44 protein-coding genes and 2 pseudogenes (1 of these 46 running past the window's edge) are annotated in these 57,671 nt (G+C 47.8%); 33 read left to right on the top strand and 13 right to left on the bottom strand.

Going from position 1 to position 57,671, the window contains the following annotated elements; all coding sequences use genetic code 11:
* Nucleotides 1-70 carry the 3' portion of a helix-turn-helix domain-containing protein gene (locus tag BRO54_RS04985; RefSeq protein ID WP_053414320.1) on the top strand. It extends 224 nt beyond the left edge of the window, so only the last 70 of its 294 coding nucleotides appear in the window; the start codon falls outside the window, past its left edge; the stop codon is at nt 68-70.
* A gap of 400 nt (nt 71-470) precedes the next feature.
* On the opposite strand, the gene BRO54_RS04980 is transcribed toward BRO54_RS04985, so the two are convergent.
* The 4 genes from BRO54_RS04980 to BRO54_RS04965 form a co-directional block, all read right to left on the bottom strand.
* On the bottom strand, nt 471-1,100 hold the full coding sequence (locus tag BRO54_RS04980; RefSeq protein WP_074043294.1) for an ABC transporter permease: 630 nt from the start codon (nt 1,098-1,100) through the stop codon (nt 471-473).
* Nucleotides 1,101-1,354: 254 nt separating this feature from the next.
* Nucleotides 1,355-2,482 (bottom strand): betaine/proline/choline family ABC transporter ATP-binding protein, encoded by a 1,128-nt coding sequence (locus BRO54_RS04975; RefSeq protein WP_074043293.1) that lies wholly within the window; start codon nt 2,480-2,482, stop codon nt 1,355-1,357.
* Nucleotides 2,483-2,498: 16 nt separating this feature from the next.
* Nucleotides 2,499-3,401: a glycine betaine ABC transporter substrate-binding protein gene (locus tag BRO54_RS04970; RefSeq protein ID WP_079935778.1), complete on the bottom strand. Its 903-nt coding sequence runs from the start codon at nt 3,399-3,401 to the stop codon at nt 2,499-2,501.
* Between the two features lie 470 nt (nt 3,402-3,871).
* Entirely contained in the window at nt 3,872-4,561 is a 690-nt protein-coding gene (locus tag BRO54_RS04965) for a hypothetical protein (protein ID WP_074043291.1), read from the bottom strand.
* A gap of 144 nt (nt 4,562-4,705) precedes the next feature.
* Here BRO54_RS04965 and BRO54_RS04960 point away from each other — a divergent pair, with 144 nt between their 5' ends.
* The 10 genes from BRO54_RS04960 (at nt 4,706) to BRO54_RS04915 (ending at nt 22,082) form a co-directional block, all read left to right on the top strand.
* Entirely contained in the window at nt 4,706-6,196 is a 1,491-nt protein-coding gene (locus BRO54_RS04960; RefSeq protein WP_074043290.1) for a TIGR02677 family protein, read from the top strand.
* 2 nt (nt 6,197-6,198) lie between these two features.
* The gene (locus BRO54_RS04955) at nt 6,199-7,353 is read left to right on the top strand and encodes a TIGR02678 family protein (protein ID WP_074043289.1); all 1,155 of its coding nucleotides are present in this window, start codon (nt 6,199-6,201) and stop codon (nt 7,351-7,353) included.
* Nucleotide 7,354: 1 nt separating this feature from the next.
* Complete coding sequence (locus BRO54_RS04950; protein ID WP_074043288.1) at nt 7,355-11,476, top strand: TIGR02680 family protein; 4,122 nt, start codon at nt 7,355-7,357, stop codon at nt 11,474-11,476.
* A complete protein-coding gene (locus tag BRO54_RS04945) occupies nt 11,473-12,720 on the top strand; it encodes a TIGR02679 family protein (RefSeq protein ID WP_074043287.1) in 1,248 nt (415 codons plus the stop codon). The genes BRO54_RS04950 and BRO54_RS04945 overlap by 4 nt, the downstream gene beginning before the upstream one ends.
* 528 nt (nt 12,721-13,248) lie before the next feature.
* Nucleotides 13,249-13,983 carry a CRISPR-associated endoribonuclease Cas6 gene (cas6, locus tag BRO54_RS04940; RefSeq protein ID WP_074043286.1) on the top strand — a complete coding sequence of 245 codons (735 nt, stop codon included), beginning with the start codon at nt 13,249-13,251 and terminating at the stop codon, nt 13,981-13,983.
* A 17-nt stretch (nt 13,984-14,000) separates the two neighbouring features.
* Entirely contained in the window at nt 14,001-16,067 is a 2,067-nt protein-coding gene (locus BRO54_RS04935) for a TM1802 family CRISPR-associated protein (RefSeq protein ID WP_074043285.1), read from the top strand.
* A 22-nt stretch (nt 16,068-16,089) separates the two neighbouring features.
* Nucleotides 16,090-17,154 (top strand): CRISPR-associated protein, encoded by a 1,065-nt coding sequence (locus BRO54_RS04930; protein WP_074043284.1) that lies wholly within the window; start codon nt 16,090-16,092, stop codon nt 17,152-17,154.
* A 2-nt stretch (nt 17,155-17,156) separates the two neighbouring features.
* Complete coding sequence (gene cas5, locus BRO54_RS04925; protein WP_074043283.1) at nt 17,157-17,921, top strand: CRISPR-associated protein Cas5; 765 nt, start codon at nt 17,157-17,159, stop codon at nt 17,919-17,921.
* A gap of 94 nt (nt 17,922-18,015) precedes the next feature.
* Nucleotides 18,016-20,412: a CRISPR-associated helicase/endonuclease Cas3 gene (locus tag BRO54_RS04920; RefSeq protein WP_074043282.1), complete on the top strand. Its 2,397-nt coding sequence runs from the start codon at nt 18,016-18,018 to the stop codon at nt 20,410-20,412.
* A 614-nt stretch (nt 20,413-21,026) separates the two neighbouring features.
* Nucleotides 21,027-22,082 (top strand): DmpA family aminopeptidase, encoded by a 1,056-nt coding sequence (locus BRO54_RS04915; protein WP_074043281.1) that lies wholly within the window; start codon nt 21,027-21,029, stop codon nt 22,080-22,082.
* Between the two features lie 82 nt (nt 22,083-22,164).
* On the opposite strand, the gene BRO54_RS04910 is transcribed toward BRO54_RS04915, so the two are convergent.
* From BRO54_RS04910 to BRO54_RS04900, 3 genes are all read right to left on the bottom strand, one after another.
* The gene (locus tag BRO54_RS04910) at nt 22,165-23,397 is read right to left on the bottom strand and encodes an MFS transporter (RefSeq protein ID WP_074043280.1); all 1,233 of its coding nucleotides are present in this window, start codon (nt 23,395-23,397) and stop codon (nt 22,165-22,167) included.
* 177 nt (nt 23,398-23,574) lie between these two features.
* Complete coding sequence (locus tag BRO54_RS04905) at nt 23,575-24,228, bottom strand: PspA/IM30 family protein (RefSeq protein ID WP_074043279.1); 654 nt, start codon at nt 24,226-24,228, stop codon at nt 23,575-23,577.
* Nucleotides 24,188-24,706 (bottom strand): hypothetical protein, encoded by a 519-nt coding sequence (locus BRO54_RS04900; protein WP_074043278.1) that lies wholly within the window; start codon nt 24,704-24,706, stop codon nt 24,188-24,190. The genes BRO54_RS04905 and BRO54_RS04900 overlap by 41 nt, the downstream gene beginning before the upstream one ends.
* A gap of 70 nt (nt 24,707-24,776) precedes the next feature.
* Here BRO54_RS04900 and BRO54_RS19790 point away from each other — a divergent pair, with 70 nt between their 5' ends.
* On the top strand, nt 24,777-24,920 hold the full coding sequence (locus tag BRO54_RS19790; RefSeq protein WP_161496643.1) for a hypothetical protein: 144 nt from the start codon (nt 24,777-24,779) through the stop codon (nt 24,918-24,920).
* Nucleotides 24,921-25,012: 92 nt separating this feature from the next.
* Here BRO54_RS19790 and BRO54_RS04895 read toward each other — a convergent pair whose 3' ends face one another.
* The 4 genes from BRO54_RS04895 to BRO54_RS04880 form a co-directional block, all read right to left on the bottom strand.
* Complete coding sequence (locus BRO54_RS04895; RefSeq protein WP_074043277.1) at nt 25,013-27,322, bottom strand: YhgE/Pip domain-containing protein; 2,310 nt, start codon at nt 27,320-27,322, stop codon at nt 25,013-25,015.
* Between the two features lie 76 nt (nt 27,323-27,398).
* Nucleotides 27,399-27,968: a TetR/AcrR family transcriptional regulator gene (locus tag BRO54_RS04890; RefSeq protein ID WP_074043276.1), complete on the bottom strand. Its 570-nt coding sequence runs from the start codon at nt 27,966-27,968 to the stop codon at nt 27,399-27,401.
* A 385-nt stretch (nt 27,969-28,353) separates the two neighbouring features.
* The gene (locus BRO54_RS04885; protein ID WP_074043275.1) at nt 28,354-29,727 is read right to left on the bottom strand and encodes a sensor histidine kinase; all 1,374 of its coding nucleotides are present in this window, start codon (nt 29,725-29,727) and stop codon (nt 28,354-28,356) included.
* Nucleotides 29,708-30,379, bottom strand: coding sequence for a response regulator transcription factor (locus tag BRO54_RS04880; protein WP_074043274.1), 672 nt, complete (start codon nt 30,377-30,379; stop codon nt 29,708-29,710). The genes BRO54_RS04885 and BRO54_RS04880 overlap by 20 nt, the downstream gene beginning before the upstream one ends.
* Before the next feature lie 173 nt (nt 30,380-30,552).
* On the opposite strand from BRO54_RS04880, the gene BRO54_RS04875 reads away from it, so the two are divergent.
* From BRO54_RS04875 to BRO54_RS04850, 6 genes are all read left to right on the top strand, one after another.
* Nucleotides 30,553-30,975, top strand: coding sequence for a PepSY-associated TM helix domain-containing protein (locus tag BRO54_RS04875; protein ID WP_074043273.1), 423 nt, complete (start codon nt 30,553-30,555; stop codon nt 30,973-30,975).
* 234 nt (nt 30,976-31,209) lie between these two features.
* A complete protein-coding gene (locus BRO54_RS04870; protein ID WP_074043272.1) occupies nt 31,210-32,415 on the top strand; it encodes a S1C family serine protease in 1,206 nt (401 codons plus the stop codon).
* 721 nt (nt 32,416-33,136) lie between these two features.
* Nucleotides 33,137-33,889: a hypothetical protein gene (locus tag BRO54_RS19365; protein ID WP_033010060.1), complete on the top strand. Its 753-nt coding sequence runs from the start codon at nt 33,137-33,139 to the stop codon at nt 33,887-33,889.
* Between the two features lie 30 nt (nt 33,890-33,919).
* Nucleotides 33,920-34,165, top strand: coding sequence for a hypothetical protein (locus tag BRO54_RS04860; protein WP_020958535.1), 246 nt, complete (start codon nt 33,920-33,922; stop codon nt 34,163-34,165).
* A 43-nt stretch (nt 34,166-34,208) separates the two neighbouring features.
* Nucleotides 34,209-35,600 carry a hypothetical protein gene (locus tag BRO54_RS04855; protein ID WP_074043271.1) on the top strand — a complete coding sequence of 464 codons (1,392 nt, stop codon included), beginning with the start codon at nt 34,209-34,211 and terminating at the stop codon, nt 35,598-35,600.
* Entirely contained in the window at nt 35,597-35,986 is a 390-nt protein-coding gene (locus BRO54_RS04850) for an Mpo1-like protein (protein WP_033010064.1), read from the top strand. The genes BRO54_RS04855 and BRO54_RS04850 overlap by 4 nt, the downstream gene beginning before the upstream one ends.
* A 136-nt stretch (nt 35,987-36,122) precedes the next feature.
* Here the strand turns inward: BRO54_RS04850 and BRO54_RS04845 are convergent, their stop codons facing one another.
* Nucleotides 36,123-37,001 (bottom strand): Rpn family recombination-promoting nuclease/putative transposase, encoded by an 879-nt coding sequence (locus BRO54_RS04845; RefSeq protein ID WP_074043270.1) that lies wholly within the window; start codon nt 36,999-37,001, stop codon nt 36,123-36,125.
* Between the two features lie 214 nt (nt 37,002-37,215).
* On the opposite strand from BRO54_RS04845, the gene BRO54_RS04840 reads away from it, so the two are divergent.
* From BRO54_RS04840 to BRO54_RS04780, 11 genes and pseudogenes are all read left to right on the top strand, one after another.
* On the top strand, nt 37,216-37,755 hold the full coding sequence (locus BRO54_RS04840; RefSeq protein WP_084544542.1) for an NfeD family membrane protein: 540 nt from the start codon (nt 37,216-37,218) through the stop codon (nt 37,753-37,755).
* A gap of 21 nt (nt 37,756-37,776) precedes the next feature.
* Nucleotides 37,777-39,297 carry a flotillin family protein gene (locus BRO54_RS04835; protein ID WP_074043269.1) on the top strand — a complete coding sequence of 507 codons (1,521 nt, stop codon included), beginning with the start codon at nt 37,777-37,779 and terminating at the stop codon, nt 39,295-39,297.
* 143 nt (nt 39,298-39,440) lie between these two features.
* Nucleotides 39,441-40,361: a diacylglycerol kinase gene (locus BRO54_RS04830; RefSeq protein ID WP_074043306.1), complete on the top strand. Its 921-nt coding sequence runs from the start codon at nt 39,441-39,443 to the stop codon at nt 40,359-40,361.
* Between the two features lie 75 nt (nt 40,362-40,436).
* On the top strand, nt 40,437-41,813 hold the full coding sequence (gene rlmD, locus BRO54_RS04825) for a 23S rRNA (uracil(1939)-C(5))-methyltransferase RlmD (RefSeq protein WP_074043268.1): 1,377 nt from the start codon (nt 40,437-40,439) through the stop codon (nt 41,811-41,813).
* Between the two features lie 456 nt (nt 41,814-42,269).
* Nucleotides 42,270-42,395, top strand: a pseudogene (locus BRO54_RS20420) (DUF4351 domain-containing protein); the annotation flags it as partial.
* A gap of 387 nt (nt 42,396-42,782) precedes the next feature.
* Nucleotides 42,783-42,950 carry a hypothetical protein gene (locus BRO54_RS20025; RefSeq protein ID WP_023633335.1) on the top strand — a complete coding sequence of 56 codons (168 nt, stop codon included), beginning with the start codon at nt 42,783-42,785 and terminating at the stop codon, nt 42,948-42,950.
* A gap of 12 nt (nt 42,951-42,962) precedes the next feature.
* Complete coding sequence (locus BRO54_RS04815; protein WP_074043266.1) at nt 42,963-43,316, top strand: type II toxin-antitoxin system PemK/MazF family toxin; 354 nt, start codon at nt 42,963-42,965, stop codon at nt 43,314-43,316.
* A 639-nt stretch (nt 43,317-43,955) separates the two neighbouring features.
* Nucleotides 43,956-45,413 (top strand): type I restriction-modification system subunit M, encoded by a 1,458-nt coding sequence (locus tag BRO54_RS04805; protein ID WP_074043265.1) that lies wholly within the window; start codon nt 43,956-43,958, stop codon nt 45,411-45,413.
* Nucleotides 45,414-45,420: 7 nt separating this feature from the next.
* On the top strand, nt 45,421-46,596 hold the full coding sequence (locus tag BRO54_RS04800) for a restriction endonuclease subunit S (RefSeq protein ID WP_021322246.1): 1,176 nt from the start codon (nt 45,421-45,423) through the stop codon (nt 46,594-46,596).
* Between the two features lie 48 nt (nt 46,597-46,644).
* Nucleotides 46,645-49,986, top strand: a complete 3,342-nt coding sequence (locus BRO54_RS04795; RefSeq protein ID WP_074043305.1) for a DEAD/DEAH box helicase family protein — start codon at nt 46,645-46,647, stop codon at nt 49,984-49,986.
* A gap of 668 nt (nt 49,987-50,654) precedes the next feature.
* Nucleotides 50,655-51,122, top strand: a complete 468-nt coding sequence (locus BRO54_RS04780) for an Rpn family recombination-promoting nuclease/putative transposase (protein WP_239691207.1) — start codon at nt 50,655-50,657, stop codon at nt 51,120-51,122.
* 26 nt (nt 51,123-51,148) lie between these two features.
* Here the strand turns inward: BRO54_RS04780 and BRO54_RS04775 are convergent.
* Nucleotides 51,149-51,429, bottom strand: a pseudogene (locus BRO54_RS04775) (IS982 family transposase); the annotation flags it as partial.
* A gap of 213 nt (nt 51,430-51,642) precedes the next feature.
* On the opposite strand from BRO54_RS04775, the gene BRO54_RS04770 reads away from it, so the two are divergent.
* From BRO54_RS04770 to BRO54_RS04755, 4 genes are read left to right on the top strand one after another with little or no spacing between them, the layout of a single operon-like run.
* On the top strand, nt 51,643-52,611 hold the full coding sequence (locus tag BRO54_RS04770) for a helix-turn-helix transcriptional regulator (RefSeq protein ID WP_068895525.1): 969 nt from the start codon (nt 51,643-51,645) through the stop codon (nt 52,609-52,611).
* A 17-nt stretch (nt 52,612-52,628) separates the two neighbouring features.
* The gene (locus BRO54_RS04765) at nt 52,629-54,386 is read left to right on the top strand and encodes an eIF2A family protein (protein ID WP_068895523.1); all 1,758 of its coding nucleotides are present in this window, start codon (nt 52,629-52,631) and stop codon (nt 54,384-54,386) included.
* Between the two features lie 12 nt (nt 54,387-54,398).
* On the top strand, nt 54,399-55,898 hold the full coding sequence (locus BRO54_RS04760; RefSeq protein ID WP_068895521.1) for an AAA family ATPase: 1,500 nt from the start codon (nt 54,399-54,401) through the stop codon (nt 55,896-55,898).
* A gap of 14 nt (nt 55,899-55,912) precedes the next feature.
* On the top strand, nt 55,913-57,385 hold the full coding sequence (locus BRO54_RS04755; RefSeq protein WP_068895519.1) for a hypothetical protein: 1,473 nt from the start codon (nt 55,913-55,915) through the stop codon (nt 57,383-57,385).
* Nucleotides 57,386-57,671 lie beyond the last annotated feature (286 nt).

Genomic DNA, 57,671 nt, shown 5'->3' with positions numbered 1-57,671 from the left:
GGCATTGAATACTCCTTTCATCATTGATGGTACGAGTAGACAGGATCATAACCTACATATTCAAGTTTAGTGGCTTATATCTTGGAGCTGTTCCTTGGAGAGAAAATTCTCCAAGGAACTTGTTTCCGTGAAAATGCACGCGTCTTGATGGGTCATTTTCATGCCCGGGTGGAGGGCAAAACGTTGCCCATGAGACTCTTCCGTGAAAATGCGCGTGCCTGGATTGGTCATTTTCATGCCTGGGTGAAGAGCAAAACTTGCTCATGGAGCTTTCCATAGAAAAATCCCCTCCATAGTAAACAGAATAAGTGGACTTTCTTTTTTCTGTCTACTATAAGGGGATTGTATCCATTTTTTGTTGGAGGACACCTTCTTCAAGACGCATTTCATCATTAGGAAGTTTTGCGTCAGCGCCACTGTGTTTGTTGGTTGCCTGAAGCGTATTGAAGAAGTCAACATCTGGTGGCCTGTCACAGCCCTTTCGGCGTCACTTTCTTTTCCACTTTGCGCAGCAGCCAGTCAAACACAATCGCCAAAATGGCGGCTGGGATGGCGCCGGCTAAAATCAAGTTTTTGTCGGCGATGCGCAAGCCGCGGTCGATCAAGTCGCCAAGTCCGCCAGCACCGATGAAGGTCGCTAAGGCGGCGACGCCGATCGTCAGCACCGTCGCCGTGCGTACGCCAGCCATAATGACGGGGAGAGAGAGGGGAAGCTCGACCATCCATAAAATTTGCCTCGATGTCATCCCCATCCCCCGGCCAGCGTCAACGAGCGCCGGGTCGACACCAAGAATGCCAGTGTACGTATTGCGCAAAATCGGGAGCAAGGCATACAGCGTCAAGGCGATGATGGCAGGCAGCTTGCCGATGCCGAAAAGCGGAAGCATAAACCCAAGCAAGGCTAAGCTTGGAATCGTCTGAATGATGGCGGCCACGCCAATGATCGGCTCGGCGAGTTTGCGATATCGCGTCAACACGACACCGAGCGGCACAGCCACCGCGATGGCGATGCCCATAGCAATGGCGGATAAGAGCACATGTTCTTGAAAGGCGATCCAAATATCGTTCTTTCGTTCGATAAACGTCTGCAATAATTCCATCGTATCCCTCCTTGGCGGAAAAGCGGCAGCGGGTGGCTGCCGCTTGGTCATGGGCTGAGACCGAAAACTTGACAAGGTTTTGGTTCACTAGCGGAACGAATCCCATCGGCAAGCCCGCTTGGAGCGGCCTTGTCTTTTCGAAATGAGACGTGTGATTCAGGCGGGCCGACGGCCGCGGCAAAGTTTCTGGCCAGATGACAAGAAACGGGGCGGCATCGTTTTTTCAAGCCCCCATTCGCCCGTCTTCGTTGGCATTAGGCATGTTGCTGGAACGTCCACTCCGCGAGCGCGCGCATCATGCTCGAGCGCGTGATCCCGCCGACGAGCCGGTCGCCGTCCAACACCGGAATGATGCGCACATCCGGGTCTTGGAACAGAGCGGCGACGTTGGTGACGTCCGCTTCTTTCGCCAACGTCGTCACATCGTAGTCGGCGATGTCGGCGACTAATAAATGTTCTTCTTGGTAGCGCTGTTCGATTTGTTTTAAGGTGACGATGCCGAGAAAGGCCTGCTTTTTATCGACGACGATCAAACTGTCGACCTTTTTCGCTTTCATCAATCGGAACGCTTCCGCCAAGCCGCGGCGCGGCGAGATCGTCGCGACGTCAGCCGACATTAAATCCTCCGCCGTCGGCACGGCCGTCTGGCGGGTCCGCAGCCGGTCTTCGCCGATAAACTCACGGACGAACGAGTTCGCCGGCCGCCGAAGCATTTGGTCCGGCGTCGCAAACTGGACGATTTCCCCGTCTTTCATGAGCGCAATCCGATCGGCGATTTTAATGGCTTCATCCATATCATGGGTGACAAAGACAATCGTTTTGTGAATCTCCTCTTGCAAGCGGACGATGTCATCTTGCAGCTGCTCGCGGCTGATCGGGTCGAGAGCGCTGAACGGCTCATCCATTAAGATAATGTCTGGTTCGGCGGCCAAGGCGCGGACGACGCCGACGCGCTGCTGCTGCCCGCCGCTGAGCTCTGACGGGTAGCGGTGTTTGAACGTCGCCGGATCCAATCCGACGAGCTCGAGCAATTCGTCAACCCGTTTTTCATAGGCGTGTTTTTCCCATTTTTTCAACTTTGGCACGAGCGCGATGTTTTCCGCGATCGTCATGTGCGGAAACAGGCCGATTTGCTGGATGACGTAGCCGATGTTGCGCCGCAGCTCAACCGGGTCAAGTTGGGAAATGTCTTGCCCATCGATGTACACTTTGCCTGATGTCGGCTCGATCAAGCGGTTGATCATCCGCATTGTCGTCGTTTTCCCGCATCCGCTCGGCCCAATTAAGGCGACAAGCTCTCCTTTGCGAATGTCGAGATTGATATTTTTTAAGGCGACAAAGCCGTCCTCATACTGTTTCGTGACGTTTTCAAACCGAATCATCCACATTCCTCGCTTTCTAGTCGATCAGTCCTTCCGCTTTTAAGAAATCAAGCGCCACCTCACGCGGCTGTTTTCCTTCCAAGTTCACTTGGCCGTTTAGTTCCATCATTTTTTCATCGGTCAAAATGTTGGCCAACTTGTTCAGTTTTTCTTCAAGACCCGGGTTGGCATCCAACACTTCCTGGCGGATGATCGGCACAGCGTGGTACGGCGGGAAGTACTGTTTGTCATCTTTCAATACGACCAAATCATATTTTTTTATCCGGGCATCGGTCGTGTAGGCGGTGATGACGTCAATTTCGCTGTTTTTCGCCGCTTCATACTGCAAGTCCGGATCGATCGTCACTTTTTTCTTGAACTGAAACCCGTACGTATCGACAAGCCCGTCATAGCCGTCGCTTCGCTCAAAAAACTCGGCGTCTGACCCAAATGTGAGGGAAGACGAATGTTTCGCCAAATCGGAGTACGTTTTCACCCCGAGCTTTTCCGCGAGGTCTCTCCGCATGGCCAAGGCGTAGGTGTTGTTAAACCCGAGTGGTTTGAGCCAAGCGATGTTGTATTTTTCCTTATACAACTTCTTCGTTTCGTTGTAAATTTGTTCGGGCGTCTTTGCAGGATCGTACGGCTGTTTTAAAATGTTCAAATACCCGGTTCCGGTGTACTCGACATACATGTCGACATCCCCGTTTTCGATGGCTTGCTGGAGCATAAACGCGCCGCCTAAACTGTCTTTCACTTCAACATCCAAATCCGCGTTGGCCTTCACATACTCCGCCAACAAATGCGTCAAAATGACTTGTTCGGTAAACTTCTTTCCGCTAATGACGATTTTTCCTTTCGCATCACTCGTTCCGCTGCAGGCCGCCAATCCGAACACAAGCCCGACAGCGAGCAAAGACATCATCCATTTTCGCAACACAATTCCTCCTTTTTTGGCTACTATCACACAAATGAGGGAAAGAAAAAAAGGCGGCAACAAGACGCGGAGGGGATGAAAAAGCGTCACAAACAAAGGATACCGTAATTTGGGTGCAGCTGGCAAATTTGGTATCGGTCGATATGTTTGCCTCTCGCTTGCTCTCGCGGCGATGAGCGTTCTCTCCTCCTTGATCCTGAAAAATGCTCGGGAATGCTTGCGAATCCTCCTAGATGCTCCGAATTCGAGATGTTTGCATAAGCCTCGTGTTCATCCATCGATGCGCCAGCCAGGCATGACCCGCGCCGTTCATCGAGAGTGCGGGGTGATGCTCCCGCTTGCCGCGAGAAGGCCGGTGCCTTGGCAAATGGTCAAGGTGAAGGCTAATCGATAAACACTCGAACAAAAAAGGCAGCTCACGGCTGCCTAGTGAAAAGAGAATCAGTGTGGAACGTTTCTCTATGGGGAACGTGTTACGCATGAACAAGGCGATGAAGGGCGCTTTCCGTTTTGAAGACGCGGGCGTTCAAGACGTGCAGTCCCGCTTCATGTTCGGCGAGGGCAGGCAGCACTTTGTCTTCAAGGATGGATGTGATACGGGTGAGGTCGCCTTTCATATGATGGAGGTCGTGCGCCATCGCCTCATATTTGGCGGCCAGCACTTCTTGCCCGTGGCGGAGCGCTTCGGCGATCGCCTTCGTTTCGTTCGTGCGCTCATCAAGCAGGTCGATTCGCTGTGCAAGCGTGTTCGTCTGTTCGTTCAGTTGGGCGACTTGGTGTTCGACGGTGCCCATGCGTTCGTTCAGTTGGGCGACTTGGTGTTCGACGGTGCCCATGCGTTCGTTCAGTTGGGCGACTTGGTGTTCGACAGTGCCCATGCGTTCGTTCAGTTGGACGACTTGGTGCTCGAGGTTGCTTGTCCGCTCGTTCAGCTGAGTGAATTGTTGCTCAAGGGCGCTCGTCCGCTCATTGAGCTGGGCCATTTGCGCTTCGAGAGCGCCCGTTCGTTCATTAAGGTTGGCCGCCAGCACTTCAAGGGCACCCGTTCTTTCATTGAGATTGGCCACTTGTCCCTCCAAGGCGCCAACCCGCTGCTCGAGCGACTCGACCGCCGTGCGCGTCGCTTTCACTTCATGCAAAATTTCCCGCAGCAACGCTTCCATTCGTTTCACCTCCTTTTCCCCTCTATTTTACAAAAAACGCGCGCCGATGGCGAGAAAAAATAGGAAAACGGTTTTTGCTAGAAAAAGAGCGGAGAAAATCGTTACAATAAACATAGGAAAAAACCGAAGCAAAGGTGGACGGAGATGGACGCCACGTGGTTGAAGCCCATTGTCGAAACAAAATATTTATCGACGGAAAACGCGCACCGCTACCGGGCGATTTTGCGCTATTTCTACATTCAGCACGAGCGGATGCGGCAATATTTGTTTCCGGAAGAAGTGTACGCCTTTTTAAAGCAGCACGAGGAGTTTGCCGATTACACCGAGGAAGAGCTGCAGCAAGACCTCGATCAGCTCGTCAAATGGAACAACTTGATCGCCCGCCAAGAGACGGCGCATGTGCGGACGATTGAAGAGTTTAAGAAAAAGCGGTTTCGCTACCAATGCAGCCCGTACACGGTCGAAATCGAACGGATGATCCGCACGCTCGAGCAGCTTGGGGATTCATTTGGGGGGTCGCTCGAGAAAACGCGGTTTGACCGCTTGTATGCCTCTCTTTCTCGCATGGAAACGATCATCGCTTCTGATTTTCAAGAGCAGCCGGATGAAATGCATCAAGTATGGGAAGAGACGTTCGATTATTTCAAGAAAATTATCCAAAACTCCGCCGACTATATCGCCTATTTGCACGGTGAGAATTTAGAAGAGCGGATGACGGCCGAGTCGTTTCTCGTTTATAAAGAGCAGTTTACTGCTTATTTGCGCGATTTTATCGTCGCCTTGCAAAAAACGTCGATGCAGATTGAGCAATTGCTTGAAGACTTGCCGGAAGACGGGGTCGGCCGGTTCATCGAGCATGTCGTCGACTATGAGAGGTCCATCCCGCGCTTTGCCGATGCACTGCCGCCGCGCGCGGAGCTCATTGAGGAGAAGCGGGAGATGTGGCGCAGTCTATGCGAATGGTTTTTAGGCCGTGATGGGCGCGAGAGCGAGCTTTCGTTTTTGCAATACCAGACGAACGAGGCGATTCGTCGTTTGACGCGCGTTGTGCAGCGGCTTGGCGAGCGGCATCACCATTTTCGCAGCCGCAAGGGCGACTACTTGCATTTGGCGCGCTGGTTCTCGCAGCTTCCATCGATCGAAGAGGCGCACTGCCTGTCGGCGGTCGTGTTTGGCTGCTTCCATACGAAACATCTCGTCGCCGATGCGGGGGCGACCGACAATATATACCGCGACGTATGGGATGAGCCGCCAGCGGAATGGGTGACGAAACCGCGCGTCCGCCATTATGGGGAAAAGAAAAAGCCGCAGGCGATTGAAGACAAAGAACGAGAGAAAGAAGAAGCGCTCCTTCGCTATTTGGAAGAAAAAGCGCGCGAGGAAGACGAGCTGAAGCAGCTTGTGACCGATGGGAAAATCGTGCTCGCCCATTTGCCGGAAGTGACCCCATATGTACGGAAAACATTGCTTGGCTGGATCGCCAAGGCGATGGGGCGCGAGGGGCAAACGGCGAAAACGGAAAACGGTTGGAAAGTGAAAGTCGTTCAACGTGAAGGGACGATTTGCCTTCGTTCGGAAGACGGGGAACTCGTGATGCCGAACTACGAAATTCATGTGCTTTCGGGAGGTGAGTGAGGATGGAAACGGCGTTTGACGACAAAGCGAAAGAAGCGCTCGCCGCGCTGTTCGAGCAGTTTTGGATCGTCCGCGAAAAAGAGCCGGAGCTGTATCAGCTCGTCCGTGAGCGCGAACATGTGTTAAAGAGGTACGTTGAGGAGAAATTCGGTTATCGGCTCATCGTTCACCGCTATTTCGCCAAACTGGAAAAAATCCCGGCCGAACCGGAACCGTGGATGGGCATCGAGTCGTTTCAAGAGCCGCTTGACTATGCGCTGTTTTGTTGCTTGATGGCGTATTTGGAAGGAAAAGCGGTGGAAGAAAAGTTTTTGCTTTCTGACGTATGTGAAGAAATCCGCGCCATGTATCCAGGAGATGCGCCGATTGATTGGACGAACTACTCGCACCGGCGCGCGCTCATTCGCGTGTTGAAAACAGCCGAACAAATCGGGCTCATCCGCCGGATGGACGGGGAGATTGAGGCGTTCGCCCAGCATGTGGAGGAAGAGGCGTTGTACGAAGTGCCGGTGTTGGCCCGTTATTTTATGCGCACGTATCCGAAAGATTTGTTGCAATATGAATCGATCGACGAATTGCTCGCCGAGGAGTGGAAAGCGGCGCCGCAAGATTATCGGCGCCATCGCCTGTATCGAAAGCTGTTTTTATCTCCGGCGGTGCACCGGACAGAAGGCGACGAGCAAGATTTTTACTACTTGCGCAACTTCCGCCATCGGCTGCGCGATGATATCGAAGCGCATACGCCGTTTCGCTACGAGCTGTACAAAAATGCGGCGATGTTGACGCTGCCGGAGCGGCAGGCGCCGTACACCGTATTTCCTGATCAGAAAGGAACGTCGGAGATCATCCTTCATTTTGCCGCCTTGGTCCGCGAACGGTTGGAGTCGCTTCCGCCTGATGAGTACGGCCGCATTCGGTTGACGACGGAACAGTTTTCCGCTTGGCTTGCCGATTGCCGGCTCCGCTATGGGGCTGGGTGGGGGAAAACGTACCGCGACATGTCGGCTGCTGAGCTTGTCCGCGAAGTGCTTTCGGCGCTCAAAGAATGGCGCATGGCCGATACGGAGCACGACACCGGAATGATCGTCCTTTACCCGCTCCTCGGGCGGCTTTGCGGGCGGTATCCGGATGATTTTGAAGCGAAAGAGGGGAGATAGGATGGCGAATCCATGGGTGCTTCATCGCGCCGGATTGATTAATTTTTGGTATTATGACGAGCAATATTTTCATTTTGCCAATGGGAAGCTGTTATTGCGGGGAAGCAACGGGGCGGGCAAGTCGGTGACGATGCAAAGCTTGATCCCGGTGCTGCTTGACGGTAAAAAGACGCCTGATCGGCTCGATCCGTTCGGCTCACGGGCGCGGCGCATGGAAGACTACTTGCTTGGGGAAAAAGATGTCGTGGACCGCGATGAGCGGACCGGGTATTTGTTTTTGGAATATAAACGGAAAGAGTCCGACCAATACGTGACGACCGGCATCGGCCTGCGCGCGAAGCGGCAAAAAAGCCTCGATTTTTGGGGGTTTGTCATCTTTGACAACCGTCGCATCGGCTATGACCTTCAGTTGTATAAACAAGAAAAAACAGGAGAAAAAATCCCGCTGACGAAACGCGAGCTCGCCGCATTGCTCGGCGCGGGCGGGACGGTCGTCGAGACGCAAAAAGACTATATGGAGCTCGTGAATAAACATGTGTTTCGCTTTGAATCGCTCGAGGCGTTTCAAGAATTGATCGAATTGCTCATTCAACTGCGCAGCCCGAAGTTGTCAAAAGATTTTAAGCCAACGGTGATCTATGAAATTTTGGAAAGCTCGCTTCCGCCGTTGACCGACGACGAGCTCCGCCATTTATCCGAAACGATCGAAAACATGGACCAGGCGAAGCAGCAGCTTGAGCAGCTCGAACGCGACGAGCGGGCGTTGAAGCGTCTTTGCGATCAATACCGCCATTACAATGAATATATGATCGCGGAAAAAGCGATGGAATACGAGAAAGCGGTCAAACAAGCCGAAGAGCTCACCGCCGAGCAGCAGCGCCGCCGCGGCGAAGAGGAACAGGCGCGGAAGACGCTCGGTGAGCTTGACGAGACCATCGCCCGCCTCCGCCGCGAAGAAGACGTGCTGCGGGCGCGCGAAGTCGACTTGGCTGGTCATGAGGTGTTCCAGCAAGCAGATCAATATGAGCAGCTGAAAGCAGAGCGGCAGCGCCTGCAAGAACGGCGGGAGCGGCACGAACGGGCGATGGAGGAAAAAGAACGGCTTGAGCGGCAGCACCGCCGTCGGCTTGATGAGGCGGAAGCGCTTTTCGATAAGATCGAACAGAACCTTGAGGATGAACTCGAACAGCTGCGCGCCGATGCCGAAGAAGGAGCGTTTTCTGGCCATGAGGTGAACGAAGGCGATTTTCTACGCCATCGCCGCCATCAGCACGAGTTTCTGTTTACCGTTTGGAAGCAGGAAGCGGATCGTCATACAGAGCGGCTCGAGGAGCTTGCCCGCCTTTGGCGCCGCCATGACGAGCTCCAAGCGCGCTATGAAGAGGCAAGCAAAGAAGCGGGAGAATTGCAGCGGGAAGTGGACGAATGGCGTCACCAGCACCAAAAATGGGAGGAACTGTTCGAGCAAGAAAAAGAGCGCTTTGAACAAGAGGTGCTCGCCTGGCTGGAGCAAGGGGGAGTCGATGTTTCGGAAGCGGACATTCAATCGTTTTTGCAACAAATGAGCGCCATATACGAACGGTATTCGATCGATGACATCAAGCGCCCGTTCACCGAAGCGTATTACGCCGCGGTCGGCAAGAAAAACGACGAGAAATGGCGGCTCGAACATGAGATCCGCCTGTTGGATGGCGAGCTAGGCGACCGTGAAGCTGAACTTCGCCATTGGCAAGACGAACGAGATCCTGAGCCGGAGCGCGATGAACAAACCGCCGCTTCCCGCGCGGAGCTGGAGCGGCAAGGAGTGTCCTTTGTCCCGCTCTATGCGGCCGTCGAATTTTTCGACCATGTGCCCGAAACGGTGCGTGAACGGATCGAATCGGCGCTTTCGCATGCTGGGCTGCTTGATGCGCTCATCACGGACCGCGATGTGGATGCGGCTTGCGATCGTGTGCTCGTCCCGAACCCCGTCCATATGGCGCACACGCTTGCCGATTATTTGTGTCCAGATGCGGATGCCCCCGTGTCGGCGGAGCGGATTGACGAAGTGCTCCGCAGCATCGTGATCACCGATGCGGAACAAGAAGGCGGCATGACGATCGATGAAACAGGACGCTATTCGATCGGCCTGTTGCGCGGCCATGCGCCGGTGAGAGAGCGCCCGATATTTATCGGCCGAACGGCCAGAACGCGTTGGCGGATGGAGAAAATCGCGTCGCTTGAAGAAGAAATCGCCGCGTTGCGGCGCCAACGCGACCGTTTGCGGACGGAACATGAAGCAGTCGAAGCCGCCTTGTCCGCGCTCGCTGACTGGTTTGCGTCCTTCCCATCGGACCGCGATGTGCGCACAGCGTTTGAGGAGCGGCAAGAAGCCCGCCGCCAAGCCGAAAGCAAAGAACGCGACTGGCGGCGCCAACAAGAAAAAGTGTCCCTCCTGGCCCGCGAGTGGCAACAATTGAAACAGACGCTGCGCGAACAGTCGGCGGGGCTTGACTTAGAATTTTCCTTACACGGCTGCGAACAGGCGCGAATCGCGATGAAATCGTACATCCGCCACCTGCATGAACTGGAAGTCCACTATCGCGAGGCGCGCCATACCGCGGCCATGATCGCCCAGCAGCGTGAACGGCTTCAAGCGCTTTCTGAAGAGATCGATGAGGCCAAAGGCGAGCGGAATCGGCTGCTCGATGAAGAAGAACGGCTTGCCCTGCGAATTTCGGAAATGGAACGGACGCTCGAACAAATGGGAGCGGATGACATTCGAGCGGAAATTGCCCGCGTTCGGGAGCGGCTCGCCGCGCTGCGCGACGAAATTCCGCAGCGGGTTGACGAACGGGCGCGGACAGAACAACGTCTTATTCGCCTAGCCGAGGAGCGGGAAAAAGGGGAGAAACGGGAAGCGTTCGCCCGCAAGCTGGCCGCTATGTGGGAGCAGTCGTTTGTCCGCGAAGCGGCGCTCGGGCTTGTGGAGCTTGACCGCTCCCGCCCCCTTCCGGAGCAGGCGAAAGAAGCGAAACAACGGTACGGGGCGGCGCTCAAGGAGACGCGCTCCTCGCTTCTCGCTCGGTTGAACACCGTCTTTTTCCAAGAGTCGTCCAATTTGACCGAATACCGGGCGACGTTCGAGCGGTTGCCGGATGATGGGGATCACGAATGGATCACATCCGCACCGGATGATGAAATGGCGATGAAAGCGGCCGATTGGCGGGAAAAACAAGAGCGGCACGTCATTTTCCTCGACTACAAAGGCCAGCGCGCCACGCCGTTTGCCGTGCTCGCCGAGGTGGAACGCGACATCGTCTTGCAGCACGAGTATATGAAGGAGCAAGACCGCGAGCTGTATGAGGACGTCATTTTAAAATCGGTCGGCCGCATTTTGCGCAGCCGCATCCAGCGCGCCGAGCGGTGGGTGAATGATATGAACAAACTGATGGGAGGCCTCGACACGTCATCGGGTCTGGTGCTGTCCATTCAATGGAAACCAAAAACAGCAGAAACTGAAGCGGAGCTTGACACGAAAGAGTTGGTCCGCCTTCTGCGGATCGATTCGCGGCTGTTGAAAGAGGAAGATTTGCAGCGGGTGACGAACCATTTCCGCTCGAAAATCGCCCGCGCTCGCGAACTGCTTGAGGAGCGCGGCCAAGGCAACACACTCCATCAAATTATTAAAGAAGTGCTCGACTACCGGAAATGGTTTGCCTTCACCTTGTACTATGAAAAAACAAATGAGCCGAAACGCGAGCTGACGAACCACCGTTTTTACCAATTCAGCGGCGGGGAAAAGGCCATGGCGATGTACATCCCGCTCTTTGCCGCGGCGTACTCGCGCTACCAAGAAGCGGGAGATGACGCGCCGTACATCATCTCGCTCGATGAAGCGTTCGCCGGCGTCGACGAAAACAACATCCGCAACATGTTCGGTCTTGTCGAACAACTCGGCTTTAACTACATTATGAACTCGCAAGCGCTTTGGGGCGACTACGATACGGTGTCCGCCCTGTCCATTTGCGAACTCGTCCGCCCGCGCAATGCGTCGTTTGTCACCGTCATTCATTATCGTTGGAACGGGCGCATCAAACAGCTTGTCATCGATGACAAGGAATGGGAGTTGATGGAAACATGAGCGCGGTCAAGGAAGCGGCCGCCTTTTTCCGCTCCGAACCGGGGTTTCATCGCCTGTTTATTGAGATGAAGCGCAAGTACGAGTCGCTCGGCCGCGTCGGCGGCGCGGTTTCGTTGCAGTCGTTCTCCAAGGAGGAGCGGGAGTCGATCGCCGCCTTTTTCGGCAAAGACGTCTCCCGCGTCTTTCTCTCCGACTTTGAGAAACAGCTCGGACAGACAAAGTTTGCGGGTGTTGGACTCGTCGAACTGCTCGAACATTATTTCGGCGTCCCGCTTATGTCGAACAAAGAACGGCGCCAGGCAGAGGCGGAAGAGCGGGAGCGTTTTTTCGCGCGCCTTGCAGAGGAACATCATTGGTTCGCGGCCGTCCGCGGCCAACGCTTCGTCCAAACGGCGTACGAAGCCGACCGCGACGGTCTTGAGGCCGCCGTCCGCCTTGTCGGCGCCGCCCTCTGCCGCCTCCCGCTCTCTTCATATATGCGCCTCCCGCTCTTTGCCCAGCAAGTGGCCAGCGATCCGCACGCGTTCGATTTGTCCACTCTTCCAGGGAGATTGTTGTTGTCCGCCTTGCAAGCGACGACACCAGGCCAGTGGGATGTGACGTCCGTAGAGAGTGTCAATGAACTGTTGCAGTCCGTCGGCCTGCTCCGCGAAGATATTTTGAACTTTGTCACATGCGCCAACATTCTCGCCGAAACCGAGGGCGGCCCGCATCCTGTCTTTTCCGCTGCCGCGGAAACGAATGCGGCGTTGAACATCCCGCTTCGGGAAGTGTGGCCGCTTGTGCGCGCCCATCCCGCCCGCGGCAAGACGGTGTATATCGTTGAAAACGCCGGTGTTTTTTCGACGTTGCTTGACACCCGCGCCCCGCTTGTCAGCACGAATGGACAAATGAATGTAGCGACGATGAAGCTGCTTGATTTGCTCGCTGCCTCTGGCGCACGCTTGCTTTATTCCGGAGATTTCGACCCGGAAGGATTGGCCATGGCCGAACGGCTGCTCGAACGGTATGGACAGGCCGTCACACTTTGGCGCTTTTCCTTGGACGATTATGCGGCCGCCAACCCAGTCGTTGAACTCACACCCGAGCGCCTCGCCAAACTCGCATCCGTCACATCGGAACCATTGCGGCCGGTGAAAGAAGCCATCGGGCGAAAGAAAAAAGCCGGGTATCAAGAGGCGATCATTGGGAGGTTGGCAAAGGACATCGAAGGCGATCTTATCCATAGGCTAGAAGGCCGGTGAAAAATGGCTGTCACGTGCAAATCAGCGGTATTTCGCCAAAAAGAAAGACGATCTCACAAAGTTTCTCTAATTGAAAAGCATATGGGATCGGCAACCTTTTGTACTGAATCACCAGTCCTCTAGAGGGAAGATAAGGAAGGGGAGGAAGCGACCGGGTCTCCCTTCCAAACGATCCACGAACTGACCGGGCTGTCGATGGAAAAGATCGAACAGATGAGGGAATAAACCCGCTTCTTCAACACAGCTTCCGAATTGTCGTCGACCCTCAATCGTGCAAAAACGCAGGGGGATCGACGACAATAATTTGATGCACTTGAACTTTACAGACATCGAGAGGAAAGGGAATTGACGGAATTTTCAGGTTATGGTATTCTAAAGACAGCCTTGGGACGTAAGGCTTGATATATCCAGCTTTTTGGGGTTTTTATCGTACCTATGAGGGATTGAAATGTGAGATTTACAAGACGTACCTTGATCCGCGCATCGTTTTTTATCGTACCTATGAGGGATGAAAACGGAGGAAGAGACATGTACATTACAATTACCTTGCAAAGTGACGTTCCCTGGGAGATTCCGGTCAATTACAACCATCTCTTGCAAGCTGCAATTTATCGCCATCTTAGTCCGGAATTTGCTGATTTTCTCCACAATCAAGGGTATATTGTAGATCGCCGGCGGTTCACCCTCTTCTCATTCTCACGTTTGATGGGACCTCATGATTATATCCCTGCATCCAAAATGTTAGTTTTTCAAAATAAGGTCCAACTTATTTTGTCCTCGCCGATTGAGCGGTTTATAAGGGAAATCACCCAAGTGTTGCTCATGGAAGGAATACGCATCGGAAGCCATTGTTTGCGTGTCACATCCATTCAAACCGAGATTTTTAAGGTTGATAGATCTGTCATTGAAATAGAGACGCTTTCGCCAGTGGTCGCCTATTCCACGTTATTGCGGCCAGATGGACGAAAATACACGAAATACTTTTATCCAGGTGAAAAAGATTTTCAACGAATCATTTCCGACAACCTAGTGAGGAAGGCTAAGTTGATATACGGAGCGAATCTGGCGTTTGCGCCGGTCTCTATCAATTCAATTGGGGATTTTCGTAAACAAATCGTACTTTACAAAAATACCATTATTGAAGCGTATAACGGGAGATTTATCCTTGAGGGGGATTCGCGTCTGTTGCAAGCCGCTGTTGATGCAGGCCTTGGCGGCAAAAATTCGTGTGGATTCGGCTGTATCCGCCCGATCAGCCGTTGATCAGGAGGTGTCTGTTCGTGAATCTGCCGCAGCTGACAGCGTATCTCGGGTCATTAGTGCCCGCGGATCATGACCCTCTTGAGGCGAAAGTAAAATCGCTTAAGACGAAGATTAAATCAGAAGAGAGACCGTATGCGGTTTTTTTGACGTTTGACTTGGAGAGGCAAAGCATTCGGATTGAAGACCCGATTCCGTTTTCCAAAGACATATTATATGAATACGGGTATTTCGGGAATAACGATGCAGCCCAATTGCAAAGTTATCTTGTGAGAGAAGTGGAGTCATTGCATTATCTTTTGACAAGTGTATGGAATGACTTGCGACTAGCTCTCCAGAAACACAATATGGGAGACTCTCGATTGTCAAAATGGATTGAGGAAATGGAAGCCTCTGAATTGCTTGTCACAGGCAACAAAAAAGGGAGAGGGAAGGTGTGCTTGGACCGCTTTCAACTCCCGGGTTCTCTTGAGGGAAAATCCGTCACCTTGCAGAAAGAGAATCGAGTGATTTGCATTGGCTCCCAAAAGTTTAAGTATGAAGCTTTTGTTCACGCAATGCTGGAGCACGAAAATAAGAAAGACCGGTTTGTGTTGGTGATCCCAGCTGTGTTTGAGCAGGGAGTGCGGATTGTCCTGTCTCAGCATGAAGACTATCGGAAATTGGTGAGAAAAATTAACAATTTGGAGTTGCCAGAAGAGCGGGAGGAAGATTCGCACTCGAGTGAACAGCGAGTGTGTTATGTTTGTCAACAGTTGAAGCCTTCAGTGAAGAGTGAGTATACGACAAAATTTAGCCGAACTGGCATCAATAAAGTATTTACTACCACTACAATCAACTCGGCGCGGTATAAGACAGATGGTTACAGTTATGACGATGCCTATGCAATATGCCTTGAGTGCTATCGACATTTGGTGAATGGTGAGGCGCTGATCGAGAAGAGGTTTAAAGGTTCAATTGCTAGAGAAAGCGCTTTTTTTCTCCCAGAGGGGCTGTTTGAGCCGTTTGATTACGACAGCATCGGGCGAATCAAGGATCGGTTGGATTTTGCATTTCAATGTAAAGAGGCGGGAGAATGGCTGGAAATGGTCGAGGCGGATGCAGAGTGGATGCAACATCCCTACTTTACTATTCACATTATTGTTTATCGGACAGATGGCACTTCTTTCACTGTGTTGGAAACAATCGAAGATGTTCCTGCTTTGAGATTCATGCAGATTATGAAGACGATCAGACAAGCAAGTGGACAGCTAAAGCCATTTCTGCAAGGGATGTCGCTTGGAAACATATACCGTATGGTGCCGATTCGTGAAACGAAAAAGGGGGAGCAGGTGAATGTAGGTCGTGTTTTGTCGCTTTACAAAGCCTTGTTCTCCGGTTATCGCATCCGTTCGGAAACTTTGTTTGACTACGCCTCTGAAGCCTTGGATAAAGGGATATTGCAATTATCCAAAGAAAAGATTGATAACTATCGCAACATGGGGTTGGACGAGTATCATCCAGACAAGGTGGATTTTTTTATCCAACGCATGGCTATGCAGTACTTGGCTTTGATTCAAGTTTTTCAGCAGTTAGCTATATTGGACAGACCTGTTTTTACGCCATCATTCGGAACGGAGGAGCAGGACATGCAATTATATGACTCCGTGGAGGCGGTTGAACAGTTTCTTGACCGCCAAGGGTTCAGTTCAGAAGCGAAAGCTTTATTTTACCTTGGGTGCATGATTCACCGTGTGGGGGTTGAACAGTATAAAAAAGGTCACAAAACGAAACCCGTGCTCAAAAAGATTCATTTTCAAGGGATGTCCGCATCGGAAGTATATCGCTTGTACTATGATGTGTTGGATAAGTTGCGCCAGTACGATGCGTTTGACCGATACAGTGAAACGCTCATTGAAGGGTTTCATCGGCATTGCGGGATATTGAAGGAAAGAGAATGGCCATTGAGCGATCATGCCAATGTCTTTTATATCATGTCTGGATACGCTTATCAGGTGGGAGCTTTAGCTAGTCATAATAAAGGGCGGAAGCAGGACGGTGATCCAACGGAATCTGGTGCTGACCCTGCTATTGCACAATTACCATGATAAGGAAAGGGGTTGTAGTTTGATGGTTATTCGGCAAAATAGCGATTTTCTGTTTCTCTTTGAAGCAGTCATGACAAATCCAAACGGAGATCCGGATCAAGAGAATAAGCCGCGCATGGATTATGAGACATCTACACTCCTGGTCAGCGATGCGCGCCGTAAACGGGATTGTCGCGATTTCCTCAAACAAAAGGGGTTTCCCATTTTTGTGGACACGTTGGCTGATCGGAAAGTGCCGGTTTCACAAATGTTTGAGCATATCCGAGAGCAGTGGATGCGGGACACGGAGCGATTTCGTAATTTGCTTGCCGAACAGCCATTGATCGCTAAGGCTTGGAATGAACTAGTAGAATCGGATGGCGATGATATCCTTGCCTTGTATAACAAAGTGAAGGGGGATAAGAAGAAAAAACAGGTATTAACCGATTTCCATAATCTCTTTCTCACCGAAATCATCAAACGCTCGCTTATTGATATTCGGATGTTTGGAAGTGCTATGGCGGTGGAAAACGTGTCTCGCACTTATACGGGACCAGTGCAGATTACTTGGGGATATTCACTCCACCCGGTTGAGCTGGTGAAATCCAATACGATTACGACGATCATGAACGATGACAGTTCTACTTTCGGGAAAAAGTATAAGGTGCACTATGCTTGTGTCGCCCATTACGGCACGATCAACAAGTTTAACGCCCAACGAACCGGAATGAGTGAACAGGATCGTGAGATTTTCCGCAAAGCACTGGTGCAAGGAATGATGGCAAACCAGACAGACAGTAAGCAAGGGCAAACCCCCCTTTGCTACTTGGAAGTCGTGTACTCCCCAACATTTGATGGATATTTAGGTGACTTGCGTCGTTTCTTGCGAGTCGAGTTGGATGAAGACAGGCCAATTCGCCGTCTTTCCGATATACGTGTTGATTTTGCGACCCTCGCATCAGTTCTAAGAGAGATGAAGCAAAAAGAATATGTAGAACGTGTCATTGGGTGGGTTCATCCTTTCGTGGATGGAGAATCGCTGACTGGGATGCCTGATTTCGAATCGGTCGATTTGTGGGAGCGATTGACTGTATCTGGAGGTTTGTGAGTGTGCAAGTGTTGGAACTTCGACTCTGCGGCAAAATGGCTCATTTTCGACGTTACTATTCCAACTCCTCGGCATTGTCTTATTCAGTCCCGCCACGCACGACGATCATCGGAATTTTGGCAGGGCTGTTAGGATATGAGAGAGACTCTTATTATGAAGACTTTTCTTTGGACGAGTGTCGGATTGCTGTGTCCAACCATGCGCCGATCAAGAAAATTATTCAGAAACTGAATTTGTTGATGGTGAAAAAATGGGATGACTGCAACGGGTCCCAAGAAAACCATAGTCAGACGGCGACGGAGTTGGTTTTGCCTCAAGACATTCGTAACGGGCACCTAGACTATCGAGTGTACATCTCCCACCGCAACCCGAAGGTTATGAAACGATTGGAAGAGCTTATGTTTGTTTCTTCATTAGGAGGCTATGGTAGTTTAGGAATCTCCTTAGGGCTGGGCACTGCCTACAACTTAGGGTGGATGCAGTATGGGGGCGTTTGGGAGGGAGAGGAAAGAAGCGAAGGGAACTCGGTGGCGATATCATCTGTATTGCCTGTACGTTCCGTGAAGATGGTGGACTTGCCGCCTGCGTCGGAAGGTTCTTACCGATTGGTGAAAGAGGACTTGCCGCTGGAATTCGACAAAGATCGTCGCTTAACGCCCCGGGGCAAAGCGAGTGTGATTATTAACATGACCGATTCTCCTGTGTACGCGGACGTCGACACTTATGTTGCTTTGAGCAACGGGTGCAATATTGTCTGGATGCAGTGACTTTAAGGACCGGAGACGCCTTACTGCGTTCCGGTCTTGCTTATCGAAGAATTAGATGAAACATCGTCGGGGGATTGGGAGGGAGGAAATTTGGATGAAGTATTATGCTCACTATGATCGCACGAGTGAAATGCGACATCTATTGGCTGAACATCTTCATACTGTTGCTCAAAATGGACAACAATTTATTCCGCCGACGGTAATGTTCCCAAGTCTGGAAAATAGGGATGTGAGAGTTTTAGCGAAAATTATCATGTTTTTGCATGACATTGGCAAGTACACGGACTATTTTCAGTCCCATCTCATGGAAGGGAAAACGTCACAGCTGAGCAGTCACGCTCACATTTCCGCTTGTTTCGCAAGAGCCCTTGCGGAACAGTGTTTGGATCATATTCCATCTCTTGAGAAGCACGTTTGGGCGTTTATCGCCTACCTTTGCGTTCGTTTCCACCATGGAAGCCTTACCTTAAAGGGATTGTTTTCAGATGAGCTCTGGACGGTATTGGAACAACAGTACGTAAACATCAAGCAAAAATGGCATTGCATTTTAAAAGACCTTGGACTGCAGGAGAATGTCGACTTCCTCCAGCTGCCTCAACACGTCGATTTCGGTCGATGGCGTTCTGATACCCGCCATTTCCTGCATATGCCGCAGCATATGAAAGGAAGATTACGGAGAGATTATTGGTTCTTTGCCTTGAATTACTTCTTTTCCTTGCTCATTGATTCGGATAAATTAGATTCTGGAGGTGTGTTGCCCTCTGCTGTTAAGACGGTTTCCGCAACAAGGGTGACGGATTATATCCGTGTCAAGCATGTGGGAGAGACGGCTTCTCCCATGACAGAGCGAAGGAAGAGAGCAAGCCAACAGATGATGTCGGTCTTAAAGGGACTAGAAGATGAGCAAATCCGAAAGGAGAAATTTTTTACCATTACTGCTCCTACGGGGATCGGCAAAACCCTTGCGTCATTGGAATGCGCCCTTTACCTGCAGCAACGGATTGCTGAATTGGAAGGATACGTTCCACGGATTATCACCGCAATTCCTTTCATCAATATTATTGAGCAGAGCCGACGAGATTATGAGGCGGTGTTCGGCAAGAACGCACAAGTACTTGCACACCATCGCCTCGCAGACTTGAGCTTCTCTACTGAAGAGGGGGAAGAGCTACCGCTAGACCAACGTTTGTTACTAACGGAGGCATGGGAAGCCGATGTCGTATTGACAACGTTCGTCCAGCTGTGCCATTCGATCTTTACCAATCGGAACAGTCCGCTCAGGAAATTTCATAAGCTGGCTGGAAGCATTGTGATCCTCGATGAGGTACAAACACTTCCAGAAAAATATATGCCGCTGATAGGAGCTGTATTGCGGAAAATGGCGGAGTACTATGGAACCAGATTCATCTTAATGACTGCCACTCAGCCGAAATTGTTGGAGCTGGGGGATCGATTGCTTGGTCAATCGTTCTGCAAGCCTATAGAACTATTGCCTAGCCATAGAGAGTACTTCGCTAGCTTCACTCGCACCCAGCTCATTTCCAGGATCGAGCGTAAGAGAAACGCTGAAGATTTTTTCAGCTTGTTTCTTGATACTCGGCAGCCGCATCAATCCGCATTGGTTGTAATGAATACCATTCGTAGAAGCAAGGAGATTTACCAATTGCTGAAAAAGGCTCAGTCGGAAGGGGTATTGCGGAATGTGGAAATTTTCTATTTGTCGACTAATATCGTTCCTTGGCAACGAAGCCAAGTAATCGAGGCAGTGCGGGAGCGATTGGCTGATTCGAAAGGAAATCCTGTGATTTTAGTCTCTACCCAAGCGATTGAGGCAGGGGTCGATCTGGACTTTGACATTGGATATCGCGATCTCGCTCCATTAGAATCGATTATCCAAACGGCGGGCAGGGTGAATCGCCATGGAAAGAAAGGGGAACTTTGCCCAGTGTATGTGATGCGGCTTGAAGAGGATGCACAATATATATATGGCTCCCATCATCTCAATTGGACAAAAAAACTGTTGGAAATGTATCAAGAAGTGCCTGAACCGCTCTTTCCACGTTTGTTGTTTGACTACTATCAGAATTTAGCAAAACATCTTCCCATGGATATCTCACGCGATCTATGGAATGAAGCGATTTGTCGGCTTAATTTGGAAAAACTCAATGAATTTCAGTTGATTGAGACGGACGGAGTGGCTGATGTGTTTATTGAATTGACAGAAGAGGCAACCGAGTTAGCCGATGAGTATGAGCGTGTTATGATGGCGACAAATATGTCTTTTTACGAAAAGAGAGCTGTTCTCCGTCGGATAACAACAACGATGAGCCAATATATGGTTCAAGTAAGGGTCAATCGGTTGGTGGACAGCCAGCTAGCGGAGTTTGCGGCGCGTGGAGGTGTCAAAGCGAATTTCCTTTGGGTGTCTCCCGATCAGGTGGATGCATTTTATGATGTGCAGACCGGTTTTAAAGAGGCTTATTTATATTAGAAGAGCGATTGATAACTGTTTAATTGTCGTCGACCCCCAATCGTGCAAAAATCCCAAGGGATTGACGACAATCTTTTTATGCGCTTGAAGCTTACAGCCATCGAGGATGAGGATTATTGGCAGAATTTTTCGGAGTATGATATTCTGAAAATAGTCTTGGAGGAAAAATCTTGATATATCAAGCATTTTTTGGGGGTTTTATCATACCTATGAGGGATTGAAACAAATCATACACGAGAATCACAAACAAAACATCCCAGGTTTTATCGTACCTATGAGGGATTGAAACTGAGCGTTTCATGAGAGAGGAGAAACGCCGTGCACAAGTTTTTATCGTATCTATGAGGCATTGAAACTTCGAAATAACAGAATCATTCGAACCGGATGAGTAGGTACAAGACTGGTTGGGTTGCAGCCAAACCAAAAAAATGATGATGTCGATTCAACAAAGATATGGAAAAAATATTTGGGAATTTATCATCTCGCGCCGAGAAGCCCCCCCACTTCCACGCGTGAGCGTAGGTGGGAGAGCGTTCAATGTTCAAGCTTTTGGTTCGTTTGGAGTTGTTTCCATCAGTTGGCTTCACATCATTCGGAAGTAAACGGAGGTTGCAATGCGCTCTAAACTTCGCGATCTTGGTTTTTCCATCGGCACGCTTCCGACAGGGGAGCGCAATCATATCACCGATGTGCCTGGTGTGCGGGTCGGTCATGTGACGATTCGGGAAGATATTGATGAGCGGACGGTGATCCGCACCGGGGTGACGGCGGTGTTGCCGCATGGGGGCAATTGGTTTTTGGAGAAGGTGCCCGCGGCTTGTTTTGTTTTGAACGGTTTTGGGAAAACGGCCGGGTTGGTGCAAGTCGAGGAGCTGGGCACGATCGAATCGCCGATTATGCTGACCAATACGTTCAGCGTCGGGGCGGTTTGGCAAGGGACGCTCGAGCATATGCTTGCGATGACGCCGGAGATCGGAGATACGACCGGGTCGGTCAACATTGTCGTCGGTGAATGCAATGACAGCTATTTGAATACGGCGCGGGCGCTTTCGGTGACGAAGGAGCATGCGAAACAGGCGATTGCCGAGGCGCGCGTCGATATGGAAGAAGGGGCGGTCGGCGCAGGAACGGGGATGATGTGCTTCGGCTGGAAAGGGGGCATTGGCAGCTCGTCGCGGATCGCGGGCGGGATGTATACAGTCGGGGCGTTGGTGGTGAGCAACTTTGGACGGCGCGAGGAGTTGCGGTTGGTGCCGTATGTGCCGCCGTCGTTTGATGAACGGGATGTGCCGGCTGGTTCGATTATGATGATCGTGGCGACCGATGCGCCGCTTGATGCGCGGCAGTTGAAGCGGCTGGCGAAGCGGGCGGCGGTTGGGCTGGCGCGGACGGGAAGCCATGTCCATCATGGGAGCGGTGATATTGTCATCACGTTTTCCAATGCTTATACGATTCCGCATTTCTCTGATTCTTCCCACCAACCGCTCCCTCCGCTTGTCCGCGATGATGCGCCGCTCATGAATGAATTGTTTCAAGCCGCGATCGAGGCAACCGAAGAAGCGATTTGGAACGCGCTGACGACGGCGGAGACGACGACCGGACGGAACGGACGCGTCGGGGAAGCGATTCCGTATTCGTTGCTTCGATGGATCAAATGGACGGAGAAATGAAACGATGAGAGGAAACGGCCCGAAAGGAATGGTTCTTCGGGCCGTCTCGTTTTTTCTGCCGCGCATCTTGCCGCTGTGGTTGTCAGTGCCGACTATGGAGACGATGCGTCCAAGCGGCGATCTTCTCTTTCATTTCCTCGCGCCATGCACGGTCATGCGTCGCATACCCGACCAATGCGCCGGTGGCGATCAGAAGCAATCCTGACAAGGTGAAAATCGAAGAAATGGAAAAGGCCCCTGCGATCGCGCCTGCGGCGGTCGGGCCAGTCAAGTTGCCGAGGAAGCGGCTGCTTGCCGTGACGCCGAACACCCGCCCTTGAATGCGGCGCGGGCTGTTTACGTTGATGAGCGCTTGAATAGACGGCCATACGCCGCCGACAACAAGCCCTTGCAAAAAGCGCCACACGTACAGCTCATAAATGTTGTCCGTCCATACTTGCGGCAAGGCGAACAGGCCGGACAGCACAAGCAAAATCGGCAGCATTTTCGCTTGCCCGATCCGGTCGCCGAGCTTCCCTAAATACGGCGCTCCGATGATCGTCGCAATCCCTGTGATGGAGGAGGCAAGCCCCGATAGCAAGGCGAGATTGCTAGTGTTGCCGATCAGTGATTGGACAAAAATCGTCATCATCGAGTTGACGCCAAGAATCGCGATTTGCACGAGAAAAGTGGCGATAAATAAGATGATGAGCGGCCGATGGGCGAACACGTCTTTGAAACTCGCTTGATTCTCTTTCGTCTGCGGCGCGACCGGGTCTTTTTCGAGCCAAAAAATGACCGGCAAGAGCGTCAGTAAAATGCAAAGCCCGGTCACGAGAAACACCGGGCGGAAGCCGAACAGGTCGGATAAGGCGCCGCCGATGAGCGGCCCGATGATGTTGCCGGCGATGCCGCCTGTTTGCAGCGTCCCGAGCGCCTCGCCGCTATGTTCTTTCGGAACGACGCGAGCCAAATACGAAAACGACACCGTAATAAACCCAGAGAAAAAGCCCACCAGAAACCGGAGCGCAAGCAATGCCATTGGCGAATGGGCGAATGCCATGCAGCCGGTGATGAGGCCCATGCCGATTCCAGCGCGGATGAGGTTGGCGCGCTGCCCGTACTTGTCCGCAAACACACCCCAGATGGGCGCCATGATGGCGGCCGATAGGAATGTGATCGAAAACACGAAACCCGTCCATACGCTGAGGGTGCGGTGCTCGGTCACCCCCATGTCCCATAAAAGCAACGCCAAGAACGGAATGACCATCGTCATCCCAGCGGAAACCATGAAATTGCACAGCCAAAGAACGCGGACGCTTCGTTTCCAGTTCATGGGAGGTCATCTCCTGTATTATTTCGTTTCTCTAATGATTTTACCACGATGGAAAAACGAAGGAAACGATTTTGCTTCTGAATGAGGAAACGACCGTCAGGCCGTGCGGTGTCATTTCCCAGAACAAACCAATCCCCCTTGCCCAAAGGCAAGGGGGGCATCTATGTCAAGGGGGGATTAGGCGTTTTTCGCTTGGGCTTCTTTCCACTTGGCTAACTCACGTTCGACTTCTTCATCAAATGGCACGGGGGACAACGCAACATTCGTCCCGAACCGGGCGGCGGCCGCTTCGGCTTCTAAGGCGATGACGCGCTCTTCCATGCGGGCGAAACCGCGCAGCGCCTCATCGGCGGAAAACGAAGCGAGCGCCGTGTCGATTTGTTTCAACGCTTGGGCGGCGTTCACCCGCGCCGCGAGCTCGAGCTGCTTGGCGGCGAGTTCGTCGTACCGTTCGCGCAGTTGGTTCAAGCGATTGGCGACCTCAGCTGTTTTCGCTTTGACGGCTTCGTATTGTTGTTTGTACGCCTCCAGCTTTTTCTCGTACAGCAGTTTATCGCGCAGCGCCAGTTTGGCGACCGATTCTTCGTTGCGCTCGAGCGCCAGTTTCGCTTGGCGGCTTCGTTTCTCAATGGTCGCTTCGGCTTGGGCGATGAGCGTCTCATAGCGCCGCTCGGCGACCCATTGTTGGGCGAGCGCTTGGCGGCCTTGTTCGAGTTGTTGCTCAAGCTCGCGCAAATATTGTTTCGTCATGGCAACGGGGTCTTCCCATCGGTCAATTTGTTCATTCGCCTCAGCGAGAATGATCGTTTTGATCCGGCGAAAAATGCCCATGTTGTTTTGCCTCCTTTTGTATTGTTTTTTCCCATTCATCCAACCAATCGACAGAAACGGATGGCGGTGCTGGCACCCATTCTTTGGACAAGGTCTGTTTTCGCTCTTGGCGGCGTCCTAAGGCGTACACGGCGGCCAGCGCCAGCAAGATCAGCACCCATTTCGGCAAGATCGCAGCAACGCCTAAAGCGACAAGCGCCCAACCGATCCAGCGCTTCGACCGCTTCACTGCGAGCCATATCGCCCCCGCGCCCACGAGCAAGAGCGGGATGAGCCACATGATCACGCCCGGAATCATCCAGCCTCCGCGCGGCCCCATGCCGAGCGCTGGACGGTGATGCCCGAATCCGCCATGCATGCCGTCAAACGGGGCGCCCGGACGCCCGTGCGCCATTGCTTCATATGGCGCGAGATGGAACATGGTGAATCCAACGATGGCCATGAGCGCGATGAGAAGAAGAGTCCGTGTTTTTTTCACGTCGTCACCTCCTTTTTTGGTGGTGGACTGGCTTACGGTTTGTATTGTAGAGGGGGAAGGAGAAAATTAGGTGAAAACAAAAATTTTTTCAATCGGTTGTGAACATCATCAATTCCGTAAAACGAATCTAAAATTCATTGGCAGTGAAACGATTGATCCTCGTATGTTGACAAGAAATGATGAAAAAATGTTCAATTACATAGAAATGAAGTGAAGGGTGTGAGAAACATGTTTTGTCGGGGCGGCATTTGACAAAGCATCGTTTTCCCGGATTAAGCCCTTCAGAAAAAAAGCTTCTGAAGCGTATTATGCCTCAGAAGCTTGTTCGACGGCCGTTGCAAATCGCCGGCGATGTTGAATCGTAAAATATGTCATCGTTCCACCCATCATGGCGACGATAAACAGGAGCAACTTACCGATGTTTTCCCACATAAATGAGAAATCGCCGCTTGAGATGACCGCCTTGAATCCGAAAACAGAATAGGTCATTGGGAGCCATGCGTTAAAATGCTGCAACGAACGCGGAATTAACTCGAGTGGGAACGTTCCAGCGCTTGTTGTTAATTGCAAAATTAATACGACAATCCCAATAAACCGTCCCGGGTCCCCAAAGGCTGTAACGAGAAATTGAATGACAGATAAAAAAGTAATGCTTGTGACGACGCTAAACAAGATAAAGAACGGAACACTTTTCACTTGTAAGTCAAGTCCGTAAAGCAATACGCTATCGGCAAGGAGCGCTTGCAAAATACCAACACCAATGAGTACACCAAATTTTGCAAAAAACCAATGAAATGGTGAACGCGGAACCCCCGCTGGTTCGCGAAGCGGGAAGACAATCGAAAGTAAAAGCGCCCCAACAAACAATCCTAACGACAAGAAATATGGTGTAAATCCTGTTCCGTAGTTTGGCACTTCATTCACTTTTTCATTTTTTACTTTCACCGGTTCTGCAAACATGTCGTATACGTCTTCATTTGCTTTTACGTCGCTTGCTTTTTTGGCCCCTTCTTTTAACTTATCCACTAGTTCTTCTGAGCCGTCTGTCAGTCGATTCATACCATCTTGCAAATTCCTTGTTCCACTCGTTAATTCATTCATTCCGCTTGCTAATTGCTGCGAACCATCCGCCAATTGGTGTGCGCCGTCTTGAAGCTGGTCAGCGCCTTGAGCAAGCACTTGCAGACTGGAGGCAAGCGTTTGGCCGCCATTCGCGAGCTTGGCTGCTCCTTGTTCCGCTTCTTTCATTTTTTCGTGTAACGTATTCATGCCTGCAACAAGCTTTTCTTGGCCGTTCGCAAGTGCATTTGCGCCATCTACAAGCTGTTGTTGTCCGGCAAGCAGTTCGTTTACTCCGCGATCGAGGGCAATATGCCCTTCATGCAGCTGTTTCGCCCCTCCGTTTAACGATGCTGCTCCTGATTGTAATGCTTTGGCTCCATCGTTTAACTGAGCAATGCCATTTTCGATTTGTTTGCTTCCTAATGATAATTTTACAACATTTTCTTTTAGCTGCTCATACACAGCCTTTTGCGTTGGATTTGAGGTTTGAGCAATGAGTGCATCAAGCTGCGCCGCTAACTGTTCAAGCCCACCTGTTACTTGAGTCGCCCCTGTTTGAACTTGAGTCGCCCCTTGTTGCCATTGTGCAAGTGATGTTGCTAGCTTTTCGGCTCCCCCGCTTAATTGTTCCGAACCTTGCAAAAGTTGCGACATGCGGGCATCGAGTGCTTGCATTCCTTCATATACACGTTTTGCACCTGAAGCAAGATTCGCGGTTCCTTCTTGCGCTTGTTTTGCTCCGTCAAGCAGCTGCCCTTGCCCGTCCACCATGTGTTTCATCCCATTGTCAAGCATTTGAACACCTGTTTGAACTTGCGCGGAACCATTGGTTGCTTGATGCAATCCGTCAGTAAAGGCAATGGATTTTTCGGCAAGTGTCGCTAAATGATGATGCAAATCTTTTGATCCATCCTGCGCTTTTTTCATTCCATCATACAGTTTGTTTGTTCCATTTTTTGCCTCGCCGAGACCATCATGTAATTGTTTTGCCCCATCGCTCGCTTTTGTTAACCCATCTGCTAATGTTTGAATGTTTTCAAACATATTTTCTGCGTACGTTTCCGTTAACGTTTTGGCTACTTCTGTTTTGATTTTTTCAACGGCTGTTCCGCCAATTTGGGCGGATAAAAAGTTAAACCCTTCATTGGGCTTGTAAATAAGTTGAAGTTTTTTCGGATGATCGTCTTGTAACGTCGTCGCATTTTGTGAAAAATCTTCAGGGATTTGAATGAGCATATAGTACCTTTGTTCTTTTAATCCTTTTTCCCCTTCACGTTCGTTTACAAAATGCCAATCAAACTGTTTTTTTTCTTTTAACTTTTCAACAAGATCATCGCCGAGATGAAACTCTTTCCCCTCAAACGTTGTCCCTTTGTCTTTGTTTACCACGGCGACAGGAAGTTCGTCCAAATGATCGTATGGATCCCAAAACGCCCATAAAAACATGCCGCTGTATAGAAGTGGAATAAATAATACAGCCATAATCGGAATAAGCACTTTCCGATTGGATGTGACTGCTTTCAATTCTTGCATCCATAATTGAAATGCGTGCACATGCTTAACCTCCTTTTGTAAAAACGTTGACCAATTTGTCCATTTAGTCATTTTTTCATAAAAAAGAGAAGGTCCATCATGGAGACAATCCTTTTAACAAATATAAATCAAACAGTTCGGCAATCTTTTGTTGAGACAATGGTTCGTGCTCTTTTCCCCAATCAATGTTTAAAGCAATGTACATTTTAAACATTAAAAACGCCATTAACTCCGAATCGCAAGAACGAACTTCACCTTTTGCCATCGCCTCTTCAATTTTCTCACGAATGTAAGCGATCATTTCGCGATCAAGCCGCTTCATCACGTCCCGTACAGCTGGCGTGCCAATATCACGAACTTCTTGTAAAAGTTTTATTGTCAGTTCATGCTCTTTGCGAAACGTAAAGATACGCTGCAAGGCTCGTTGTACGTTTTCATTAAACGGTAAGCGATGATCAATCGCCGCATCCGCCTCGCGCTTAATTTCGGAAATGACGGAAGAAACAATATCCTCAAGCAGCTCTTCTTTGCTTTTGAAAAACGTATAAATGGTTCCTTTCCCGACTTTCGCCATCTTCGCCACTTGATCCATTGTCGTCGCCTTATAACCAAAAAGTGAAAACGACTTGGTTGCTGCATCAATAATTTGTTTCTTTTTATCTGACATGGGCGTTCATCCTTTGTTTTTGACTAAATGGACATTTTGGTCATTTCGTTTTACATCTTAACATAAACAACATATGCTTGCAACAAGTAGAAATGATCAATTCATCTTTAAGGTATGGTAAAATATAAGGTTCAACCGTTCATCTGGTCATGATGAGCAAAAGGTGTCCCGATCCGTTTGGGACACCTTTTGACTTAGAGGAAAGCATGAACGCCTTGTCGGCTGTCGATGACGGTAAGCGCAAAAACTGAGAAGGACGGTGATTTAATAGAAAACGCGGCACAAAAATGCGGGTTCTCAAATAGAGAAAGTTTGCGAACCTTAACCTTTGCATTCCCTCGAAGACCGCTGCATGATGGGAAAACGATGGTTTTTCACCTCCCTTTTAGACAGGCAGACGGACAAGAAATTCCGATCCTTGGCCGACTTGGCTTTGGACGTGGATCGTGCCGCCATGGGCGTCAACGATCCATTTGGCGATGGACAGGCCGAGGCCGTGGCCGCCTTGTTGGCGCGAGCGCGCTTTGTCGACGCGGTAAAAGCGGTCGAAAATGCGGCCGATGTCCTCGGGAGGGATGCCGATGCCGGTGTCTTTGACGGAAAGGACGAACTGCTTCGGCTCGGTGCGGATCGACAATGTCACTTCTCCGCCTTCCGGAGTGTATTTGATCGCGTTGTCGAGCAAAATGTACAACAGCTGCGTCAATTTGTCCGGGTCGGCGGTGACAATCGCCTGCTCTGGGGCGTGAAAATGCATCGTGATCTGCTTTTTCGCCGCGAGTTCCGACACGAGCTGAAACGTGCGCTCAGCGTGCGGGCGGAAATCAAATGTTTGTTTCGCCAGCTCCAAAGAGGCGTGCTTCGCATCAGCGCGGGCGAGCGTCAACAGGTCGTTCATCAGTTTCGTGATCCGCTTCAATTCTTCACGCAGGCGGTCGAGCAAACGGCGGGCGAAGTCGTTTTTCATCACATCATCTTCCAGCGCAAGCGCCTCCACGGACGAGAAGACGACGCTCAGCGGCGTCCGCAGTTCGTGCGAGGCGTCGGCGACGAACTGGCGCTGCCGCTCGTATGCTTCTTCAATCGGGATGAGCGCTCGCTTGGACATAAAGTAGCTAAGCGCCATCCCGCCGGCGAGAAACAGAACGGCCAGGCCGATGAGCACAATGAGCAGCCAATGGAACACCCCGAAAAACGACGTGACGTCCATCCCGATATAAAGCATGCCGGCAAAATCCCCATGAATGATAAGCGGATGGGCAACAGCGAGCACCCGCCAGTCGCGAGCGGCGGCGCGGGCGAGGCCTGGCATATGCTCGGGCAGCGACACGGTCACATACACAGGGGTGCGCTCGCCTGTGTCCATACGGGACAAGACGTTCAAAAAATACGGGCGCAGGCGCGGATGAATTTCATCCCCGGCGAGCAGGTCGCCGTTCGGGCCGATCACGTAAAAGAAAAGTTGATCTTCACTAAGTAGGACGACGCTTTCATCATTAAACAAGTCAAAATCGCTCTGCTTCAGTAAAAACTGCTCGATCGTATTCGCCTCTTGCTCGGCGAGGCGGGTGATGCGCCGCTCTTGATCGGACGTGGTGATCCAGTAAAACAGTGCAGCGGCGATCATGATAAACAAGGCGAGAAACAAGGTGAAAATGCCGCTATAGAGCGCCGTCAGCCGCCAATGGGCGCGGCGGAACAAGTCGGCGCTTCCTAAGCGGCGCAGCCAGTCGCGCCATTCATTCCATCGATTTATCAATTTTATATCCCACCCCGCGCACCGTTTGAATGACATCGTCTTTCAACTTTTTGCGCAATAGTTTGATCGTTGCATCGATCGTTTTCATCGACACATCCGCATCCCAGCCCCAGACGCGGTCCAAAATCGTCTCCCGCGGAACGACTTGGCCTTGGTTTTGCACGAGCAGGTCAAGGAGCTGAAACTCGCGCGGGGTGAGGAAAATTTCTTCATCGCCGCGGTGCAGCGTATGGCTTGTCCGGTTCAATGTGAAGCCGTGAAACGTCACTTTTTCCTCTTGGAGCGGGACGAACGTGCGCCGTGCGAGCGCTTTTAAGCGCGCGACGAGTTCATCGATTTCAAACGGCTTGATCAAATAGTCATCCGCCCCGGCTTCAAGCCCGGTGACGAGGTCTTGCACAGCGTCTTTCGCCGTCAACATCAAAATCGCGCCCGTATAGCCGTTTTGCCTCAACCGCCGACAAATGTCCACCCCATCGCCGTTTGGAAGCATCCAATCGAGCACGACGACGTCGTAAAACTCCGCCATCGCGTAATCGTATGCGTCTTCGCCCTCTTGAACCCAATCGATATGGTCGATTCCTTTCTTTTTTAATAAATGCACAATCAATTCCCCTAAATGGAGATCATCTTCCGCAAGCAAAATTTTCATCGCCTTTCCTCCCGTTCCAGCTTCCTTGTTTTTATCATACCAAACATCCGTGAAAAAACGGTGAAAAAGCTGTGCGCTTGGCTTCGCTCGCTAATGGAAGGGAAGGATTTTCACCATTTTTTCACTTTCCTTGGTTATGATGATGGGCGAAGAGGAAAAGGAGGAAAACGGCGATGAGGAAAATGAGGAATTTGCATCTTTGGATTGGATTGATCAGTTCGATCTTTTTGCTTGTTGAGGCGGTGACGGGCCTGCTTCTGTCTGAACCATGGCTCATCGGCCAGACCGAACGCGGCGAGATGCATCGCGCCATGCAAGAAGGCGGCACGTTCAGAGCGGGACAAGCATCTGACGGAGGAGCAGCCGCCGCACCGGTGGCGCCGCGCGCTGAAGGGGGAGGGACGTCGCTTGGAATGTTCATCCGCCAGCTGCACGAAGGGCGAATCGGCTCGCTCGACATCCGTTGGGCGGTCGATCTTGCCGCAGTGGCGATGATCATTTTAACGGCGACGGGCATTTACTTGTCGATTCGCACGCTCGCAGCTGGGCGCAGGCGGAAGCAAAAGCGGACGCCCGCCGCGCCGGAGACGGTCTAATCGGAAAATCGTCAGATGCGATTTTGGAAAGATGGAACGGAACATGCAGCTCAACCATTGTATGGCGCAAATGGAAAAGCGGCGGAAAGGATCGTCTTGTCTTTGTGTAAGACCGATGGATGTAGGAGACATGGTTGTGTTTCATCCGCCTTTCCGTTGCTTTGTCGGCATTCGCTCGAAGCTGTCCAATGTTTGGTTATGGATGACCATTCATGATAAAGGAGGAGATGACAAATGGACATGATGCCATTTGAACCAACACCAACTCCGCAGCCGAAACGCCGCGGCCGCTTCGTATCGTGGCTTGCCGCTTCCGTCGCTGGGGCGGTGATCGGCAGCGCGGCGACATGGTATGTAGCGCCGAAATGGATTCACGGCGAAACCAATTCCCAAACGGAAGCGGCGGAAACGACCGCAAAAAGCGAGGCGCTGCCATTGCAGCCGACCTCGAGCACGAAGACCAACATGATCGCGGCGATCAATCAAGTCGCCGATGCGGTCGTCGGAGTCGTCAACATTCAGAAGCAAGTGGACTTTTTCTCTGATCAAGCACAAGATACAGAAGCGGGAACGGGTTCGGGCGTCATCTTTAAAAAAGAAGGCAATGTGGCCTACATTGTGACGAACAACCATGTCATTGAAGGAGCGAACAAAGTGGAGGTGGCGCTCCCGAACGGCAAAAAGGTGAAAGCCGACATCGTCGGCGCGGATGCGTTGACCGATTTGGCCGTCTTGAAAATCCCAGCCGATGGCGTAACGAAAGTGGCGAGCTTCGGCGACTCGTCGAAAGTGCAAATCGGCGAACCCGTGGCGGCGATCGGCAACCCGCTCGGACTTGATTTGTCGCGGACGGTGACGGAAGGCATCGTCAGCGGCAAACGGACGATGCCGGTGTCCACATCAGACGGCGATTGGGAAATCGACGTCATCCAAACGGATGCGGCGATCAACCCGGGCAACAGCGGTGGGGCGCTCATCAACAGCGCGGGTCAAGTGATCGGCATCAACAGCATGAAAATCGCGGAAACGGGCGTCGAAGGGCTCGGCTTTGCCATCCCAAGTGAAAATGTCAAACCGATTGTCGAACAGCTCATGAAAGACGGGAAAATCAAACGCCCGTACCTTGGCGTCCAGCTCGTCGATGTGGCCGATTTGTCCGATGACGTCCGCACCGGTGAGCTGAAATTGCCGTCTAATGTGACAAGCGGCGCCGCCATCACCGCGGTCGAACCGTTCTCGCCGGCGGCCGATGCCGGGTTGAAGTCAAAAGACGTCATCGTCGCCATCAACGGCGACAAAATCGACAGCGTCAGCGCCTTGCGCAAATATTTGTATACGAAAACATCGGTCGGTGACCGCATTAAGATGACCGTCTACCGCGACGGATTTGAGACCACCGTGTCGGTCACGCTCAAGGCGAGAGAAAACAGCCAATCGTAAGAAACAGCGCCTCTTTTCAGCCGAAGCGGCTGGAAAGAGGCGATTTTCATTTTCGTGTGGAGCGCTTGCTCATGATGCTGGAGTATAAAGCGAAATGAGACGGCTGTACGTTGATCCGTGTCGTCAGCACTTTGTATCGAGTCTGCTCATATTGCGAGAGCTGGCAGGACGACGTGTAGCCGCTGCATGTCCGAGAGTGGGTGCGCCCGCAATGCAGGGCGCCCCATGACCCGGATCATAACGCCGCTCGGAATGATGTTGAAGGAAGGGCTTCGTTTGCTGTCGTCACAAGGCAGCCGAACCATGGGACGCACGGGGACGGCTTGGCTGGCAGCCTGTCGTGGGGCGGGTATTTCCAAGAATTCCCCAACTCTAAGCGTGAGCGCAGATGGGAGAGTGTTCGTACCCTCTAATTTTTGTGAATATATGACTATTTTTCCATTAGTAATAAATACTCATTTTTTTTTGCATTTCTAATAGAATTTTAATTGTAAATATATTGATTTAACGGAGGTGTTTGTATTTTATGAAAAAATCTTTCTTGCTCTCTCCACTTGTCGCTTTGAGCCTCATTTGCACATCGGGTATTGTATGCTGAGGAGGATGCGCATTTCGGAAAATGTCCTTACGAGCGTTAAAAGTAAAATCAGTACAAGTAAAGCCGTGTGTAGGTTGTTTTTGAAGAAAGGATATATAAATTCATGAAGGGGCTGGTTACGTAATGAAACGATTTGTACCTTATCTCGTTGCTCTTTGTTTCTCTTCTTTGCTCCTCCTACAACCTTATTCAGTTCATATTCCACATAGTTTGGCTAAGTCGTCTAATCAACAGAATGAAAATTGTACATCATGCCAAAAAGTACGGGAAGTTTCAAATTTCAAAACGGATAAAGTAAAAGATATCTACTTGATCAACGATGTAAAACACACTTTAAGTCAATTTTACAATGCTAAGCTTAGCAAATTTAAAAATAATGATTTTGAGTGGCGTGAATCCATAAAAGTGGATTATCAGAATGGAATTTCTGTTGTTATGATTCCATCTAAAGATAATCCAAAGTATAATGATCAAAAGGCATATTTAGTCGTAGGTGTAGATGGAAAACAGGATCAATTGACAGATCCCACCTATATTGAACTGAAAAAAATCAATGATAAGTTTATGTTATATACGATCAAAACTTTGGATGATGTTAAAATCGTAACAGCAACCATTAACATGGCTGATGGAATGGTTACAAATGTTGAATTTTACGAAGAAAATCATTTGATTCAATCAAATGAGGTTAAGGCTGGATATTGGGATCGAGTGCAAGAGTGTATCAAAAACAACTGGAAGACATTCCCTTCTTGGGCGAAGTTTGCGTGTGAATCCGCTTGCGGAGGTTGTTTGTTTGCCAGTCCTTATGCGTGTGGTGCTTGTCTAGGATGCTTAGGGGGATATGCGATAGGCTGTGCTCTTGCCTCTATATAAAGGCAAATTTTTTTCAAGGAGATGGTGCCAGTGCCGTTATCATTCAGGCAAAGAGGGGCATTGTGGAATGTCATCATGATTGTTGTATTATCGATCATGGCTATTTTTACTTATCCCTCCGAATGGTCTCACTTTTTCATTGTTGTTGCTGGCATTGGAGTGTTTATTACCCTAGATAAGATGTCCAAAAATAAAAGCAGGAAATGGAGAATCACTATTGCGGCGATTTTCTTTCTCGTTGCTTTCTCTATGTCTGCATACTATGTATTAAACTAGCGATGTTTTCACCATGTTTTGAGCATTTAAAAGGGGATTTGAAATGGGCCCAAGTGCACCGCTATGGATGTCAATGTTGTACTACCTCATGTGCACCGCGACGTTGCTCGCCGGTGTGATGATGCTGGTGAAAGGAACGGTTCGCCGCTTGTATTCGCTCGCTGCGGTGCTCGCAGTGCCGCTCTTTTTTCTTAACAATTTTCACACGATCGCCAGGGTCGGTGTCGATCCGTTCGACTATTGGCAGCAATCCCTTGCCAAAGGACAATGGTGGGCGTGGCTGTCGCTTGCGTTGTTCCTTTACATCGTATGGTACTGGGGATTGCTTGTCAAGCGCATAGGAGGTAAAAAGGAAGGGCAGGCTTGGTGGAAGCGGCAGAGATGGATATGGGTTGTGCTGGCGGCAGCCGCGCCTGTCATCGTGTATTGGGTGCAGAACGTTGACGATTCCATCGTCTCCTCGGTGCGGACGTATGAACCGTCCAAAGATAACCTGGCGGAAGATCCGTCGTCAGCGCACATTTTCTTTCTGTACTCTCATCCATTGGAACGCGAGGCGTATATAGCGGAAGCGGATTGGCGTGGGATGCGCCAGCTCGCCGAGTTAAAAGCCGTGGGTATTTCTCACATTTCCCCTGCCGTGCAAACAGGGGAGTTGCTTTTATGGTCCGATTATGTGGGAAGACACGTGTATCAATTGAATCCCGACACGTGGACGGCGGTTCGGAAAGAAGAGGTTTCTGCTCCGTTGTCGTTTTTGTCATCGGATGGAAAGTGGGAGATTCAATCGATTAATCAAGATGTGAAAACGAATGTCGTTCGGTTCAAGAAAGAGGGAAAAGAAGCGTTTTCCAAGCGGTTTCCTCCTTACGTTTTGCAAGTGCTGCATGATGGGCGGTATTTCTACGTATTTGTCGATGACGTTGAGGAAGAGCACGGGGCATTGTATGTCGTCGATCAAAACGGTTCACTCGTGAAGGAACTCCCGTTGCCCACGAAAACCGCCCGTTCGATGGTGATGTTTCAACATCGTTTAGTGCTCACGACAGAACCGAGTCTCACCATCGTCGACCCTCGCACTTGGCAAGTGATGGATTGGGACATGGGGCAAGAGGAAACGCGATTCGATCAGCTCCAAGTGAAAGGAGACACGCTGTGGGTGAGCTATGTCCAGAGGGAAAAGTCGGGTTGGATCGCTTTGAACGATCGGTTTAAGGTGATGGAGAAGCATGAGCTGCCGTCAGTGTACTGGGAAGCACGGTTTCACGGCGACTATGTGTATATATTGTTCGAGCCGCAGGAGGGGAACAAGGCGGACAATGCAGGGGAAATGAACATCTTCCAGCTGCGTACGGCCCAACTTGCCGCCAAGTTTACTGTGCCGAAACAAAAGCACAACTTGCAGACATTTTACGTGATGGATGAAATACAATGATAGTGCAGGAGATGACGACAAAGGGGGAGAGGGACATACAATTCCGCGATTATGAAGAGTTTTGGCCGTTCTATTTGACCCAGCATCGCAAACCGGCGACGCGGAGATGGCATTTTGCCGCGACGAGTTTCGTGTTTTTGTTTGTGATCATCGCGATCGTGACGAAGAACGCGTGGTGGCTGCTTGGCGCGCCAATCGCCGCCTATGCACTCGCTTGGTTCAGCCACTTTTTTATCGAAGGAAACAAGCCAGCTACCTTCGGCCATCCGCTTTGGTCGCTCCGAGCTGATTTTCACATGTACGGGCTTATGCTTACGGGACGCTTGGGGCGTGAGCTTGAGCGGATTGGGCTTTCAGAGGATCGGGATGTCAGCCAAAATGGATAAGAATCACGTTGAGAGGCCTTGCTCCCAACTAATTTCTTCTATCAGTGATTGTCGTCGATCCTCAAGGCTTTTGAGAGATCGGAGGACGACGACAATCCGGGATGGAATATCAGGGAGAAAGGCCCTTGTCCCCGCATTACTTCTTCATTTGTTTAATCTTTTCAAGCGGCAGCCCGGTCAGTTCATGAATCGTGTCGGCATCATATCCTTTTGCCAACATTCGTTTCGCAACATCCATCTTTGCTTTTTCCATTCCTTTCTCCATTCCTTTCTCCATTCCTTTCTCCATGCCTTTCTGCTCGTATGAAACGATGAGTTCCATGACTTTGGCAGCCTCCTTCTCCTCCATTGTATTCACCTCATTTCGCAGTCGGATTTCTTCTTCATCCGATAACCGCAAATATGTTTCGAAAAAGCCGAACAACAGACGCTGTTTCGCCTCATCGAGCTCGAGGCGGATGAGCATGCGCAAAAATTCCTTTTTCACTTCCACCTTCTCATCTTCATTATACCCCATTTTGCTTAACAGAGCGGCGGCGACCGGGTTGTCATGGCGGATGTACTCGCGCCACGGGAGTTTGCGCAATTCTATGGTCAAAAAACGGAAATCGAGAACGGTCCAAAACGGAAACTCCACAGTGAAAGAGGAAGGTTCATTACGGGTGGCGTCATAGCTGAAGATAGCGATTGGAAGAATACGGCGGCGGTGTTTTTGAAATAAACGGCTGAAATAAATGAACATTCGCTCTGAAAAAGCGGGTTGGATGTAGCTTTGGTGTTCGATGTGGACAATGATCAGTCCATCTTCCCCTTTTAGCTTTGTCTCGATCAATAGATCGACTCGATGTTTTTCCCCTGCAGTAACATCGGTCAACACTTCTTCTGATAAAAAGGAAAGATGGTTAAAGTCAACATGCTCGTATACGCGTGGGAAGAAGAGGAGAACGAATTCTTCAAAAAACGTGCTTAACAACTCTTTAAACAGGCGATCATGGTCAATGCGCGTTTCTGACATGGTCTCCCTCCCTATTTATTTTTGAACTCCCATTTGTTTTATTCGATCCATGCAAGGCAAAATCCTGCCTGACCACAGCCTTTTTCACAGAAGTTTTTTGTTCAAAGAAAGGAAATAGGAAAGAATTTGTCGAATTTTGATGGCATTGGAAAAATGATGAAACCAACCGTTGCCTCGCCCGTATCAATAGGTAAAGGCGAAAGGAGGGAGGGAAATGATTTTTGGCCATCCGCCTGAGGTCATATATGGGATCGTGCTGGTGGTCAGTGCGGTGTTGACGGTTGTGTATTTTTTCTTTAGTGATGTGCTAGATGGTGCATTTGATGTAGTGGACCACCCGTTGTTCAGCCCGCAGCTCATTTTATCATTTTTCATCGTCGGCAGCGCGGTCGGGCTGTTGGCGGAAATGTATACGGATTGGGCATCAGATTCTATCATTTGGCTTAGCATTGGGGTGGCGCTTGTTGCCGTGTTGCTTTTGCACTTTTTCGTCTTTTTGCCGCTCCGCTCGGCCGAGGCGTCGCTTGGGTATACGGACACCGATTTGGAGGGGTCGCTTGCCAAAGTGATCGTCTCGGTGCCGCCTGACGGGTTGGGGGAAATTCTCATTTCCCGCAAAAGCGGGGCGGTGGCCAAACCAGCGAAGAGTGTGAACCATGAAGCCATTCCGTCGGGGGAAGAAGTCATTGTCGTGCAAATGGAAAACGGCGTCGCGATGGTAGCGAAGCACGATCCGTACCATCTTTCCATCTAACATTATGAAAGGAGAAACGTCATGACTGTTGCGCCATGGTTGATTGTCATTGGTGTCGTCGTCTTGCTTCTTGTTGGACTTATTGCCATTTTCATCGCCCGCTACCGCACGGTCGGGCCGGACGAGGCGCTCATCGTCACGGGCAGCTACTTAGGAAGCAAAAACGTTCATGTCGACGAATCGGGAAACAAAATTAAAATCGTCCGCGGCGGCGGCACGTTTGTCGTGCCGATTTTCCAACAGGCCGAGCCGCTTAGTTTATTGTCGATCAAATTGGATGTGCAAACGCCGGAAGTGTATACGGAACAAGGTGTGCCCGTAATGGCGGACGGGGTGGCGATCATTAAAGTCGGCAGCTCGATCGGCGAAATCGCGACCGCGGCCGAGCAGTTTTTAGGCAAAACGCGCCAAGACATGGAAAACGAAGCGAAAGAAGTGCTCGAAGGCCATCTCCGCTCCATTCTCGGGTCGATGACGGTAGAAGAAATTTACAAAAACCGTGATAAATTTTCGCAAGAAGTGCAGCGCGTCGCTTCGCAAGACTTGGCAAAAATGGGGTTGGTCATCGTCTCGTTTACGATCAAAGACGTGCGCGACAAAAACGGTTACCTCGATGCGCTCGGGAAACCGCGCATCGCTCAAGTGAAGCGCGATGCTGACATCGCCACGGCCGAGGCGGAAAAAGAGACGCGCATCAAGCGAGCCGAAGCCGATAAAGAAGCGCGCAAAGCGGAGCTCGAGCGGCTGACGGAAATCGCGGAGGCGGAGAAAATCAACCAACTGAAGCTCGCTGAGTTCCGCCGTGAACAAGACATCGCCAAAGCGCGCGCCGATCAGGCGTACCACCTCGAAGAAGCGAAGGCGAAGCAGGAAGTCATGGCGCAACAAATGCAAATTAAAATCATCGAGCGGCAAAAACAAATCGAGCTTGAAGAAAAAGAAATTTTGCGCCGCGAGCGCCAGTACGATTCGGAAGTGAAGAAAAAAGCCGACGCCGAGCGCTATGCGATTGAACAAAAAGCGGCGGCGGAAAAGGCGAAGCAAATCGCCGAAGCCGATGCGCAAAAATACCGCGTCGAAACGCTGGCGAAAGCGGAAGCGGAGCGCATCCGCCTTGACGGGTTGGCGAAGGCTGAAGCGGAGAAAGCCAAAGGGGAAGCGGAAGCAGAAATCATCCGCCTGAAAGGTCTCGCCGAAGCGGAAGCGAAACAAAAGATCGCCGAAGCGTTCGAGCGCTACGGCCAAGCAGCTGTGCTCGACATGATCATCAAGATGCTTCCGGAATACGCAAAGCAGGTGGCGAGCCCGCTGGCGAACATCGAGAAGCTGACGATCGTCGACACCGGCTCAGGAGCGGGGGGCGGCGCCAACCGTGTCACGGGCTATGCGACGAACTTAATGGCGAGCTTGCAGGAGACGTTAAAAGCCTCGACGGGCATCGATGTGAAGCAGTTGCTTGAGAATCTCACGACAAGCGGTGCATCATCGGCCGTCACGGCCAAGCCAACCGTTTCCGAAGATGCGAATGCGAGCCAGTCATGAACATGGTGTGCGGCGCCCTTGATCGAACGAAGGGCGCTTTTTCTCGTGGTCATACTTGCGACATTCTTCGGAGTTGCGCATCAAGCATTGTTTCGCTATGATGGGAACGAGTGGAATGGAAAAAAGGAAGTAGGTTGAGGATGATGAAACGAGCTCGAATCATTTATAACCCGACATCGGGGCGCGAACTGTTTAAGCGCCATTTGCCCGATGTGCTCGTTCGGTTGGAAAAAGCGGGCTATGAAACGTCATGCCATGCGACCGAAGGGCCGGGGGATGCGACGAAAGCGGCGCGTCAGGCCGTCGAGCGGGAATTTGATCTCGTTGTCGCCGCGGGCGGCGACGGAACGATCAATGAAGTCGTCAACGGCATCGCTAATCAGCCGTATCGGCCGAAATTAGGCGTGATCCCCGTCGGGACGACGAACGATTTCGCCCGAGCCATCGGCGTGCCGCGCTCGATCGAAGGGGCATGCGAGGTGATCGCCACGGGCGAGCCCGTCCCCATTGACATCGGCTGTGTGACGAACGAAGACAAAACGCGCTATTTCATCAACATCGCCGGCGGCGGCCGCCTGACGGAGCTCACCTACGAAGTGCCGAGCAAGCTGAAAACGATGCTTGGCCAGCTCGCCTATTACTTAAAAGGGATCGAGATGCTTCCGTCCATCAAGGCGACCGAAGCGCAAATCGAGTACGACGGCAAGCTCTTTGAAGGCGAGATTATGATGTTTTTAGTTTCGCTCACGAACTCGGTCGGCGGTTTTGAAAAACTGGCGCCCGATTCGTCACTCAATGACGGTCTGTTCGATTTTATCATCGTTAAGAAAACGAACTTGGCCGAATTCATTCGCCTTGTCACGCTCGCCGCGCGCGGCGAGCATATCAACGACCCACATATCATTTACACGAAAGCGAACCGGGTGAAGGTGCGATCGCCGATGCAGCTGAACTTAGACGGGGAATTCGGCGGCATGCTTCCAGGGGAATTTGTCAATTTGTACCGCCATTTGGAAGTCATCATGCCGAAAGACAAGGCGGAACAAGTGAGAACAGGAAGATGAGCCTGTTCTTTTCTTATGTCTAAGCCAATAAGGGAACGCTAACGGTATAAACCGATCGGCAGAAAGGAGAACGACATGACGAAGCAGCAAGCACCGGTTGCTAAAAATGAATATTATGACGTCGTATTCACGGATTTGACCCACGACGGTCTCGGAGTGGCGAAAGTCGACGGCTTTCCCTTGTTCGTGAAAAACGCGCTTCCCGGCGAGCGGGCGAACGTGAAAGTCGTCAAAGTGAAAAAAGGCTACGGGTACGGCCGGCTTATCGAGCTGTACGAACCGAGCCCGGACCGCGTCGAGCCCCCGTGCCCCGTCTATCGCCAATGCGGCGGCTGCCAGTTGCAACACCTAAGCTACGGGGGCCAGCTGAAAGCGAAGGAAAAGCAGGTGAAAGAAGTGCTCGCCCGCATCGGCAAGCTTGACGGCGTCACCGTCCATCCCGTCATCGGGATGAAGAACCCATGGCGCTACCGAAACAAGGCGCAAGTGCCGGTCGGCGAGCGCGAGGGAGGGCTGGTCGCGGGCTTTTACAAAGAACGGAGCCATGAGATTATCGATATGGATGCCTGTCTCATCCAACAAGAGAAAAACGATGTCGTCGTTCAGACGGTGAAGCGCATCGCCGAGCGTTATGGCATTCCCCCGTACGACGAAACCACGCACAAGGGCGTTCTCCGCCATATTGTCGCCCGCTACGGCGCGGCGACAGGCGAGGTGATGGTCGTTCTCGTCACCCGCACCGAGCATTTGCCGCACGAACAAGAGATCGTCCGCGCCATCGTCCGTGAAATCCCGGACGTGACATCGATCGTGCAAAACATCAACCCCGAGCGGACGAACGTCATTTTCGGCGCCCAAACGCGTGTGTTATGGGGGAGCGAGTTCATCACCGACCGCATCGGCGACATCCAATTCGCCATCTCGGCCCGCTCGTTTTACCAAGTCAATCCGGAACAGACGAAAGTGCTGTATGACAAAGCGCTCGAGTACGCTGAGTTGACCGGATCGGAGACGGTCATGGACGCCTACTGCGGCATCGGCACGATCTCGCTCTTTTTAGCGAGAAAAGCGAAGCATGTCTACGGCGTCGAAATCGTCCCAGAAGCGATTGAAGACGCCAAGCGCAACGCCGAGCTGAACGGCATCACAAACGTCACCTTCGAAGTCGGCGCCGCCGAAGACGTCATCCCGCGCTGGTATCAGGAAGGCATCCGCGCTGACTGCTTGGTCGTCGACCCGCCGCGCAAAGGCTGCGACGCCTCGCTGCTCGAAACGATCATCGCCATGAAGCCGCCGCGCGTCGTTTACGTCTCGTGCAATCCGGCGACACTCGCCCGCGACTTGCGCATCTTAGAAGACGGCGGCTACGAAACGATCGAAGTCCAGCCGGTCGATATGTTTCCGCATACGGCGCATGTCGAGTGTGTGGCGAAGATTCAGTTGAGATTGTAAACACAAAATAAACTCGTTCCACTTAAAAAATAACCGTTCATAACGAAAAATAAAGTCGGGCTTTGGATGAATTTTACTGGAAAAAGAAACAGTCCATCTCCCGCTCCTGATGGGGAAAGAAGAGAGGGAGAAAAAGCGGGGGAATCATTGAGAAATCAAGGAAAAAGGGATCGAGATGAGGAGGGATGAGAGGGAGGAAGCGGGGGGAAGCGCCCACGTTCTTCCCTTTTTCTTTTTCCAAAAATCGAAATAAAGTGGGTTCGTTTGGAGGAAAAAAGCGGGAAAAAATCGGAGAAAAACATCGAAAAAATCGGGGGAGAACGAACGAGTTTATTTCCAATGGGAAGAAATGGGGACGTAAGCATGCGGGTTGGAGAGGGGGAGGGAGGAACGAGTTTATTTTGAATTTACAGAGATAAGGCAACGGGCCGGTCCATCCGGCCCTGTTGTTTGTAATTTACGATCCAATTTCCGTTCTTTACTGTTCTTGACTTCCGCTTTCTAACGGTGGAATTGCGCAAACTGCCGTGGCGGGAGTACATCCGCCATGACAATCCGGTTGCCGCCTTAGTAAGTAAAGTCCTATAAGACGAGTTATGTTAACTTAAAAATCAAAAGGTTCATATTCCATGTGTCAGCGCCTATCCCTTATATTCATTGATGTGTTTTTGAATGTGAAAAGACACGATGTCAATCATTGAGTCTTTCGATCAAAAAAGAGGTAAATAGGCTATGATGATATTGTGAATATTGAAATGATATGTATTGCGATCATGATAAGACGTGATCCCTCTTCATTGATTTATTCTCTTCTTTGCGTCATTGTGATATATGTTTGTTTACTGTCTTCCCTTTTCCAGATATAATAATGATAAGAACTTGTAGCGTTTGTCCAAAATCCATCATTCTAAATTGTTTTCCCTATGGATATACTGGTACCACCTACATTCTTGATTAGGTGGTGGAAAAATGAAGAAAAAGGAGCGTGAAGACATGACTCCAGCAACAGAAATCAAAAAACCAAGTCTTCAATCATTGATTGAAAGCGGCAAAGTAAAAGTATTTAAAACAGATGATGAAGGCCGGGTTCTTTTGAATCCTGATGATCCAGATGATTTGGAATGGTTTGAAGATTGATGAGGGATCATAATGAACGTCAAGCCTGGAGATATTTATGATGTTTATTTCGGCTTCGAAGATCAACCGGGCGGAAAATTTCGCCCGGTTCTTATTGTGGAGATAGAACATAATATTGCTGCTGCCGTTGCAATCAAAATAACATCAAAAGGACCTAAAGCTCCTCCCACCATACATGATCAATATCGAATTGAGATTCAGTATTATCAGGAAGCGGGATTAACGAAAAAATCATGGGCAAGATGCGAAAAATTCAGGGTATTTCCATTATCTGTATTTAATGAGACTAATAAACGTGGCACATTGCATCCTGATGACTTTGAAAGAGTTTACAGTGAATATTGTAAATTACGATTTTTTGAGTGATAGTATAAGTTGAAATTTTATTTTCCATCCAGCCGATCACTCGCCACGTTATATCAAAGTCGACTTGTATGGAGGTAAAACAGAAACGAACAATCAGAAATTCTTTATTGCAACTTATATAGCATTTGTTAGATCGATATTCCCTCTCTCCTGTTTGCAAGATAAAAGGGAGGAGGTGAAATGATGCCCGCCATCCCACGCTGACTTGAATGGCGCCATCAACATCGCCAAAGCGATTTCGGGTTTGAGCGCCTAACCTAGCGCATTGGTCACAGGCGCGCCGTCCATCGGGGTACATGCTAACCCGATGGGACGGGCTGATGACACAGCCCCAAACTTGGGCGTTGTCCGAACCCGAAAGGGATGAGGACGCGAACGCCCCAAGAATCCCACGCCTTTAGGCGTGTGGAGTGTCAAATCAATCCTATTGAGAATCCACAACACTTGCAAGCGTTCCTCGAACGGTTATTGTGAACGACTCCCACTTCAAGCAAAGCGAAGTGGGAGTTTCTCCGTTCCACGACGAAAGCCACCTTCCGTCTTCCTGAGCATCAGCAGGCATAAAACTTATTTTTCTTCCCTTTTTGCGCCGAAAACAGTATATAATGGAGATTGGAAATAACAAGGAGGTACATAGGCATGCTCACAGGCGAATTGCGCAATAAAGTCGATAAAATATGGGAAACGTTTTGGACAGGCGGCATTACGAACCCGTTGACGGTCATTGAACAGTTTACATACTTGCTGTTCATCAAAGGCTTGGATGAAGTCGAAACGCAGCGCGAGCAGGAGGATGCGCTGCTCGGCATTGAATCGGAACGCATTTTTCCTCCCGATAAGCAGCACTTGCGCTGGAGCAAATTCAAACATTTTGAAGCCGTCCATATGTACGATGTCGTGTCCAATGAAGTGTTTCCGTTCATCAAAAACTTGCACGGCAATCGGGAATCGGCCTATGCAAAATATATGGGCGACGCCATTTTCATGATCCCGACGCCGCAAATGCTCGTCAAAATCGTCGACGGCATTGACCGCATTCCGATGAAAGACCGCGATACGAAAGGCGATTTGTACGAGTATTTGTTATCGAAAATCGCCACCGCAGGCACGAACGGCCAATTCCGCACCCCGCGTCATATCATTCACATGATGGTCGAGCTGATGAAACCGACGCCGGAAGACATCATCGTCGACCCAGCCGCAGGTTCTGCAGGGTTTTTAGTCGCGGCAGGAGAGTATTTGCGTAAACATCGCAGTGACTTATTTTTAGTGCAAAGTTTAAAAGAGCATTTTAATAACCATATGTTCTACGGTTTTGACATGGACCGCACGATGTTGCGCATCGGTGCGATGAACATGATGCTCCATGGCATTGAAAATCCGAATATCGAATATCGCGACTCCTTGTCGGAACAAAACAAAGATAAGGACAAATACACCCTTGTCCTTGCCAATCCGCCTTTTAAAGGTTCATTAGATTATGATGCAGTTTCAAATGATTTGTTAAAAGTTGTAAAGACAAAGAAAACCGAACTTTTATTTTTGGCATTATTCTTACGCATTTTAAAAACGGGCGGACGTTGCGCGTGCATCGTGCCGGATGGGGTATTGTTCGGCAGCTCCAAAGCGCATAAAGACATCCGCAAAGAAATCGTGGAAAATCATAAATTAGAAGCGATTATTTCGATGCCAAGCGGCGTATTTAAACCATACGCGGGCGTATCGACAGCGATTATGATTTTCACGAAAACGGGAGTCGGCGGTACGGATCAAGTATGGTTCTATGACATGAAAGCCGATGGATACTCATTGGACGACAAGCGCACCCCGATTGAAGAAAACGATATCCCGGACATCATTGCGCGCTTCCATAACCGTGAAGCGGAAAAAGAACGGAAGCGCACGGAGCAGTCGTTCTTCGTGCCGGTGGAAGAAATTCGTGAAAACGACTATGACCTTTCGATTAACAAGTATAAAGAGATTGAGTATGAAGAAGTGCAGTATGAAGCGCCGAGTGTGATACTTGAAAGAGTGGAAACGTTGGAAAAAGAGATTATGCAGGGATTACAAGAGTTGAAAGAAATGATAGGAAGGTAATGATTGAATGGAGTATGTAAAACTAAATGAATTATGTGAGATTAATATTGGGAAAACCCCTTCTAGATCAAATCAAGCATATTGGGGAAATGGAAACAAGTGGCTTTCAATTTCTGATATGCAAGGTAAATATGTATCTAACACGAAAGAACAGATTACTGATTTAGCTGTTAACGAGTGCAAAATGAAAATAGTGCCGAAAAATACTGTTTTAATGAGTTTTAAACTTTCTATAGGAAAAATAGCAATAACAACTGAAGAACTATATACAAATGAAGCAATTGCGTCTTTTCCTATCATTCAAAAGGATAAACTAATACCAGAATATTTGTATTATGCACTACAAACTCTTAAACTTGATAAACTATCAGACAGGGCTGTGAAAGGAGCTACGTTAAATAAAGATAAGTTGAATCAGATAAAAATACCACTTACTACGTTAGAACAACAGAAAAAAATAGTAAAAGTTTTAAATAAAGCCCAAGAACTCATCGACAAACGAAAAGCCCAAATTGAAGCGTTAGACCAGTTAACGCAAAGTGTGTTTTTGGAGATGTTTGGGGATCCAGTAAGTAATCCAAAGGGATGGGATGTTAAGAAATTAAAAGATATTGCGGAAATTGAGGATGGAGATCGAGGTGAAAACTATCCGAAGCAACATGAGCTTGTTAGTGAAGGTATACTTTTTTTGTCTACCTCAAACTTTGTGAACAACAAATTAGACTTATCGAAAGTAACGTATATTACAAAGGAAAAGTTTAGTCAATTGAGAAAAGGGAAATTAAGACAGGGAGATTTAATTGTTACATTAAGGGGATCCATTGGGAATATAGTCATTTTTGATGAAGAAGGTTATGACACAGGGTTCATAAATGCTCAAATGGCGATTCTTAGATTGAAAAATGTTAATCGAATTTTTTTCCAGCAACTTTATACATCTAATAGCTTTCAATTAGTTTTAAAGAAAACACAAACAGGATCTTCTCAACCGCAGCTTCCTTTAAAAAATTTAAAAGAACTTGAGATCATTATTCCACCTTTAGAGTTACAGGAATTATTTGCAGCTACTATACGACAAATAAACTTAAAGAAAGAACTTCTTTTAAAAAGTCAAGCAGAGATACAAAATATGTTCAATTCCCTTATGCAACGTGCATTTAAGGGAGAACTATTCAACGATTAATAAATGTGAAGGAAATTCATGTCGGTTTGGTCAGGGGAGGGGTATTTGTTGTTATCCAACTTTCAGTTTTTAGTAGGAAAACCTCATTATGAGAGCTTTACGAATGCGTGTTTAGAGGCGGAAAAAAGTTTAGTTGTGAGTCCGGCGACGTGCGCGATTTTGACGCGCCGCGCGCTGGAGCTTGCGGTGAAGTGGGTGTACAGCTTTGACAGCGCTTTGAAAGTTCCGTATCAAGATAATCTTTCCAGTTTGATTCATGACAACGTCTTTTTGTCCATTATTGATGAAGACTTGTTGCCATTGTTGCGTTACATTGTCAAACTGGGAAATGTCGCGGTTCATACGAACTCGATGATTACGCGGGAAGAAGCGATTCTTTCCCTGCATCATCTTCATCAGTTTGTGTCTTGGATTGATTATTGTTATTCAGATGAATACACCGCTACGGATTTTGATGAATCATTGCTGCCAATCGGAGAGGAAAAGCGCGAGCGTCCGGAAGAATTGAAAGATTTATACGAACGGTTAAGCTCGAAAGACAAGCGTCTTGAGGAAATGATGAAAGAAAATGAACAGCTTCGCGCTCTTCTCACCGCCAAACGGGAAGAGAATACAAAAGAGTACCACTTCCAAGTCGATGAACTAAGCGAATGGGAAACAAGAAAGAAATACATTGATTTAGATTTGAAGCTTGCTGGTTGGGAATTTAAAAAGGACGTTATTGTGGAATACCCTGTCGTTGGCATGCCGAATGAGGAAGGAGTCGGCTATGTCGATTATGTCCTTTTTGGCGACAACGGAAAGCCGCTGGCGGTCATCGAAGCGAAACGGACAACCGCTGATCCGAACAAAGGAAAGCAGCAAGCCAAGCTATATGCCGACTGTATTGAAAAAATGCACGGCCAACGTCCGATTATTTTTTACACAAACGGTTTTGAAACGTATATGTGGGACGATCTTAACTATCCGGCGCGGAGAGTTTCCGGTTTTTACAATAAGGAAGAATTAAGCTTGCTTATTGATCGTCGGACGATGAAGCGGCCGCTAAAAAATGTGCAAATCAATGACAACATCGCGAATCGTTATTATCAAAAAGAAGCGGTTTTAGCCGTATGCGACGCGCTCGAGAACAAACGGCGCAAAGCGTTGCTTGTCATGGCGACGGGGAGCGGCAAAACTCGGACAGCGATTTCGATTGTCGATGTTCTTACCCGTCATAATTGGGTAAAAAATATTTTGTTTTTAGCGGACCGCAAAACGCTTGTCACGCAAGCGAAAAATAGCTTTAGCCATTTGTTGCCGAACTTGACGCTTTGCAATTTGCTTGATAACAAAGACAATCCAGAGGAAAGCCGCATGGTGTTTTCGACGTACCCGACAATGATGAACGCGATTGATGATGCGAAGCGGAAAGACGGCAGACGGCTTTTTACGGTCGGGCATTTTGATCTCATCATCATCGACGAGTCGCATCGGAGCATTTACAAGAAGTACCGAGCCATTTTCGACTATTTCGATGCCATATTGCTCGGGCTTACCGCCACGCCGAAAGATGACATTGACCGCAATACGTATGAAGTGTTTGATCTGGAAAACGGCGTGCCGACGTATGCGTACGAGTTGGACCAGGCGGTGCAAGACGGCTATTTAGTCGATTACCGCACCATTGAGACAAAGTTGAAATTTTTGGAAGATGGCATTCATTACGATGAGTTATCGGATGAAGAAAAAGAGCGGTATGAAGAAACGTTTGATGATGAAGTAGGCGAGGATATTGACAGTACCGCGTTAAACGAATGGCTGTTTAATGACGATACGATTGATACGGTGCTGAGAGATTTAATGGAAAAAGGAATTCGCGTCGAAGGCGGAGACAAACTCGGCAAAACGATTATTTTTGCGAAAAACCATCGTCATGCGGAACGGATTGTGGAGCGCTTTGATCAATTGTTCCCTGAATACAAGGGCGGCTTTGCACGAGTCATTGATTACAGCGTGAACTACTACCAAACATTAATCGATGATTTTTCCGACCGCAACAAATGGCCGCAAATTGCGGTATCGGTTGATATGCTCGATACAGGAGTGGATATTCCGGAAGTCGTCAACCTTGTGTTCTTCAAGAAAGTACGCTCCAAATCAAAGTTTTGGCAAATGATCGGGCGCGGAACCCGTTTATGCAAAGACTTATTCGGAGTCGGGCAAGATAAAACGCATTTCCTTATTTTTGACTATTGCGGCAACTTTGAGTTTTTCCGCGAAAATCCAAAAGGAATCGAAGGAAAAACGGTGGAAAGTTTAACGGAGCGTCTATTTAATGCCAAAATCGAAATCATTAAAGAACTGCAACATTTACAATACCAAGAAGAAGAGTATATTGCCTATCGCAATGAATTGATTGACGAGGTGCTAGCGGAAATCAATAAGTTAAACGAAGAAAACTTCCGTGTACGCCAACATATTCAATATGTGCATAAGTTTAAAAACCGAGCCAAGTGGGATTCCTTAACAGCGATGGATGTTAATGAAATCAAAGAACATATTTCACCGCTGATTGTTCCACTGAACGATGATGAATTGGCGAAACGGTTTGATTTGCTTATGTACACGATCGAATTGGCGAAGCTGCAAACGAAAAATGCGACGAAGCCGATTCGCAGTGTGATTCGCACCGCAGAGGCGTTATCGAAGCTCGGTTCGATCCCGCAAGTGCAGGAGCAAAAATACATCATCGAAAAGGTGCAGACGGAAGAGTTTTGGAGCGAAGCCGATATTTTCGAATTGGAAGCTGTCCGTGAAGCGTTGCGTGACTTAGTCAAATTCCTTGAAAAAGAGACGCAAAAAATTTACTATACGAACTTTAAAGACCAAGTTTTAGAAGTCAAAGAAAACGGCCCGATGTTTACTGTCAATGATCTGAAAAATTATCGGAAAAAGGTGGAACATTATCTGCACGAACACCGCGACCAGATGGCCATTTACAAGTTGCGAAATAATAAAAAGCTAACCGTCCAAGACGTAAAAACGTTGGAGCATATTCTTTGGAATGAGCTTGGCACACAGGAAGATTATCAAAGAGAATTCGGAGACACACCGATTACAAAGCTCGTCCGCCAAATCGTCGGCCTTGACCCGCAGGCAGCCAACGAAGCGTTTTCCGAATTTTTATCAAGCGAACGGTTGAACATCCAACAGAGCCGCTTTGTCAAATTGATCGTCGATTACTTTGTGAAAAATGGAGTCATGGACAAGCGGGTGCTGCAGGAAGAACCGTTTAAAACCGTCGGCAGCATTGTTGAACTCTTTCAAGACAACATGGACGACGCGCGGAAGATTATTCGCATTATCGATGAGATTAACAGAAATTCAGAAGATATTGTGGGGGCGTAGCAAAAGCGTTCTTTGTGGTATCTAGTTAGCCGTTGGGTGTTGTTGCTAACGTTTCAATATATTCTGTTTTTCTTTGGTGTTAAGGCATCTTTGAGAGTGAAGTATCTCAAAGGTGCCTTCTATTTCTTATACATATAGAACGAAACGAGTATAAATGTTGTGTAGATAGCCCATATTGAGTCGAAATGGTTCGGCAAATATCCATGTATTTGATAATCTAAAATTGAGCCACTTTTCAACGGTTCGATCACATAAAAAATGAGCCACCCGATTTCCAATTTTCATCATCTTTGGCGAGGAGACCCCGACTTCTAAGCGAGAGCGAAAGTCGGGGAGGAATCGCCCTTCCTCCTTTCTTTTGTATATGATAGAATAAGAATGTGGAGAAAACCGTTGAATCAAGGCACTCCAATCCCCGTTACTCGATGTAGGGAGTTGGTTGCAGGAAACGTTGCAACCGTAAAACATCGAGCGTACATCCGTCTGTTGTGCGTGGAAGTCAAGTACTGCCTACAGACATGCCGAGCCACTCGGTAGCGATATAGGCATGACCTATGTCGTTGGGTAGTCGTCAACCTGCCCCTGATGCAACCCCAAGTCAAGGAAGGAGGACGAAGTCCGTTTGCACTTCTGGGGAGTGGCAAGCCCCCACTTCAAGCGTTAGCTAAGTGGGGGTAGTTGACGTACTCGACTTGTCACAATTTATGGTAAAATGGAAGAAATATCGGAGAGAAGTGAAACAGTCACCGGAATGGCCATGGCTAACGATGTTGTCGGCTGTCGATGGACGAACGAAAAAAATGGATGAAGAGATGTTTCGTGAATTGGAGGGAATAGCCATGACAGAACAAGACATTTTAGAAGCACTAGAAGAATGGCAAAACTTAAGCGTCGACCCCGAAAACCGCTACGCATACGAAATGCGGCTGAAATGGCTCCTTGATCAACTCTCAAACATTCGCGGCAGTCAGGAAGAAGGAAGACAAGAAGGATTGAAAGAAGGATTAGAACAAGGTCGAGAAGAAGGGAAAAATGAAACGATTCGAAAAATGGTCGAAAAAGGAATGAGTATAACAGACGTTGCCCATATTCTCGACATGACAGAGGAGGAAGTACGGGAGCGGTTGGGAGATTAGCGAACGGTGTCGGGTGCTGTTTGCGATTTGATCGCAAAGCGCAGCGCTCGGCAAGAACGTTCGAGAAACTGTCCATTCGTGAACAAGTTCCCAGTAACAAAGCGATGCCATGCACGTTCGGAAGAGAAGCCAAGCCTAAAAGATGAATGGCAATGATCACCGCGTCTTCTTGTTTCGCCAAATGACGATTGCGACGTTGAAGATAGCGTTGAATGTGTGACAGCTGGGCAGAAACAAAAAAGAAAATCGCTGCATATTGTTTTTGAATTTTTGCTTTGTCTGTAGTAAAACGAAAGTGCTCTTGCATGGAGATTCTCCTTTCGAATGTTTGGTCGCACTTTCATTCTAAAGGAGATCCGCAGGCAAGGGCTATTTTTATGTTTGCTCGATTTTATCTAGCACCATCGGTTATTTGATATAAACTCGGACTTTTAAAAAATATTTTGGTATGACAGATTCTGTCTAACCTATTTGATAATATAAGTATAAAGAATTAATTGGAAACTCTAAGGGTGATACGGTGGACAAAGAGAAAGAGGCGAAAATAAGTAGGGTGCTTAAATTGTATGATACGTTCCGAAAAGGGGGAGTTATCAATAAGAAGAGAACTGCTGATGAATTAGGTGTAAACGAAAGAACCGTTCAGAGAGATATTGATGACATAAGAATGTTTTTATCTAATAACTGTGCTGGTGAGGAAATACTATACGACTTTTCTAAAAAAGGATATTACCTAAGTGGATTTGTTAAAAATCCTTTAACTGGGGTCGAATTGCTAAGCATCATAAAGATAATTTTGGAGAGCAGAGCTTTTTGTAAATCAGAGATGAATGGGTTAATTGATGCTCTCCTTAGTCAGGCAACTGAAGAGGATAGAAAATTTATAAAAGCTATCATTGGAAATGAGTTAATTCATTTTCAACCATTACAGCATAACAAACCCCTTCTGAAGATGATTTGGGATATTGGTTTTAGCATTAGAAACAAACAAATGATAGAGATAACTTATGAAAGAATGGATGGAAAAGAGTCAGTAAGAATTGTAAAACCCGTTTCGATAATTTTTTCCGAATATTATTTCTACTTAATTGCGTTTATAAAGGATAGTGAATATCAATCACCAGCTTTTTTTAGAGTGGACAGAATTAAGCATTTTAAGCTGTTACAAGAGAAATTCAAATACTCCGAAAAAGACAGGATAGAAGAAGGGGAGCTTAGAAAACGTATTCAATTTATGTATGCAGGAGACCTAATGACCATTAGATTTAAATTTTTTGGTCTTTCGCTTTCTGCTGTATTGGACAGGTTTCCTAATGCTAAAGTCATTGAAGACCTTCCAGAAGGATGGTTAATTGAAGCGGAGGTTTATGGAAAAGGATGCGTGATGTGGCTATTGAGCCAAGGAGAGCGTGTAGAGGTTATTAGTCCTCAAAGTCTAAGAGATGAAATGAAAAGAACCATTCAATTAATGGCTGATAAATATGATTAAAAGAAAGGGGTTGGGCCATGCTTAAGAGAAGTATTAAATTTCCTTTGATAATGAAGTCAGGTGCAAAGGTGCGAACTATAGAAGAGTTAAGAGCAAATTTTGACTTGGAATCAGTGATGGAGCTATTTTTTGATGGCAGGTTAAAGGTATGGTTAGAACAGAGATTTTATAAAAACGAACTTGAACAATTGGAAAGAATTAAGGATATACCTATTGAAGAAGCGGAAACTATTGCAAAAAGATTATTTGAAATTTTCAACATCCCTTTTTCTGAAGACCATTTGGATGTTAATCACATAATTAAAAAAAGACAGAAGATAGAAATGTTAAAGCAATTCACAAATGAACAAATTGAAAATGTAGACCAGGTAGCAACATCGCAAGAGGAACTATGCAAGATTTTGGAGAACAGCGTGTTAAATAATGAAACAACAGTATATTTATTGGGAGATATTTTTGAGGTCAGCGATAAATATTCACATGTTCAATACGTTGGTTTAAATAATCCCAAAGTAAAACTGTTGTGTGAAGGGACTTTCAATGCCAAACAAAAGGGTATCTCTTTTGCTAATTTAGTTCTAACTTCAGATACAGATATTAGATTCAAGCCAGGTACGAACTCTAATGTTACATTTGAAGGAAAAAATATATCGTTGCAAAAAGGTGATTTTAATAATCTTATAGGAAGTATAAAGATTGATTACAGTCAGTTTGGAGATTCGGGTTTTTCTGATGGTCATAGAAATATTTTTGTATATGAAAATACGATTGTAGTTAGAAAAGGAAAATGTTTTGTTTTTTATGATTTAAATAGTGGAAAGGGGATTAATCAATTCAAATCGAATTTTTTTGGTTATGATGATATAAAAGCATTTAGAGAAAAGCATATGTTTTATATTTTAGATTATGAAAAAGTAGATGGTCCAGGTAATCGATATAAGAGTGTGTTATACATCTTTGATTTAAATAATCCATATAAAATGAAAAAACAAGAATTGGATTTAATTTGGAACGAGGGAGATGTAAATGCGTTCGGAAATATAACTATTGAAGATAATAAATTATTTATCAATGAAATTTCTAATGGTTTTCTGGGAACAGGGGATGTTAGCTATTATTCATATTCCATTAATTTAAATAACTTAAGTATTATAAGCAGTAAGTCATACAGAAAAATTAACATGAAGTTAAAAGATCTGAGAGCATTTTCAAGAAATGAAAACGATTGTTTTTCAATTTATAGACAACAACTTTATTATATTCCCTCTTACGGTGCGGGAGAATTGTTTAATCCAAAATCATTTTATCCAATGTTTAAAATAGGAATGAAAAGCTTTAAGATTGCATCGGATAAGATATTTGCTGTCCCGTTAAAAGGCAACCAACGAAATGTTGATGGAGGACTATATTTCGGGAGTTCTCTGTTTCCACTAAGAAATATATATTCCTTCTTAAAAAATGAAAAAGATAAAGAAGGAGAAATTGCTGTTTTTGACTTGAATACAGGTAATAAGATAGCAGATTTACCAACACCTCCATTTTATTTCATGAATGTGGTTGATAGATATTTAGTGACTGCAAGAGTTGGTTTAAAAAGAGAAGATGGTACAGAAAAACCAGGGGAAATTAGTATTTGGGATACTGATACATTAGAAAAGTTAAGCACGATACAAGTACCAGGATTGTTTGATTGGTCTTATGAATTTGATATTGATGTTAGCGATGATAAAATGGCAATTCTATATAAGGACCAAGTGTTTGTTTATGGATCGTAGGGAGGGGAGCAAATGCTTTTAGAACAGGTAAAAGAAAAGGTATTGCATTACGTTGACGCACAATTTCCTATTCTTTATCTAAATACATTTGAAGAAGCAAAAGCTGATGAAATCATAAAGAAATCTGCTTATGGAAGAGAAATTTTAGAATGGAATGCATCAAGAGGGTTTGTTGATTTCCGAACAAAACTTCCTCTTCTGGAGGGCATGGATCGATTAGAAGTTACTTTATCGCTTTTGAATAATAATGATGAACTAAGAGGAAAAATCCTCGTAATAAAAGACGTGCATCACTTTATTGACAATCCTTATGTCATTAGCAGGTTAAAAGACATTTCTCTTCGTATTCATAATGGATTGGAAACAATAATCTTTCTGGTTTCGCCAGTTTTGAAAATTCCTGTTGAGTTAGAAAAGTATACAACCATTATTGAAATGGATTATATGGGAGAAAAAGAAATAAAAAGTTTGATTAAACAGTTTATAGAGGTTAATGAACTACCAGACATATCTGACTCGTTGTTAGAGGAGTTTACCACTGCCTTTAAGGGGTTAACTGAATACGAGATTATTAATATTTTATCCCTTGCCTACTCAAAAGATGGTAATCTGAATCGTAAAGATTTAGAAATTGTATATGAGCAGAAATACCAAATGATTAAGAAATCAGGAATTCTTGAGATGATTCCTCTAAAGGAAAGCTTTGATGAAATCGGAGGACTTGATAATTTAAAAAAATGGCTTTTCAACAAATCCCGCGTCTTTAAAAATATGAACAAGGCAATTGAATACGGAGTTGATATTCCAAAAGGAGTATTAGTTGTAGGGATGCCTGGCTGTGGGAAATCACTAAACGCTAAAGCAACAGCTCACCTTTTTGGTATTCCTTTACTTCGGTTAGACATGGGAAGATTAATGGGGAAATATGTTGGAGAGTCTGAAGCGAATATGAGAAAGGCGATTAAGTTAGCGGAAGCGATTTCTCCTTGCGTTCTTTGGATTGATGAGCTTGAAAAAGCCTTTGCAGGTATCGGGAACAGCGGGAACACAGAGGTAGCCAGTCGATTGTTTGGTCATTTTTTAACATGGATGCAAGAAAAACAGAGCCCAACTTTTGTAGTCGCTACTGCAAATGATATTTCCAACTTACCACCCGAATTATTAAGAAAAGGTCGTTTTGATGAGATATTTTATGTAGATTTGCCTACAGAAGATGAAAGAAAAAAAATTTTTGAAATTCATATTGGAAAACGAAGAAAAGAAGATTTGGAGAAAATCGATGTAGCTAAACTGAGCAAAAAAACAGATGGATATAGTGGGGCAGATATTGAAGGAGTCGTAAAGGAAAGCATAGAGAAAGCGTTTGTTGCTGGTAAAGAGTATGTCACAACAGAAGATATTCTTACTGTGATAGAAAATACTCGTCCACTATCAGAACTATTAAAAGATAAGATAAAGCTCTTAGCAGAAATTTATAAAAATAATCACTTTAAACCTGCATCCCAAAAATAAGAGAGGGGAAGAGAATGAGTTATAGGGGAGACAATCAGGAGGCATTAGAACTTATCGAACTTATTCAAGGTACTATTGAGAGTTATTCAAAAAAAGAAAAAAGTTTAACAGACGATGCTTGGATTAAAAATGAGTTGCGAAACAACAATTTAGAGATTGATGAGAAAGAGATTGAGGTATTCAGTAAAGAAGTATTAGAAACCATAGAATTGAACAATAGGAACATTGAAAGTATTAATAGAGCAATTGAAAATGGGGTTTCTAAAGAAGCATGGTTTCAACAGAAAGTGCAGGAAGCTTCTGCTGGAATGTCGGTGAACCAAGTTGGGCAATACTTGCAAAACATTGATAATGCAATTAATAATGCAAACGATTTAATGAGTCAAGTAATTCTGAATAATGATGGTACTATTAATCGTAATATTAATCTTGATGGTTTTATTTTTGAACAACATCATGCTAATTCCTTCAATTTAGACGTTGCATTAAAAGGTGGAGATTATAAAGCCGAGGCTTTGAAACCAAATCCTGGGGAAATTTATAAAAGAAATTCTGTGGATTTAGTTATTAAGGATAACCAAGGTAGAATAGTAAAGAAATATCAAGCAAAGTTTTCCTCAGATTATAAAAATGCAACCATAGCCTTTAAGAAAGGGAATTATAAATTTCAGGGAAAACTTGTTGCAAAGGGTCAAGTCGAAAATGTGGCAAAAAGCACAGACACGATAAGCATTAAAAACTATAAAAGCACACCTTTAAGTAAACAAGAGGGAAAAGAGCTTCAGAAACTTGCACAAAGCGGAAAACAAATAGAGGTTGATTGGAACTACTATAAATTAAAAGATTTAACGAGTCATATGACTAAAAATGTAGCATTAGCTGGTGTGCGATCAGCGGCCATTGCGGTTGGGTACGATTTAGTTTATAAATCGATGACCAATAAAAATATTGAAGTAAATGAAGTGGTGGAGTTAGCACTTAAAACAGGGGCGGATTCAGGTGTAAAGACTTCAGTAACGGTTGCTTTAAAAATAGCCTCAGAAAAAGGGCTTTTAAAAGCAATCCCACCTGGAACCCCCCCAGCAGTAATTGCCAATATTGCAACTGTATCCATCGAAAACGTGAAAGTTTTAAATAAAGTGGCTAATGGTGAATTGAGTGTTACTCAGGGACTTCAACAAATGGAGAGAGTAACAGTTGCTACTGTTGCTGGATTGGCAAGTGCAGAATTAGGAACTGTTACAGGCTCGGTAGCAGGAGCTTTGGCTTTAAGCTGGATACCGATTGTGGGTAGTCCAGTAGGTGCTGTAATAGGAGGAATTGTTGGAGGTACAGTTGCCTACATGGCTGGTTCAACAATTGGTGGTAAGATATGTGAAACCGCCCAAAAGGTTAGGAAAACTGTCGTTGCTTCATTAAAGACAGGAGCAAGAGCAGTTGGAACTGCGGTTAACAAAGCAAAAAATTTTGTTAAATCACTTTTTTAGTTTGAGTGAGCATTTTTCCATTAGGATCGGTGCCTGTGCACTGCGATCCGAAAAGTAGACAGTATAAATTCAGTTAACTCATATTTCGCAACCTTTGCATAATATACAAAAAATAACCAAAATATTCGCATAAAAATAAATTTTTATACAAATATTGTAAAATAACTAATTTTTATTCACTCAAATCAGGCTTATTTTGAATTTTTATTCAGGGTGCGAAATGTGAGGTTAACGTGAAGGAATCAGAGCGAAACAGTTCTGATTCCTTTCCTTTTCTCGTCTTTTT

Origin of the sequence: Geobacillus proteiniphilus (assembly GCF_001908025.1) — a bacterium.
Taxonomy (GTDB): domain Bacteria; phylum Bacillota; class Bacilli; order Bacillales; family Anoxybacillaceae; genus Geobacillus; species Geobacillus proteiniphilus.
Note: the sequence above shows the minus strand (reverse complement) of the source record. Positions and strands in the feature narration are given on the sequence as shown.

Bases quoted from the DNA above. Each gene is read 5' to 3' on its own strand.
- BRO54_RS04855 (WP_074043271.1), top strand. From the start codon at position 34,209: ATGGGCCCAAGTGCACCGCTATGGATGTCAATGTTGTACTACCTCATG.
- BRO54_RS04960 (WP_074043290.1), top strand. From the start codon at position 4,706: ATGGACGCCACGTGGTTGAAGCCCATTGTCGAAACAAAATATTTATCG.
- BRO54_RS04955 (WP_074043289.1), top strand. From the start codon at position 6,199: ATGGAAACGGCGTTTGACGACAAAGCGAAAGAAGCGCTCGCCGCGCTG.
- BRO54_RS04945 (WP_074043287.1), top strand. From the start codon at position 11,473: ATGAGCGCGGTCAAGGAAGCGGCCGCCTTTTTCCGCTCCGAACCGGGG.
- BRO54_RS04830 (WP_074043306.1), top strand. From the start codon at position 39,441: ATGAAACGAGCTCGAATCATTTATAACCCGACATCGGGGCGCGAACTG.
- BRO54_RS04880 (WP_074043274.1), bottom strand. From the start codon at position 30,379: ATGAAAATTTTGCTTGCGGAAGATGATCTCCATTTAGGGGAATTGATT.
- BRO54_RS04815 (WP_074043266.1), top strand. From the start codon at position 42,963: ATGAACGTCAAGCCTGGAGATATTTATGATGTTTATTTCGGCTTCGAA.
- BRO54_RS04910 (WP_074043280.1), bottom strand. From the start codon at position 23,397: ATGAACTGGAAACGAAGCGTCCGCGTTCTTTGGCTGTGCAATTTCATG.
- BRO54_RS04760 (WP_068895521.1), top strand. From the start codon at position 54,399: ATGCTTTTAGAACAGGTAAAAGAAAAGGTATTGCATTACGTTGACGCA.
- BRO54_RS04845 (WP_074043270.1), bottom strand. From the start codon at position 37,001: ATGTCAGAAACGCGCATTGACCATGATCGCCTGTTTAAAGAGTTGTTA.
- BRO54_RS04755 (WP_068895519.1), top strand. From the start codon at position 55,913: ATGAGTTATAGGGGAGACAATCAGGAGGCATTAGAACTTATCGAACTT.
- cas6 (WP_074043286.1), top strand. From the start codon at position 13,249: ATGTACATTACAATTACCTTGCAAAGTGACGTTCCCTGGGAGATTCCG.
- BRO54_RS04980 (WP_074043294.1), bottom strand. From the start codon at position 1,100: ATGGAATTATTGCAGACGTTTATCGAACGAAAGAACGATATTTGGATC.
- BRO54_RS04835 (WP_074043269.1), top strand. From the start codon at position 37,777: ATGACTGTTGCGCCATGGTTGATTGTCATTGGTGTCGTCGTCTTGCTT.
- BRO54_RS04875 (WP_074043273.1), top strand. From the start codon at position 30,553: ATGAGGAAAATGAGGAATTTGCATCTTTGGATTGGATTGATCAGTTCG.
- BRO54_RS04975 (WP_074043293.1), bottom strand. From the start codon at position 2,482: ATGATTCGGTTTGAAAACGTCACGAAACAGTATGAGGACGGCTTTGTC.
- BRO54_RS04870 (WP_074043272.1), top strand. From the start codon at position 31,210: ATGGACATGATGCCATTTGAACCAACACCAACTCCGCAGCCGAAACGC.
- BRO54_RS20025 (WP_023633335.1), top strand. From the start codon at position 42,783: ATGAAGAAAAAGGAGCGTGAAGACATGACTCCAGCAACAGAAATCAAA.
- BRO54_RS04805 (WP_074043265.1), top strand. From the start codon at position 43,956: ATGCTCACAGGCGAATTGCGCAATAAAGTCGATAAAATATGGGAAACG.
- BRO54_RS04840 (WP_084544542.1), top strand. From the start codon at position 37,216: ATGATTTTTGGCCATCCGCCTGAGGTCATATATGGGATCGTGCTGGTG.
- BRO54_RS19365 (WP_033010060.1), top strand. From the start codon at position 33,137: ATGAAACGATTTGTACCTTATCTCGTTGCTCTTTGTTTCTCTTCTTTG.
- rlmD (WP_074043268.1), top strand. From the start codon at position 40,437: ATGACGAAGCAGCAAGCACCGGTTGCTAAAAATGAATATTATGACGTC.
- BRO54_RS04915 (WP_074043281.1), top strand. From the start codon at position 21,027: ATGCGCTCTAAACTTCGCGATCTTGGTTTTTCCATCGGCACGCTTCCG.
- BRO54_RS04850 (WP_033010064.1), top strand. From the start codon at position 35,597: ATGATAGTGCAGGAGATGACGACAAAGGGGGAGAGGGACATACAATTC.
- BRO54_RS04890 (WP_074043276.1), bottom strand. From the start codon at position 27,968: ATGTCAGATAAAAAGAAACAAATTATTGATGCAGCAACCAAGTCGTTT.
- BRO54_RS04965 (WP_074043291.1), bottom strand. From the start codon at position 4,561: ATGGAAGCGTTGCTGCGGGAAATTTTGCATGAAGTGAAAGCGACGCGC.
- BRO54_RS04800 (WP_021322246.1), top strand. From the start codon at position 45,421: ATGGAGTATGTAAAACTAAATGAATTATGTGAGATTAATATTGGGAAA.
- BRO54_RS04950 (WP_074043288.1), top strand. From the start codon at position 7,355: ATGGCGAATCCATGGGTGCTTCATCGCGCCGGATTGATTAATTTTTGG.
- BRO54_RS04930 (WP_074043284.1), top strand. From the start codon at position 16,090: ATGGTTATTCGGCAAAATAGCGATTTTCTGTTTCTCTTTGAAGCAGTC.
- BRO54_RS04920 (WP_074043282.1), top strand. From the start codon at position 18,016: ATGAAGTATTATGCTCACTATGATCGCACGAGTGAAATGCGACATCTA.
- BRO54_RS04765 (WP_068895523.1), top strand. From the start codon at position 52,629: ATGCTTAAGAGAAGTATTAAATTTCCTTTGATAATGAAGTCAGGTGCA.
- BRO54_RS04905 (WP_074043279.1), bottom strand. From the start codon at position 24,228: ATGGGCATTTTTCGCCGGATCAAAACGATCATTCTCGCTGAGGCGAAT.